We start from the raw sequence: 57,671 nt of genomic DNA, 5'->3' as shown, positions 1-57,671 counted from the left end.
GTTATGTATTAGCGGAGACTTATAACGAACAAGCCTTTGCGGATAATGGAACAGGAAAAATGGGCTTAATCGATGAAATATTTGTCCTTGAAAAGACAAGGGGACTTGGAGTTGGGAAAAAGCTAATGGATGAGGCAATCAAGTGGCTTGAAAGTAAAAAGGTGAAAAAAATGAAACTCCATGCATACACATGGAACGAAAAAGCTATTCAGGTGTATGAAAAAATGGGGTTTACTCCATATGCTATATCGTTGGAAAAGCACGTAAGGACAGACCACTAAGATCTGTCCTTACTTTTATGCTTTTCGCACTAATTTTATAAGGGATAATTGCTCATTAATAGGAATTTCTCCCCATATTTCAAAGCCGAACTTTTTATAAAGCAATATTGCAGGATTATTACCCTTTCCTGTTGTAACGACTACTTTTCTTGCAGTTTGATGAAGAAAAAGATGGTGAAGTAATGCTGTTGCAATTCCTTTTTTAAAATGATTAGGGTGTACGGCAAGTCTACAAACAGTTAGTATCTCATTTTCTAATTCATAGGAGACAAATCCGGCTAATTCTTTGTTTTCGTAATAACCATAAAAGGATTCTCCGGTTTGCTGAATATCTGTTGCCGAATCCTTTAACGGAGGTAAATCAGCATAGCCTATGATGTCAGCTTCTATTTGATACGAAGCTTTTTGAACAGGTATTATACGCTCAATTGCTTGTAAATTATTTAAATCTATCGCTTGGATCATATCATTATTCCTCTACATTTATTTAGCCCATATTCCATGTAACATCCACGGTTTCTGGATATCAAAGATTTCTTCCTGCTGGGCAAAAACCGGATAAGCTTGTTTTGAAACATCAATCCATAGCTGATGTTCTGTAAATGAGGATTCTAAAGCTTGGTTGACTGTATCCCAAAGACCAGGTTGCTCAAAATGATCATTCCAGAAATAGGCCATATGTGCGTAAAGATTCCCTTTTTGATCTTCTTTCATCATGAAAAACCGTGACTTATCATCATTTGCATAAAAAGTAGATTCATCTAAATAATCATTACTAAATAAGCTTTCATGGAAAGGAAATGGATAATAACATTCATATGGGAACATTCGCAATGCATTTTCCTGTAATGAAAGTAATAGCTTGCGTTTTTCTTCTCGCTCGTTTATTGCTTGCCATAATGGGCCTGGCTTACCTTGTATTTTCATGCTCTCTTGTAGCTTCACCGGATAGGAAGGTGGATCAGCTGGTAAGCCTATTTTAGTTAATACTCTTCGTGCAGGTCCATTATGAACTTCTGTGTTCGCACCAATCCAAAAGATATTCGGGTCTGCTTTTAAATCTTCTATCATTTTTAGCAGTAGGGTTGTTGCATTACCACGAGCTAAATATCTACGGTCACTCCTTAGTCTACCAAGCATTGCGAAATGGTTTGCAAAAATGGAATAACCTGCAATCGTAAGCATTTTTTCATCATCGAAAAGGCCGTAAAGTGCGTGCTCCTTACTTTCTAATAGGTTGTCAAAAATACGAACAACATAGTCGTCTTCAATTCCTGTGTCCATGGCTGTTAGTTTGGAATAGTCAGCTTTTGTTAGTTTTCTCATTTGTAGGAGTCCGTTTGTCATGATGATGCCTCCTGTTCGTTTTGTTTTTACTTTAAAAAAGATAAGTTAGTTAGAGGTTTAAGCGAAATTAATGCTTTCGTCATAAGGTCTAATGACAGGCTAAGTTTTCTAATCCATTCCTAATATTCTCATATGAAAAAGTTTCATGTCTATAAAAATGATTGGAAAAATTATCACAAAATTAGACAATGGTATGCACTCAGTTTTCATCTTCGTTAATTTCTGTTAAAATATTCTGTACGCGGCAAGAGGAGGGAATTTTATGCCAAAAGGTCAAGGAAAGGTCATTGCGCAAAATAAAAAAGCAAATCATGACTTTTTTATAGAAGAAACATTCGAAGCGGGCCTTGTTTTACAAGGGACCGAAATTAAATCAATTCGTGCTAGTCGAGTAAATTTAAAAGATGCCTTTGCCCGCATTTATAAAGGTGAGGTGTATGTGCATAACATGCATATATCCCCATACGAACAGGGGAATCGCTACAATCATGATCCACTTAGAACGCGTAAGCTATTGCTTCATAAAAAAGAAATTAACAAGCTTATCGGCTTAACTCAACAGCAAGGCTATTCCTTAGTCCCATTAAAAATGTATATTAAAAATGGCGTGGCAAAATTGTTAATAGGTCTTGGAAAAGGGAAAAAGAAATATGATAAGCGTGAAGATTTAAAGCAAAAGCAAGCTAAACGCGATATCGAAAGAGCAATGAAGGATAGAGGTTAACTATATTTCCCAGTTTTAAAAATGTGGGGAAGTATGTTATACTAGGAATGTCGCTCAAGACGACACCTCTGATTTACTTGTTAAGATTTCACTAATTAGTGCTTTTCTTATAATCCGGGGACGTTACGGATTCGACAGGGATAGGTCGAGCTTGGGTTGCGTGTCGAGGTTACGACTCGTTAAACGTTACTCAGTTAAATATAACTGGCAAAGAAAACAATTACTCTTTAGCAGCTGCGTAAGCACTGCTGAAGGATCCTTCCTACCATCGCCCATGTGGTAGATTGAAGGGTCTCAAACTTAGTGGGCTACGCTGTTCAGTCGCCGTCTTAGGCTGACAGAAGAGACCAATAAGACTAGTCACTTGGAAGCCTGTCGATAGGCCGAAGAGTTGACGAAATACTAATATATCGACTACACACGTAGACGCCTAAGTGCCGATATCTCTGGACGTGGGTTCGATTAGTAATTAGTCGCCTTATGTGGTAACACATAAGTGAAAATCCGGCTTAATCGGTGAAACCTAAGTCGTCTGCATGACGATAAGGCAATGCCGAGCAGTATGTGGAGTAATCCAACAGCTGTGTATCGACTTATAGGCTGCCAGCGATGGTAGTACTAGGATGCGGAATCCTACCAAAACGGTAAATTTATATTTCGCATAATACGCCGGGGGACCTGATAACCAGGTTCAAGATATAGTCAGTGCCATGACGAAAGCATGGAAACACATGTCCCACCGTCTCCACCATACATAATATGGTGGATTTTTTATTGCCTTTTTTCTGGCCTCTAGCTATTAGCTAAATTTTTTGTTTTTGATAATTAAAGTTTAAAGAAAGTATCCTCAAAAGCTCTCTTCTTTAATAATTTTATATCTGTGTATTTTCCATTTCTAGGTGTAACTAAATTATAATTTTGAAGTATCCATTGAGCTCGTTTTTTCTTTTTCAACCATTAAATAGGTGTGAATATTGTTAAGCGTATTAAATACATCTTGTTTCTTCTTTATGTTTAAAGTATATGAATTTTGATGTAGTTTGGGTTTATAGTTTTTTTGTTATATATAGTTCCATTACAAAAAATTACTTAAACTATTTTTGTTTATCTCTTATCAATAACAGAACTATTGCCTTAAGAAACTAGTGTAATATAAAATATTTTATATATGATTTGGAAATTTAGAGGAGAAAACACATGGCTAAATGGAAAAGAAAAATGGTCACAACATCCCGTGGTACGTTTGAGGTATTTATAAAAGGAGAAGGATTACCTATTTGTGTAACACATCTTTACTCGGAATTTAATGAAACTGGTGACTACTTTGCTGATATTTTTACAGACCACTATCAAGTTTATTTAGTTAACTTAAAAAATGCTGGTAACACAGATAAAGCAAATGAGGCACATGAACTTTCCATGATAGATACTGCTTTGGATTTAGAGGAAATTAGAAAAAGTTTTGGCCATGACTCCTGGACGTTTGCGGGACATTCTACTGGTGGGATGCTTGGTTTAGTGTATGGAATTCACTTTTCTAAGTTTTTACATTCTCTTATTATTGTCGGTTCAGCTGGTAGAGAATACGGTTCCTCTTCTTCTGAATGTATTTATAATCCCGGGCATTCACAATACCAGCGCATGCAACAATTAATTGAGCAATTAAAAAGTTCATCTTTAACGGAGCAAGAAAAGAAGGAACTGTCTATAGAGAGAACAAAACTATCGTTATATGAACCGATAAACTATAATAATCTTTTCTCAAAAAACATTTCAAAAAAAATGTCCGCTAGTAGAATGAACTTTTTTGCTCGGGAAGTGTTAATCTATGATGTGACTAGACGGTTGGAAGCAATTACAACGAAAACTGTCATTATGTGTGGAAGGCATGATGTTCAATGTCCCGTTTCGTTTTCTATTGAAATAAATGAAAAGATTCCTAACTCTTCCTTACATATTTTTGAGCGAAGTAATCATTATCCGTTTCTTGAAGAAGAAGCGGCTTTTAGAGAAATAATTGATTCTTTTTTAACTCAAAGTTAAATGAATGCAGGTGCAAAAGAATGAAAAAGGCAAACCCTAAACTTCCCCTTACAGACGAAGAAAGAAGCAGCCTAAGAAAGAGTAAAATAAAATTGAATACAATAATAGATATGGAAGAGACAGAGTTGTCAAATGTGTTAAACAGTTCGCTGCAACGTGCGAGTGAGCTAAGAGGTTTAGCTATTTTTCAAACAGTCCCTTCTATTGGGCTTAAACTAGCAGAGAAGTTAGTTTACAAACTTAACCTATACTCCTTAACGGATATAAAAGATAAAGACGGTGCTCAATTACTAGATGAATTGGAAGTGAAGCTTGGGGTATGGACTGATCCATGCGTCGAGGATCAAATTCGCTGTGTTATTCATTACGCAAATAATCCGAGTGATGATGTACAGTGGTTTCATTTTACAGAAAAAAGAAAATGGTATCGAACCAAACATGGTTATCCAAATTCTAGACCTAAAATGGCTTGGTATGAATAGGGGGATTATTTAATTCGGACAGCTTACTTATTGTTGAAAGATCATCAAAATGCGGAAGAAGCTGTACAGGATACGTTTGTTACCGCATTTGAAAAAATAAATCAGCTGGAGGACCCTCATAAATTAAAAAGCTGGTTAGGCATTTTTAAGTGCAGTGAAAGAAGTTGGTTAAGAGAAAATTTTCAGAGAGTCTAATTAAAACTCAAATCACATGAGAGACTACCCTGTGATTTGAGTTGTTTTATTTTTTAGCTTAACTTCCACAAAGGAGTTCTAATATAAACGATAAAAAAGATAACATTCAGGATGGCGGCTAGCGAAAAAACGAACGCCGGGTTAAACCAATCGGCCATATACCCAGCAGCAAATATTGCAAAAGGCATGGCTAATTTAAAAATGGATCCAGTTAGTCCTGTAATTCTTCCAATTAAATGGTTTGGTGTGGATTCGAGTCGGAAGGTCCAAATAAGGATGGCAGCCATGATTCCGAATAAGGCTTCTAAAAAGATCCCAATGCCAAAAATCCATATATTTTCTGCTTGCGACAGAATTAAGTAGGCGAAAGCTACCAAAATAATATTTAATCCTAGTAATATCCCTAGTGGAATTTTCTTGCGTAAATAACTGATTAAACTACTTCCAATTAATCCTCCAAGTCCAGCGCACGAGAGAACTAACCCGAGCTCCCCATTATCCAATCGTAAATTTTCTTTTGCAAAAAAGATGATCATCGTCATAACCATACCAGAAGTAGCATTAGTGAAAATAACTAATATAGTCATTAACCATAACGGTCTATTAGTACGCAATTCAATCCAACCATCTTTCAACTCTTGCCAAAAATTTGAATCCTTTTTTTCTATTTTTTCTTCGTTCGAGTCTAATAAGCACATCGCCCCGAATGCCATAACAAATGAAATAGCTGTTAGTAAAAGGCCGTCTTGTAGGTTAGAAAATAGTAATATAAAGCCAGTAATAGCAGGCCCCATGATTCCAATAAAGGTGGAAATAAACGAGAATGAGGCATTAGCAGATGTCAATAATTCTTTAGGTAGTACATGTTTTGCGATACTAATCCGAGCATTAAAGTAAGCATAACTGCATGTCATCAGAATAAAGCCTGTTATATAAAATAGACCAGGATGTGTGTACCCGGAATTAATCATTACATAAAGACCGATGAGCACGATGGACTGAATCGCAATGGCCCATAGAGACCAACGCTTTTTATTAACACGGTCAACGATTACACCTATAAAAATTGCAAGAAATAGATTTGGCAAAAATTCAATGCCCTTCATGGTAGACATGATTACAGATGACTTCGTTAAATCATACAAAATGAGCGGCAAAGCAAGCTCATATATTTTACTGCCAATAGAAATAATGAAACCGGAAAGTAATAAAATGACAAAATTTTTATTTCCCCATATAGTTTGTTTAGCGGTAATGCCTACATTAAGATTGGATGCTTTTGTTGACATGGTTGTTCCTCCCGTAATTCTAGTAATCCTAATTTAATCTTTTAATAAGATGAAAAAAAGTGTAAAGTTTAATCAACATATTTCATCTTTTATGAGCAAGGGGAAAACGGTTAGCTATGTTATTAGAAGAACATTACTTTTTATTAAGAGAACAATTTTACTACATACCAAACAATGAGCCTGTTGAGCTAAAACTGGATCAGTTAAGTGAAGTACTACATTGTACGCGCCGTAATGTTAACTTTCTTTTACGTAAAATGGAAGAAAAGGATTGGCTTACTTGGATACCAGGAAGAGGAAGAGGTCATGTATCTAAGTTAATTTTTACAATCGAAAAAGATAAGCTTTTGCTGGCATGTGCTCAGGAAAAAGTGAAAGATGGGGATATAAAAAGTGCTCATGAGCTACTTCATACTTTTCATATAAAACAAGAGAACTATAGTGCTTTCTCGAGTTGGTTAGATGAACAATTTGGTTTTCACCGGGAGAATAAGAACGAAGAAAGAAGTGATGTTCTTCGCTTCCCGTTTTACCGCCCTTTACCTTTATTAGATCCCGCTTATGTAAATCGTAGAACAGAAGCCCATATGATTAAGCAAATTTTTGATACACTCGTTATTTACAATGAAAAAACAGAAAAAATAGAGCCACACCTATGTCATCATTGGAAGAGTGACAACGATAAGCAAACGTGGACATTTTATGTAAAAAAAGGCATTCGTTTTCATGATGGGAACAATTTAACTTCTGAGGATGTTAAATTTACTCTTGAACGGTTACGTAATAAACAAACACGTTCGTTACATTCGTGGATGGTGGAAGGGATAGAAACAGTACGCATTTTACATGAATATGCCTTAGAAATAAGTTTAAAGGAACCGAATGCGTTGTTTGACCTCTTTTTAACGACAGAACGTATGTCTATTGTTCCAAAAAATCTAGCAAACTATCCTTCATTTGGTCGGCTACCGATAGGTTCAGGACCATTTAAAGTGGAACGTAATGACGCCTCTATTTTTTCAATCGTAGCAAATGAGGATTACTTTAAGGAGAGAGCTTACCTTGATCAAATTGAGGTGTGGATTTGGCCTGATTATAATGGAGAGGCGCTAATACCATTAAAGGAATCTGACATAAAATACATGCCGATTAGCTCCATTGATTTCCAAGAAAAGTTATCCTTTAAGCGAAAAGAAAATGTTGAAAAGGGTTGTTACTATATTGTCTTTAACCTAGCAAAAGAAGGACCTCAACAGATTCGTAATATTAGAGAAGCGATACATTTATCGCTGGATCGTAAAAGAATGATCCAAGAATTAGGTGGCTTGAGATACAAGCCAGCTAGTGGATTTTTACTAGATAAACCTAATTCTACTTATGCTCATGCGATAGATTTAGATAAGGCGAAGAAATTGGTAAAAGAAAGTGATTATAATCAAGAAATTCTTCATTTGTATACGTATGAAATGAAAACCAATGAGGAAAATGCCAAATGGGTTCAAAATCAAGCTGAGAAGATTGGTATAAAGGTTAAGGTCCATATTTTACCTATTACCGAATTGAAGAAAAAAGAAAAGATGATGGAAGCGGATATTATTATTTCCGGGGAAGTTTTCAGCAATCATACCGATCTTGCTTTCTTGGATATGTATAAAATAGAGGATTCCTTTATAAGTAATTTATTAAATGATGAGTTAACTAAACATAAAGATACTTTGTTAGCAGAATCGATGGAAGCAGATAATATAGTTGATCGAATGAGTAAATTAAAACAACTTGAAACTTTATTAAAGGAGAGTTTTGCATTACTTTTTGTATACCACAGTAAACAAGCAATATATCACCACCAGTCTCTACATGGTGTTACCCTTAACAGTCTTGGTTGGATTAACTATAAGGATGTTTGGATTGAAAAGGGATAGGTCATTGATAAAGAAACAGATCCACCAATTATGTGGATCTGTTTTTTTAATTGTAGAAAAGTAGTATATTTTTGCATGGGAGGTAAAAGCAGCGAGTTTGCTTTAGAACTTAAGCTGAAATGCCTTCACGATAATTCCATCATTAGCAGGTTCAAAGTCATACTGTGGAAGGCGCTTAAATCCTTTGCTTTCGTATAAAGCCATAGCACCTTTCATGAATTCCCCGGTGTGAAGACCAATAGCTGCATAGCCCTTTGCTTTAGTGCGACTAATACATTCATCAATTAATGCCGATGCAACACCTTTACCTCTAGCATTAGGATCAACAGCTAACATTCTAATTTCGGGGTAATCTAGTGCTTCCACGTAGCCTTCATATGCATCGGATTTAGCTGGAAATAATACGACACTCCCTACTATTGATCCTTCTAGTTCAGCGACAATTAAATCTACACCAGGTTGACTATCGCCATCAGAGGATATTGCTTTTTTTAGTGCATTCCAATGATCTAAAGGGATAGATTTTGCGTGTTCCTCATAGGCCTGTATTCTTTGTTCCCTTATGAATGCTAATTCGGATTGTATGGCATTACGTATTTTCATTTTTCAAACTCCCAATACGTAAAAATTTATCTTCTTGCTTACTTAGTGATTCACGACCATGCTCTGAATCCCAACCTGTTAAATCAGGCCCTTTCGGCAATATTTTTACTTCTTCTTTATTTGGATCGATTGTTATAGACAAATGATAATGCCTTTTTATTGCATCAAAATCAGTTGTGTCACCAAAACCAGGTGTCTGATATAGGTCACGAACGTAACCCCAAAGGTTAGAAAATTCCCGTATAAGGGTACGATTTGTATTAAAGGATGTGTAATAGGCTGCATCAAATCGAACTAATGTCGTGTAAAGTCGAACATCTGCATCTGTGATAAAGCTACCCATTAAAAATCTTCTCGTTGCTAAATGCTTTTCTAGTTTATCTAATCGTTCAAATAACGTATCATAGGCCACCTCATAAGCCTCTTGAGAACGTGCAAAACCACATTTATATACGCCATTATTTACTTCATGGAAAATAACCTCATTCATCGCATCAATTTCTTCACGTAATTCCTCTGGGTATAAGTTAGGAGCATTTTCTTCATGAAAAGGGCTCCATACTGTTTCAAAGTAATTGGTAAGCTTGAAATAGTCGTTATTAACGGCTTCCTTTTTCTTCAAATCAATCATAACTGGTACAGTCGGTCTACCTTCATAGTTAGGGTCTGTTTTTTTGTAAATGTCACTTAAATACTGGATTTTTAATACTGGATCAACATTGTCCTCATCCAGTGAAAATTCCCAATCAACATGGCCTATTTGTGGACGCATAGGGCTGACAGTACCTAAACTAATAGTTTCCTCAAGTCCTAGTATCTTCCGGACAATTACAGACCGATGAGCCCATGGACATGCCGCGCACCAAATGAGCCGATAACGTCCTGATTCAATTGGCAAATGGTCGGGCCTGTTTCCAAAAGGTGTAGTAAAACGATTTATTTGTCTCTTAAAAGAGCCATCTGCTTTCACTTCAAGTGGTTTAGATTCTGACATATGAAACACCCTCTTTTATAATAGTTATGTCATTCATTTTATAAAACTTTCTCGCATTGTAGTATTGATATGCATTGTAAGTCAAGAAAAGGGACAGGGATCAAGCCCTGCCCCAATATTCTTTATGTTTTTGTAAATGTCCATCCTCTTTGAATAATCATCTTTTCATTTTCAAATTCGACTAAGCCGAAGCCAGGACAATAAAACTTCGATTCAAATAAATAACTGCACGCTACTTTGCCATCTTCATCCTCTAAGTAAGCTTTCTCTTTTTCTAGCTTAAACTGGATTTCAAACTCACCATGCTTATACGTACCAGTATATGTTTGGAATGATTCCATACTATGTTTCAGAAGACCGTCAACTATACTTTTGCATCCAGATCCATTAACCATAATATAATCATCCTGGTCTAATAAGCCAATGGATGCGACTACATCCTCTTCTTCATTTAGCAGAACGACATGGTCCTCCTGTAGTGCACGAAGAGAATATATTTTTCCATTTAGATTTGCAAACACGTTGTTGGATTCTTCTCCTAGTGTAATTAGACCACTTTTGGGACTTAAATACGTTCCAAAATAGTTTTCTATGTTCCCTTTTTCTATGGACTGAAAGCTTCGTTCTTCCTTTTGTCCAATCTGATTTAATACTTCTTCAACTATTTCCCATCCGGTATCCTGATTAGCTACTGTAAAAATACCTATTTTATGTTTCGGAAATAAAACCATAAAAGAACGATAAGTTCCAATACCACCGCTATGCCAGACGTATTCGACTCCGTTTTCCTCCTCTTTCAGCCAGCAAATACCGACTGTGCATGGTGGTATCGTGTAGCGCTTTGCTTCTACAGCAAACATTTGATTAAGCGATTCTGTTGAAAGATAAGTGCTATCGTTTATGATTCCATTATTTAAATACATTTGCCCAAACTTTGTCATATCTTCAGCATTTGATATAGCCATGGAGGACGGGTGACAAGCGACATTTTCTGGAAAGGAGTGCATAACATGATAGCTTCCATCTTCTTTTCTTTCATGTTGTAGCGCTGTAGGATAGGTAAATGCTTTTAAAGGATCATACATACTCCTACTCATCGATAACGGTTCGAAAACCTCTTCCTGAATTAAATCAGCAAAAAGCTTTCCCGTAACGCGTTCTGTAACATATCCAGCAAGGTTTATGGCGTGATTTCCATAAGAGTAATGAACTGTTGGTGGTGCAACAAAGTCTAGATTTGGAAGATCGTTATTAACATAATTCTTAAGAGCATTCTTTGAACGATCCCCAAAAAGATCTCCACCATCTGGTAATCCTGCAGTATGACTGAGCAGCATCCGCAAAGTAATTGTTTCCGTCGCTTGTTTATCTTTTAATTTTAATTCAGGTAGATAGGTAATAATTGGAACATCCAAATCTACTTTTCCCGCTTCCACCAGCCTCATCATAAGGGTAGCTGTTATGGTCTTGCTAACAGACCCAATTCGAAATAGGGTAGAAGGAGTCACAGATTCACCTTGTTCTTCAGCGTTGGTAGTCCCAAATCCTTTTTGAAGTAGTACGTCATCGTTAGTAAAGATGGAGACGCTAACTCCAGGAGCTTTATTTAGTAAATCATTTGCTTTTTCTTCTAACTTTTTAATATTTAACATATACAAACACCTCATTTTTGTTTAGGCTCTTTTCGTAAAGATTGTTGTTATTTTTGGTAGTTTCCTTAAACTGCGACGTAACTTAAAGTGTATGAAACCCATTCTGTTCAAGATGAGTGGGAGTCCGTCGCCGCGGAAAAATACTCGCTTTCCATGGGCATGGCCTCAGCCTCCTCGCGAGCAAAGAGCGCTCGTCTCGGGGGTCTTCAGACTCTTGCTCTCCCATAGGACAAGGAACGCTTCGGCAGCATTACATCGCACGAAGAAAATTGCCTTTCATTTTCGAGGAGTCTCGCATGTTTCCACTGCTGAGTTAGGTGGTTTGTACAAACGAGAAGACATTTCAAAACAAAATGATTCCTGTGTCATCACTACACTAAATCAGAAAATCTATATTAGCGTAGGCAGAATACGTAGACTCCTACGGGACCTGTGACCTAAGTGAGACCCCGGAGACGAAGTCGAGGAGGCTCACTGGGAACCCGTGGAAAGCGAAGTATTCTGCCGAAGCGGCGAGCTAGCACCCACTTCAAGAAAATAAAAGTTACGTCGTAGTTTCTATCTAGTGTGTAAAACAACATCTATTAGAAAAAGCCTTTGTTTAAGGTGGATACCGTCACTTATTTGGGTTTATGTCTTTACTTACAAGTTTCAAGCACAAAAAAGAAGCACCACAAAGTAGTAGTGCTCCTTACGTTTTATCCGTAAAGAGATTAATTTAGGTTCCACACTTTGTAAGAGAAATAGACATACTTGTCCTAAGGAGAAAAACATCACTGTTTTCCAAGGTAAGTATGATTCAATTTGATTTCATTACAAAGTCGTTGTTGGCATAAAGTTTACCTAATCCCTTTCTCCCAAATACATATACAAATAGAGTAACATAATAGAAATAGATAATCTATAATTGCATTATTTTCTTATAATGAAGAGAAAATATTTATGAAACTTTTTATTAGAAATTCTCGTATAATAATAAAACGGTGAAAGGAAAGTGCGACCATGAAAAAGATGATTGCCTTGCTTAGCATGATTTTTATACTTAGTGGATGTTCTATACTTGGGGAAGTGAATAATTCCGTAAACTATGTAGGTGAAGCAACAGACTATTTAACCTATTTAAATAATTTTGCAGAGGAAACACCACAGATGATTCAACAAGCAGCTACAGACGCCGTAGTAATGGATAATTTAGTTGATAAATTTAATGAACTAAAGGCGGAAATTATGGCATTTAATATTTTGGATGCACCTGCATTAGCCGAGGACATTCATCAAAATCTTGTGGAAAAGAATGAGTTGATTTTGACAGAGATTAATAATGTTTTGGAAAACGGTCAAGTAGCTGTAGACAAAATAGAAAATTCCCCGATATTTTCAACAATAAATGATGCAACAAATTTGATGAATCAAATTGAAAATCTAGGCCTTTAAGGTTCAACAGGAATAAGGGTATGCTAAGCTTAGCTTTCCTTTATTCCTGTTTTTTACAGTTGTATGGTATACTAACACCACAATGTAGAGTAGCTTTGATTAGTGAAATCCAATACTGTAAGGGGTGACGAATAAATGAATGAGCTAGAAAATAAAGTTCGTATGTCCGTAAAAGAAAAAAAGCAAGTTTTGGAAGGTGAAGTGAAGCGAATAGCACTTTTTTTTAGGAGTAAAATTGTAGAAATAGACGCAGGTGGCGAGTCCTTTTACTTGGTGTATTACAAGGATGTGTTCGTACACGGTGAAAAACTACGTAATTTTAAGGAACATTCTTTCATCCAAAATTCTTTTCAGACTGGAATTGTTTTTGAATCCCCGCATCCGATGTTGTCTAATTTAATTCCAAAAAATTCTGTAGCTATTCAACATAAAAATAAGTTATTTGAAAAGCTTCATTCACAGTATTCACTGCAGGAAATCACCTATATCGCTATTACACTTCATGATTTTTTTGAAAAAGAAGAATTAGATACTGTCATAAGTGATATATTCTTTCATTATCGACGCAGTGGAAATCTCCTTAAATCTTATCAAATCCTATTGTTGCTCCATGAATTTGCACCCCACTTAAAAATAGCCAATGAATCACTCCGATCATTAGAATACAAAAACTACCACAAGTACTATCATTCCTCTGATCTTTTAGCTATTCATAAAAAAGACCCTTTTTATGTAGAGTTACAATGCTTCTCTAATCGTTTTATTTCTGAAAATCGTGAAATACTTCAAAATATTTTAAGGGAGAAAGAGAATTCCATTGCCCTTTTAATATTGTGGATAGAGTCGTGTGAAAAAGCTGTGATGCAAGAAACCGTTGATCAGTATAACTCGGTGGCACTAAAAATATTTACGCTCGAACAATGGATAAATATCCTTAATAAGCTACGCATGAATCCTTTCCAAGCCATGCCTGAAGCGAAGAGTTTTATCAAAGTACTAACTCAAAAACAAGAATATGAAAAAGCAGCAATGATGATACTTCCCCATCAACATGAGTTACCTAATTCTTATAAACCTTTTGTATCAGATATTTGGTCGAATGTAAGTTCCTCTTTTTTAGTCTCGCATATAGAGAAGTGTATTCAAGTGATACCTCATGTATTTGAGCAAAACGAAAAAAGTCTAGAACAGTTGTTGCATCGTTTAGTTGTTCAAATGCTCCAAGAAAGTGAAGTGGAGGAAGTACAGGAAAAATTGCTTCCATTAAAAAAGAAAATGGTTAAGTCACTTGTTCTTAATAAAGTAGATAAAATGGTCAAAATGTCACAGGATTTAGATAGCATGATGGAATTAGGAAATTACTTTGAAGAATTCCAACAATATGATAAAGCAATTGAATGCTTTTCATGGGAAATGGAACTTTTTCCGGATGACCCTAAGCCTGTCTGGAAAATGATTAAGATGTATCAGCAAAAAGGAATGACTGACCAAGTTCAAGCTTTTCAGAAGATTTATTCCCAGCTATCGAAAACTAGTTAGACATAAAAAGGGTGATCCAATATGCTGGATCACCCTTTTCTTTTTGCTCGGAAATTTTAAAATTTTAGACTTTTGGATAAGTTAGTTGCACGGGGGAGCCATGTCTAGCTCCAGCACCTACCCCCACGGGAAATAAGTCCCCTCTATAGAAAAAACTGCCACGGTATGCTTGTCGGGGGTGAGCAAGGCGCTTGCGCTTTATTTTAAATCGTCTTCATCAATTCGTATATCTGTTAATTCTTCAGAAGCTTCTGTTTGGTATCTTAGTCCAGGCTCTTCTCTTCTTTCATCACCCTTATCTAAAACAGTTCTAGCCATATATTTGTGGAAAATAAATTCAAAAATTCCCACTCCAATAGCTGCAATAAGTGATGCTGTAAACAAATTATCTAATGGTGTTAAGTTAGAGCTCATCATCCAAATTACAGCCAAAGCTAAACCAAAGTCAGAAATGGTTGCAATTGTGTTATTCGTTAAAGGTAATATGATTAAATCTCCCAGGATATATGCTGCAATTCCAAGTACAAGTGAAATCGTAACAATATCTCCAAAGTCTAGTCCGTAGATACCACCAAGAACTAACCAAAGGAGAACAAAGCAGGATACTAATTTTATTGCTAAAGCTTTTATATGCTCCACAATATCCCTCCTTTATTGTTTATTTTGTGCGAAATTAAACATGCTATTCAAAGTCTTATCATTTCGGGATAAGCATAAAAATCAGAGCGAAAGAAACACTATGATGGATTATGAAAATTTTTAGAAAGGGTGAAATTTTTGATGGGGATTTTGAGTGGAAAACCAGAAGAAGAACCATTACATTCAGGAGAGATTTTTAATCTTTGGAACCATTTGTTTGCAACAAAAAGTTATTTAGTAACTTTACAAATTTTTATTAATCATACGGGGGACAAGGATTTAAAAGCTCTTTTAGAGGATTTGATGGAAAATTGCATCAAGCAAGAAGAGCAGCAGACTGAAGCAATTTTAACAGCTAATGGCATACGACTTCCGCCTGCACCCCCTGCACGACCAAATGTGGAGGTGAAAGATATTCCGGCTGGCGCACGCTTTAATGATCCGGAAATTGCTTTACTCGTGCAAAAGGAGATAGCTACGGAGAAAATGCAATTTAGCTATATTATGGGAATTTCCATAAGAGAAGACATTGCAGAAATGTATGGGGAATTTCATCAACAAAGAACGGAGTATGAAGAAAAGCTTTTAAAAATAACGAAAGATAAGGGATGGTTAGTCCCACCTCCATTAATGCTGAAGTAATTTGGAACATACAGAAAAGGAAGTGTAGCGTTTTGGCATCTCAGAAAAAAGGATTATTAATTTTAGCCATTGGGTCTATTCCACTTATTATGACACTCGGAAACTCGATGCTAATACCTATATTACCTGCAATGAAGTCTAAGTTAGACATTTCTCAAATGCAAGTAAGTTTGACGATAACTGTTTTTTCTATAGCTGCAGCAATTTTTATCCCGATTTTTGGCTATTTATCTGATCGTTTTTCTAGAAAAATCATCATTCTTCCTGCGTTAATCATGTATGGGATTGGGGGATTATTAGCTGGTTTTGCAGCAACTAGTTTTTCTAATCCTTACTTGTGGATTATTGTTGGTCGTATTTTACAAGGGATTGGTGCAGCAGGGACAGCTCCAATTGCAATGGCCTTAACGGGTGATTTATTTAAAGGCGGGGAAAGAAGTAGAGTCTTAGGAATTGTAGAAGCCTCCAATGGGCTTGGAAAAGTTATGTCTCCAATTTTAGGTTCTTTATTAGGTCTATTAGCTTGGTATGCCGTGTTTTTCGCTTTTCCTGCCATATGTTTTGTTTCCGTAATACTTGTTTGGATTTTTATCAAGGAAAAGAAGAATCGGCAAGTTCCGCCACCTTTTAAGAAGTATATGAGAGGTTTACTCAGTGTATTTAAATATGAGGGAAGATGGTTGCTCACCACTTATCTTGCTGGAGCTACTTGTTTATTTACACTATTTGGTATTTTATTTTACTTATCTGACATATTAGAAAAAGAACATAACATAGATGGGGTAAAGAAAGGTTTAATATTAGCAATTCCATTACTCGTTATGGGAATTACGTCTTATATTACAGGAAGTAAAATAGGGAAAAATCTTGTCGTGATGAAAAGACTAACGGTTTTGGGTTTTATGTTAATGACGCTATCCTATGGTTTGTTAGTCTTTTTCAAAAGCTTAGTTCCGTTTTTACTCGTATTAGTAATTAGTAGCGTGGGGACAGGCTTAGTCCTGCCTTGTATCAATAGCTTAATTACAGGATCTGTAGGAAAAGAAAGAAGAGGGTTTGTTACTTCTTTATATGGGTCTGTACGCTTTTTAGGTGTCGCTATAGGACCTCCAGTCTTTACACGATTGATGGATTGGTCAAGAACCGGGATGTTTATTTCCCTAGCTGTTTTTACTTTAATTGTTGGATTACTCGCTTTATTTTTGATACATGTAAAAGGGAAAGATGGCAAAGGAGAGAACAAGGTTGCCTTCCGATACAACTACATTTAACTATTTTCTTTTCCAATCCAGGGTGTACGTGTAGTAAACATTTAGGCTGCAAACGATATCCACAATCCTAGTGGATATCCATTGACTAATTAAGGCAAAGATAAAAATTTGCCAGCTTATTACAAAGGAAGTTATCATGAATATACTGCAGTTGATCCAAAATAAGGGTTTACCGGGAAGAATGTGTTGTTTATAGGAAATAATTAACGCAATAACCCCGATACCACCGTTAGATACCCCTTGGCGAAGTAAAATACCAATTCCAAGGCCTAAAAATATGGAGCCAGCTAGTAAATCGAACCACAATATTCTGACTGGAATGTGAATGGCCTCTTCAAAGAAAGAAATGGAAATAGAAGTGATGGTAATAGCAAAAAGTGTTCCAGCCGCGCTTTTATTTCCTAAGTATTTCATACCCACTAATAATAATGAAAAGTTCACAATCCATAAAGCCATGCCAACATCAATAGCCGTTAAAAAGTGGAAGAGCACGGCTAATCCACCTGCACCTCCAGATGGAATATCATTTGGAAATAAAAATACACCCATTCCAAATCCTTGTATAGCCCCTCCTGCAAATATAAAGCAAACCTTCTGTAGTAAATCATTCATAAAAAAACGTCCCTACTATTTATAGATAAGACAACCTGTCCTTTTAAGCTTATTCTTGTCCCATATTAGGTATGAATAATTAGTCTATTTCCTATCTGTGGATAGTGGTAAAATATAGGTGAAATAATTTTGCCTAAGGGGATAGATATGAAAGATAAAATAAGAACACTAACACCAGAGGATAAGGAAGCAGTATGGAAACTCTATCATTCTACGAAAAGCACAAATGGGAACGTCGTATTTTGGTTTCCGAATTATGAATTGTCTACGGATCCTTCTAGCTATGGTTTTTTCCGAAACGGTGAATTAATCGGAAAAGGACAAGTGCAACTTATAAACAAAGCAGATGAGGAAAACAACTACCATGCTATTTACATCAATATAAAGGTTTCACCAAATTGGGATGAAGATGTAGAAATAAAAAACGCCTTATATAAAAAGGTATATGAAAAGGCGTTACATATTAAAGAGGGGTTATCAGCAAAGTATAAAACACGCCTTTGTGTCGGGAACTTTTCTACAGAAAGATGGAACAATGTATTTTTTGAAAAAAGGAATTTCATCTATTTTTCGAGTCAATTTTTGATGAAAAGAGATATAAGGGACGAGCTATTCATCCCAACTACCGATTCAAATATAGACATCCGGTACTGGAAGATGGAGGGCCAAGTAGAAGAACAACTATATTTAAAAGCCGACAAAGAAATTTGGCCACATGCTTCTCTATTACCGGAGAGATTAAAGGAATATAAGAGTTACCCTCTTTGGACTGCTATTACTGCCTTTAAAAACAATGACATAGTTGGTAGTGTGATGGCTTGGAAAGAACAAGAGGGAGAGGGTGTACTGGAAGATTTATTTGTCCGTGAAGCAAATAGAGGAAAAGGAATTGCTAAGTCGCTCATCATGAAAGGATTGAACTACTTAAAAAATAACGGTCTAACAACCGCCTGCCTCGAAGTGCTAACGGAAAATGAGACGGCACTATCCTTATATAAAGCGTGTGGTTTTGAAGTTGATAATGAAGAAGTACGATATTATATAGAAATATAGTGGTGATGAAAGATGTTAATAGAGAAATCATACAATAAGCTCCATCCATACTGTGAAAATCAAGTATGGGAGGAATTTAATCGCAACATAAAAAAAGATAAGATTTCAAGCTGTATAATCGTAAAAGATGGTACTACTATTTTGGAGTACTTTAAAAATGCGAAGAAGGCGAAAAAACAACAAAAAATAAATTCTTGTACGAAAAGTTTTTTATCTGCACTCATTGGTATTGCCATTGATAAGGGTTACATCGAGAGTGTGGAAGTGCTCGTTTCGAATTATTTCCCAGACCTCATCCATGAGCAAGAGGATAAACGAAAAAGAAATTTAACATTGTACCACTTATTAACAATGTCAGATGGATTGAATTTTCCCGAGTGGGGGGAATGGAATGCCTTTGCTCCAATGATCTATAGTTCAGATATAGTAAAATTCGTTCTGGACCGTCCTCTTGAATACAGCCCTGGTGAAAAGATGAACTATAATTCTGGATGCTCGCACGTTCTGACAGCCATTTTACAAAAGGCTACTAGTATGACTGCTTTAGAATTTGCAAAAAAATACTTATTTGGACCAATGGGAATTTTCGATGTTCACTGGCATAGTGATCGCCAAAATATTAACCGTGGAGCCGATGGCCTTACAATAACGGTTGCCGATCTGGTTAAATTCGGCCAGTTATATTTACAGGAAGGAAAGTGGAATCAAAAACAGCTTATTTCAAAGGACTGGGTTAGAGCTTCCACAAAGGGAAATTTGGTTACCTATCCTCACATCGGCTCGTATGGTATGCATTGGTGGGCAACAAAAATTCAGGTCTTGGGTGATGAAGAGGAGATGTATTTTGCTCTAGGGCATGGTGGACAATACATCATTGTGATTCCGACATTAAAAATAGTTACTGTAATGACTAGTGAACTTTATGAACATTCTTTAAGACCAATGCAATTTTTCAAACAATTGTTTGAAAAAGTTACCTAATAAAGGACTCCACAATCCGTGGAGTCCTTTATTATAAGGTAATAAGGTATACATATGAGTTTCAGATTCCAATGTGACATAAGTAAAGTTCCTACGTGGCAAAAAGACTGTCCCTACCGTACTTGGCTTATTCCTGCGGGACAGAACAACGTACTTCTCCATTCTTATACCCACCACTTTTCTTGTGGAAGTAGAATCGTGTTTAAGTTGCACTCTTTTTGAAACCAATTTGTCATTCGTGTTTTCTTTACTAAATATTCCGAGGCAGCATGGGAAACACCTATCAGAGACATGGACGTTTCTTTTGCATAATCAACCATCTGGCTATATTTTTTCCTCCCATAGTCATTATCAATATGACAATGAATTTCACCAGTAATATAAGCTTGTACACCTTTTTTCTCAGCTTCTTGCATCCAATTTACTTTATCACCGCAGCCTGCTACAATTGCAACTTTCGTAATGTTTTTCACATGTTTGCCTTCAAAATCAACATAGGGGATAGCAAAGATATTTTTTAATTCCGCAATTAAATCCTCTGTACTCTGAGAATCTATTTCAATAATAAGACCTAGATGACCTTTTTCCCCTGATTGAATAAATCGGTCTATTACTCTATTGCTTAATGCTGTGGCAATGGCAATACTTGTTCCTAGTTGTTTATGATAATCCATTGGGACATGGCAAGTATAAACGGAAAGGTTCTTTTCTTTTATTTTTGCTATTTTGTCAGGTGGAATAGGGACAAACCCTTTTCCCCAGTTTCCTCGAGGATCCCCACATTCCATCACTAGTGGGTGATGCATAAATAATAAATCCCCTTCCACACTTTGAGATATAAATTTATTCAGGACATCTTCAGTAGGAAAAACAGCTAAGAAGACTTGTTGAACATTGTCTGCTCCTCTTATCATTAGCCCATTAAACAGTTCCGTAAATCTAGTATCAAAGTTTGATTTCCAATCGTAGTTAATGGAATCATACACCTCAGGAATAAAACGACTAAAAGCAGAATCTGGTCCGAATGTTTGAATAGCAAATGTTTGATCAAGTTGATGAACAATTTTCTGTATTGGAATCATGCTATTTCTCCTTGCTCACTATTTTATTTTCATTTTAGTTAATAGCAGTATATATGTAAAATATATATAAATTATATATAATATAAAAAAAACGCATAAGGAGAAAAGAAATGATAGAGTTGTTCCAAACATTCATTAAAGTTGTGGAGAGTGGCTCCTTGTCAGAAGCTGCACGCATATTACACACTAATCAGCCGAACATTACAGTGAGAATACAAAAACTTGAGCATCACCTAGGTGTTTCGTTATTTGACCGAGAAGGAAAGAAGCTCATTTTAAATGAAATTGGTAAGAAAACATTTAACCAGGCGAAAAGTTTATATTTAGCATACGATGACTTGATTCAAGACATTCGGCAACATAATAATCCTAATCATGGTCACATTCGAATTGGTGGAGGTTTTCCTGTATTGAACAGTATTTTACCCCCATTCTTACATGATTTTCATAAGGAATTTCCTAATGTCACATATGGTTTACAGATAGGAACATCTGAAGAGATTTATAAACTGGTAGAGCAGTACGAAATAGATTTTGGTTTCATTACAACAACAAAGGAAAGGGAAATGATAGAACATATTGATTTAGGATTAGGAACAAAAATTTTCTTGGTAGTGCCAGAAGGACACCCATATACAAAGAGCACCAACATATCAAAGGAGTTACTTACTGAATTACCTTTTATTACGTTTAAACAATCTTCTAACTACATGAACTTTTTAATTGACTACTTAGGTCAACATGGTGTTGAAATAAAGTCTACTGTTGAGGCTGATCATCTTGAAATTATGGTGAAAATGGTAGAAGAGGGAATGGGGGCGTCATTCCTACCATTAACAGAAAATAAGGAGTATGTAAGGAATAGGAAAGTGACGTGTATGGATATTGATCAGATAGATTTCCCAATTAAATACATACAGTTAATTTATCGGAAGAATCGTTTTATGTCTCCGTCTTTTGAACAATTTATATCGAGTGTAACGAGGTATTCCGCTAGATAGGAACGGACAATTAGTTGTTTATTCATATGAAAAACCTAAACACAGTCTGTGCTTAGGTTTACTTCAAAGCTTATAAGCTAATTTTTGCTGCTCGTTCTTGAAAATCTACGCCTTCATAATACGTATTTTTTACTAATACATTTGGACCTAAGCATTTAACTGCTGGACAATGGCAATTTAAGCTTTTCGCTGTTTTTGTTTCCATCCAACGGTCATATGCTTCAGGTAAGCTTGTTGTTTGTATATTTCCTAATGTCGGTTCATCACCAAAGTCTGTCACGATGATATCGCCATTAAAAATATTTACGTTTAAACGAGAACGTCCATCAGGGTCATTACGGACAGTGACATTCTTTTCGTTATATAATCGCTGAATGAATGCTAGTTCTCGTTCATTAGAGCTACAAGCATAAAAAGGTAAGGTGCCAAATAACATCCATGTATCCTGATTACGATGGTCCAACAGACGGGTGATTGCTTCGCGAATTTCCTGCAGCGAAAGGGTTTCTAAGTTGCTTGCAAAATCAACTGGGTACATAGGATGTATTTCATGCCTCGCACATCCCATTTCTAATACGTGATCATGTATGCTTTCTAGGTAGGGAAAGGTTCGTTTATTAAGCATGGTTTCTGCTGATACCATAACACCTTCTTTTGCTAGGAACTGCGAATTTTCTACCATCCGCTCAAATAGTTTTTTCCTATTTTCCTCGGTAGGTTTTCGGTTCATTCGAGCAAATCCTGTTTCCACGAAATCTGCCACAGTACCCCAGTTATGTGATATATGCAGAACATCTAGGAATGGGATGATTAATTCATAACGGCTATATGGGAGGGTCAAGTTTGAATTTATTTGTGTTCTTACTCCTCGTTCATGAGCGTACTGGAGAAGAGGAACAACGTATTCTTGTACCGACTTTTTAGACATCATCGGTTCTCCACCAGTAATACTTAACGTGCGTAAATTTGGAATGTCATCTAATCGTTTAATAATAAGATCCATTGGCAAAGCTTGGGGATCCTTTGTTTGCAAAGTATACCCAACAGCACAATGTGCACAGCGCATATTGCAAAGAGTAGTAGTAGTAAACTCTACATTAGATAAAGTCATTTTTCCAAAATCCTCTACGTCCATATAGGCTTCCCATGGATCAAAGGTGGGCGTAAGGTGCTGAAGCTTCATTTTTTTGGTCATTTATGAAACTTCCTTTCTCAAAAAATATAAAACCAGAATCTATTCTAACACTAATAAAGGAATATGAATATCGTGCAAAAACTAGATTTTGGAACAATTGAAGAAATTCCCCACTCATTTATTTAATCCTTTATAATAGTTAAAAAGGCATTTTACTTGGGGGCTGGGACAGATGAAGAAAAAGTTATGGATAATAGGTGGCAGTCTAATAGGGATTTTATTAGTAGGACTACTTTTTGCTGGTAATTATTTTTATGGAGAAAGTGTAAAAAGGGGACAAGAAGTAGAATTATATAGGGGATCAGAAGAAGCAAATACTGTTGTTTCTGACGAAGACCCGGCCATTACAGAGGCGAAGGAATGGTACAAAAATCAGACTTTTGAAACGCTAGAATTAACCTCTTATGACGGACTTACTTTAGTAGGGGACTTTATAGCGAACGAACAACCGAATGAAAAAGCGGTTATTCTTGCACATGGCTATCGAGGACATAAAGAACAGATGGACGAATACGTAAAATTTTATTATGAATTAGGTTTTGATGTTTTTATTCCTGATGCTCGTGGACATGGGGAAAGCGAAGGAGATTATATTGGTTATGGGTGGCATGATCGAAAGGATTACCAAGATTGGATACAACTTTTAATAGATGAGAAGGGTGCGAAGAGCATCTTTTTGCATGGTAACTCTATGGGGGCAGCATTAGTTTTAATGACGAGTGGAGAAGATTTGCCACAAGAAGTGAAGGGTATTATTGCAGATAGTGGATACACATCGGTTAAAGAAGAGCTAACTTATCAACTGAAGCATTTGTACGGATTGCCAGCATTCCCGCTTATGGAAATTACAAGTATGATTACGAACTTTAGAGCTGGCTATACGTTTGAAGAAGCATCAGCAATCGAACAAGTAAAAAAGAATACGAGACCTTTATTCATTATTCATGGTGATGCCGATGAACTGGTGCCAACAGAGATGGGGCATGAAATATTTGAGGCCGCAAGTGGGGAAAAAGAGCTGTGGATTGTACCAGATGCAGGTCATACGAAAGCATATACGGTTGCAAAAGAGGAATTTGAACAACGTGTTACAGCTTTTATAGAAAAAGCCTTAAACTAAGTAGCTAACATTCCAATCATTGATAGATTGGAATGTTTTTTTCTATTCCGAAAAATCTATTGTATTTATATATGTAAGCGCATACAATAATTGGTAACGAAGGAATTCTGATTAAAACCTACCATTGTTTCCATTCCATCATACTTCTAAAACTTGATAGTTTTCAACCCACCCTCCCACAATTGTTTACACTTAAATTGGCGTGATGTTATTATCAGAGCTTCCTTCTATGAATGCTTATCTGAATATTTAAAAAACGGAAGGGGAAATGTAAAAATGATGAATACACCACTGACGTTAATTCAAAAGCTTGAGCGTGCTGAGAAGTATTTTTCAAGGAAACAAGTTATTTCTAGAACAGGCGAAAAAATCCACCGACTAACGTATAAGGATGTTGGAAAAAGAACACGAGCATTATCTAGTGGTTTAGCAAGGCTGGGTGTGCAAAAAGGTGACCGTGTTGCAACACTTGCTTGGAATCATCATCGCCATTTAGAAGCGTATTTTGCTGTACCTTGTATGGGTGCTGTTTTACATATGGCGAATTTCCGATTATCTGCTGAACATCTTGTTTATATTCTAAATCATGCAGAAGATAAAGTGTTGTTAATAGATGATAGTATCGTACCAATTGTAGAGCAGATTCAAGACCAACTAGAAACGGTAGAGGCATATGTTGTCATGACCGACGCCAAAGAGCTACCGGAAACTACCTTATCCCCTGTATATTCTTATGAGGATATTGTAATGAAAGGTGATCCGAACTATCAATATGAAGATCAATTTGACGAGAATCAACCTGCTGCAATGTGTTACACATCAGCTACTACCGGAAAACCAAAAGGTGTTGTGTATACACATCGTGGACTCGTTCTTCATAGTATGGCCCTTGGCTTAAGTGATACGTTAGGTTTATCTGAATCAGATGTTCTCATGCCAGTTGTCCCGATGTTTCACGTAAATGCTTGGGGACTTCCTTTTGCTTGCACGTGGTTTGGAACGACCCAAGTACTACCTGGACCTATGTTTACCCCTAAACTTTTAGCGGAGTTAATTGAATCGGAAAAAGTAACGTTAACAGCTGGTGTCCCGACTATTTGGTTGGGCTTAATGAATGAGTTTGAGCAAAATGAATACGACACTAGTACACTGAGAGGAATTGTATGTGGAGGTTCAGCAGCTCCAAGAGGTTTAATTCGTGCTTTCGAATCGAAGTATAATATCCCATTCCTTCATGCTTACGGATTGACGGAGACGACTCCGGTTGTGACGGCAGCAAGACTAAAAAGTTATCAAATGGATCTGCCAGAGGAAGAGAGACTAGATATTCGCTCGAAGCAAGGTATAGTTGTTCCTGGACTAGAAGTAAAAGTCATCAATGATTCCGGAGAAGTGAAACCCGATGGTCAGGAAATGGGTGAATTACTCGTTAGAGGCCCTTGGATTGCCAATGAATATTATAAAGATGAGCGAAGTAAGGATGCGTTCCGTGATGGTTGGTTACACACGGGTGATATTGCGACGATAGATACAGAAGGGAACATTAAACTAGTTGATCGAACAAAGGATTTAGTTAAAAGTGGCGGCGAATGGATTTCTTCTGTTGATTTAGAAAACTTTTTAATGGCACATGAGGGTGTTTTTGAAGCGGCAGTAATAGCTGTTCCTCATCCAAAATGGGTAGAGCGACCTGTTGGGTGTGTTGTCCTTAAAGCGGATTATAAAAATAGTGTAACGAGAGAAGAATTACTCACCTACCTTGGCACGCAATTTCCGAAATGGTGGATTCCAGATGATATTGTTTTTCTGGATGAAATTCCGAAAACTTCTGTCGGGAAGTTTTTGAAACGAAGCTTAAGAGAGCAACTAAAAGATCATTTAGTTGAAAAAGCATAAATAATGGAGAAAAAAGGGCAAAATGAATCGTTTCATTGTTTTGTCCTTTTTCTAATCTTACTTGAATATGCATGAACTAAAAGAACTAAGAGGGGATTATGGATGAGAAGTGTAGTGGAGCTTGTTAATGACATTAAATTTACGGATACAAAATTAGTTAAATATCCAGCAGAATTACACTTGATTGGAAAAGGAAGAAGTGCTGCAGTATTTCAATTAGGTTCCCAACAAAAAGCCGTAAAGGTTTTCTATCCTTCTTTTAAGCATTTGGCTGAAAAAGAAGTGGCTATTTATCAATGCCTAAATAGCTCCGCTTATTATCCTGAAATTTTTGAAGTAGGTCCTAGTTATTTTGTGATGGAATTATTTACGGGCTTAACCTTATATGAATGCTTAAATAAAGGAATTGAAATAACGCCAAGGATGATTGAAGAGGTTGACCATGCGTTAGAGTTTGCCAAATCAAAAGGTTTAAATCCTTCTGACATACACTTGAGAAATATCATTTTAACGGAAAGTAATGAAATAAAAATAATAGATGTGGTTCGTTTTACTCAAGATAAGACTTGTTACCAATGGAGAGACTTAAAAAATGCCTATCTTCACTACTATCAATTAAAATACTTCCCTAAAAAATACCCAAAATTTCTTATGGAACTAATCATTCGCTTGTATCGTTTTCGAATTTTACCCATTCACTCTAAATAATGATCTAATACATATTTTTTTCCGAATCGTTAAAACTATGCATATAGAAGTATGACTTCTGATAAAGATATCGAAAAGAAAAGAGGTATCTCATGGGTAGAAGAAATAAAATACTCGTACCAGAAGCAAGAGAAGGTTTAGACCAATTAAAAGCGAAGGTCACTAATTCCCAAAGTCCTGAAAATGCCAAATACGAAGTTGCTGATGAGCAAGGAATTCCATTAAATGACGGATACAATGGAAATATTAGGGCAAAGGATGCAGGGAAAATTGGTGGAAATATTGGTGGTAACATGGTTCGAGAAATGATAAAAATGGCACAACAGGAAATGAATAAAAAGCAATGAAAAGATTATAAAATGCAGATAAAAGAGTTTGCTTAAAAGTAAAAACCAGATTGCATGTTTCTGGCTATTCTTTTAAGTTAAACTCTTTTTTTTGATATCAAATCAAATCTACTCTATGAGATATAGAAAAAACTTTTCTACTAAAAAAATATAAGAAGAGTAATAAATGGTAAATGTCTGAAATATATTGTTGTAACGTTTAGGTAATAAAAAGGAAACATTAGGGGGGAGAAACTTGTCAGATGTGTTATTAGAACTGAATAATCTTCACACACACTTTTTTACAGACGATGGGGAAATTCCGGCAGTTGATGGCGTGAGCTTTCATGTCCGAAAAGGCGAAGTGGTAGGAATAGTCGGTGAATCTGGCTGTGGTAAAAGTGTAACCTCATTATCTATTATGCAGTTAATTCCTAGTCCTCCTGGAAAAATTGTAGATGGTGAAATTAATTTTAAAGGTGAGAACATAGCGAAAGCCTCTAAGAAGCAAATGAGAAAAATTAGAGGAAATGAAATAGCGATGATTTTTCAAGAACCTATGACCTCGTTAAATCCCCTTTATTCGATAGGCAACCAGATAGGAGAAGCCATTTTACTTCATGAAAAGGTAAATAAAAAAGAAGCAAGACAAAAATCTATAAATCTATTGAAGCTTGTAGGAATTCCAAGAGCAGAAGCAGTAGTAGACGAATATCCACATCAGCTATCTGGAGGTATGAGACAAAGAGTGATGATTGCAATGGCGATGGCTTGTGATCCAGAACTACTTATTGCAGACGAACCTACTACCGCTTTGGACGTGACGATTCAGGCTCAAATTTTAGATTTAATGCGAAATCTAAATAAAGAAAAGGAAACCGCGATTCTATTAATAACGCATGACTTAGGTGTTGTTGCGGAAATTTGCGAACGCGTAGTTGTAATGTATGCAGGAAAGGTAGTGGAAGAAGGAACAGCTAAAGAAATTTTAAAGGACCCAAAACACCCCTACACGCAAGGCCTCATTCGATCCCTGCCTAAAATACATGAAAAGGAACAAAAGCTATATTCCATACCAGGAACTGTCCCAAAGCCTGGCAAAGGAAAAATTGGATGCCGATTTGCTCCGCGTTGTGAATATGCTTTTGACCGCTGTTTTCAAGAAGATCCAAAGCTTCTCTCCATTGGAAATGAGAGATATACACGATGTTTTCTTTATGAAGAAAACGTAGGGAGTGAGAACGACCATGCCAAATCCAATTCTTGAAGTAAATGGACTAAAAAAATATTTTGATCTTAAAGGTGGAGTGTTTGGGCGGAAGGTAGGAGAGGTGAAAGCTGTTGATGATGTTTCCTTTACGGTAATGGAAGGGGAGATATTAGGCATCGTTGGAGAATCAGGTTGTGGGAAATCGACAACAGGAAAATCGATATTACGCCTCATAGAACCAACTGCTGGAGAAGTGAAATTTGAAGATAAAGACATTACCAACCTAAATACAGAGGAAATGCGAAAGTTAAGAAGAGATATGCAAATCATCTTTCAAGATCCATATGCTTCCCTTAATCCAAGGCATACGGTGGAAAAAATAATAGGTGAACCTTTATTGGTGCACGGTGTAAAAAGTAAGGAAGAAAGAAAAAAACGAATTAAGGAGCTTCTGGAAGTGGTTGGATTAAGTCCCTATCATGCTTCTAGATATCCTCATCAATTCAGTGGTGGACAAAGACAAAGAATAGGAATTGCAAGAGCACTTGCCAACAATCCAAAACTAATCATTTGTGATGAACCTGTTTCAGCATTAGATGTTTCTGTACAATCACAAATCCTAAATTTAATGCAGGATTTACGAGATCGGTTTAACCTTACATACGTGTTTATTGCTCATGACTTAAGTGTTGTTAAGCATATAAGTGACCGCGTTGGCGTTATGTATTTAGGGCGTATGGTTGAAATGGCTAATAAGGATGAACTTTATGATAACCCAAAACATCCTTATACCCAAGCTCTTTTATCAGCGGTCCCAGTGCCTGATCCAGATGCAGAGAAAGATAGAATCATTCTAGAAGGTGATGTCCCAAGTCCTTCTAATCCACCGAGTGGCTGTGCTTTCCATACCCGTTGTCCTCGAGCCATGGATATTTGTAAAGAGGTTAGACCGAAGTTTGAAGAACAGGAAAATAATCATTTTGTCGCTTGTCATTTATATGAATAGAGAAACGAGCGATTAGGATGATTATCATATAATTTTAAAAAAATAGGGGGAAAAGGTATGAAGCTTAATTTAAAGTTTTCGTTTTTACTCACACTCATGTTAGCCTTCATTTTAGTTTTAGCTGCATGTAGTGGTGACGGTTCAGCAAATCCTGATGATGGAGAGGATCAAGACCAAACAGAGGATGATAACACAGATGATACAACAGATGAAGGGGAAGATGATGCTAGTGATGAGGAGCAAATTCTAGTATTTGCTCGTGGTGGTGACTCAGAAAGTTTAGATAACCCTAGTACAACAGACGGCGAATCTTCTCGGGTAACGAAGCAAATTTTTGAGAGTTTACTAAATTTTGATAAAGAGTCTTTTGAACTTACGCCAGGACTCGCTCATGATTGGGAATCAAACGATGAAGGTACTGTATATACGTTCTATTTAGAAGAGGGCGTCACATTCCATGATGGGACTCCTTTTAATGCGGAAGCAGTAAAAATTAATTTTGAACGTTGGGCAGACCCAGAGCATAAATATGCTTTCACAGAAGAGGGCTATACGTATCCGATTTATGGCACGTTGTTTGGTGGATATAAAGGCGACGAGGGTCATGTCATTGAGGAAGTTAATGTGATTGACGAGCATACGGTTGAATTTGTTCTAAATCGTCCATTAGGTTATTTCCTACAAAACATGGGAATGCAATACTTTGCGATTACATCTCCGGCAGCATTAGAGGAATACGGGCCAACCATTAATGAAAATCCGGTTGGAACTGGTCCATTCAAATTTGTTAGCTGGAGTAAAGACGATTCTATTGTTTTAGAAAAGTTTGAGGATTATCGTATTGAAGGGTTACCAAAACTTGATCAAGTTATTTTCCAGGTAATACCTGACAATGCTGCTCGTTTAATTGCGCTTCGCTCAGGCGATATCGATATCATGGATGGCTTGAATCCAGATGATGCAGCTGGTGTTGAATCTGATGAAAACTTAGATTTATATACTCGTGCAGCGAACAATTTTGGTTACCTAGGCATGAACGTATCAAAGGCACCATTAGATAATAAGTTAGTTCGACAAGCAATTAACCATGCTGTTAACAGAGAGGCAATTGCGGAGGCCTTATATGCGGGTTACGCTATTCCAGCAACAAACCCACTACCTCCTGGATATCTTGGATACAATGATGAATTGGAAGGTTATGAATATGATCCAGATCGTGCAAAAGAATTGTTAGCTGAGGCAGGTTATGAGGGTGGACTTGAAATTGACTTATGGACAATGCCTGTAGCAAGACCTTATATGCCAGATCCAGAAACAGTAGCGGAAATTATCCAAAATGACTTAGCTCAAGTTGGTATAACTGCAAACATTGTTCGAGAAGAATGGGCTCCATACTTAGAGAAGACAGCAAATGGTGAACAAGAACTATTTATGCTAGGTTGGTCAGGTACAAATGGTGATCCAGACTACTTCCTAGGAAGTCTGTTACATGGGGATTCCATTGGTGGAGGAAACCGCTCTTTCTATAGCAATGATCAAGTAAACGAATTGTTAGATCAAGCAAAGGTCTCCATTGATCAAGAGGAACGTGCGGAGCTTTATAAAGAAGCACAACGATTAATTTTGGAAGATTCGCCAATGGTTACATTAGTTCACTCTACACCAGTTCTAGCAGCTAGAAATACAGTTAAAAATTATGTTCCACATCCATCTACAAGTGAATCTCTAGCTGAAGTGGAATTAAGTAATTAAAAATCACCTTAGAGGGTAGTAGAGATTTACCTCTACTACCTTCTTTTTTACTTTAACTAGTTTACGTTGTCTAAAAATAGTAGAGTGGCTCCAAACAAAGGAAGTGAGGTGAAAACATGTTTGCCTATACGATTAGAAGAATTTTAATGCTTATCCCAGTCTTAATCGGGATGACGATTATTACCTTTTCTATCGTTCATTTAATTCCAGGAAATCCAGCTCAAGTTATTTTAGGAGAAAATGCCACAGAAGAGCAAGTGGAGGCGCTTGAAGAATCAATGGGATTAAATGAACCATATATCGTACAATATGGGCTTTATGTTAAAGATCTTTTACAAGGAGATTTAGGCACATCCTTAAAAACCAAATCAGAAATTTCAAGTGAAATATGGCCTTATATAGCCGCCACTTTTGAGCTCACCTTTTTTGCGATGCTCTTTGCAGTTTTCATTGGGGTGAATGCTGGGATTATTAGTGCTTGGAGGCAAAATTCTTGGTTTGATTTTTTGGCCATGCTGTTTGCATTAGTTGGGGTTTCTATGCCAATCTTTTGGTTAGCATTAATGGAGCAATGGTTGTTTGCTCAAGAATTAGGTTGGTTTCCTGCTTACGGAAGACAGGACAGTAAAGACCCAATTGCTGCCATTACACACTTTTATGTCCTAGATTCCTTCATTCATTTAGATTTTCCTCGGGTAATTACGTCGTTAAAGCATTTAGTTTTACCAAGCATTGCACTTGGAACAATACCGATGGCCATTATTGCAAGGATGACCCGCTCCAGTATGCTGGAGGTTATGAAATCTGATTACATTAGAACGGTAAGAGCGAAAGGTGCAGGGCAATTTTTAGTTGTTTATAAGCACGCATTACGAAATGCATTAATTCCAGTAATAACAGTTATTGGTCTTCAAACAGGAGTTTTATTAGGTGGAGCAATTTTAACGGAGACTATATTTAGTTGGCCAGGTATTGGTCGATATGTTTTTGATGCGATAAGTTTCCGAGATTATCCTGTTATTCAATCTGGAATATTAATCATTGCGTTTATTTTTGTCATTATTAACTTAATTGTTGATTTGTTGTACTCAGCAATAGATCCAAGGATAAAATACTAGGGGGGATGAGTGGTGAATGTAGAAAACAAAAAGCAATTTTCAAATAAGAAATTAACAAACCCTTCCCCGAACAGCCCTAAACCTAATTCGGAAGAAGTAAAGGCGATCTCACCTTGGAGAGATGCAATGAGGCAACTACGAAAAAATCATTTTGCACTTGCTGGGTTTGTCATAATTGTGTTTTTTATTTTGCTTGGCCTAGTTGCTCCTTTGCTAACTCCTTTTGCTTTTGATGAACAAGATATTATTAATCGATTACAACCACCTTCTGCAGAACATTGGTTAGGAACGGATCACTTAGGAAGAGATATTTTCACTAGAATTGCTTATGGAGCCAGGATATCACTACAAGTAGGATTTTTTGCGGTAACAGGCGCATTAGTCGTAGGGTCGATTTTAGGGATTGTTGCAGGTTATTTTGGTCGTTGGATTGATATGCTCATTTCCCGTATTTTTGATATATTATTAGCTTTTCCGAGTATATTACTAGCTATCGCAGTCGTTGCTATTTTAGGGGCTTCTTTGGAAAATGCATTAATAGCAATTGCGATTATTAATATACCAATATTTGGGCGTCTCGTACGTTCGAAAGTAATTAGCTTACGGGAAGAAGAGTATATAATGGCCGCCAAAGCACAAGGAATGAAAAATGGACGAATCATATTACATCACATTTTACCGAACAGTACAGCCCCGATTATTGTTCAAGCAACATTAGGTTTTGGTACGGCTATTTTGGAAGCAGCTGCATTAGGCTTTTTAGGATTAGGGGCTCAACCACCTGATCCGGAGTGGGGGAAAATGCTAGCAGATGCAAGAGATTTCATCCAATTAGCCCCTTGGACACTAATTGTACCAGGAGTTGCTATTATGTTAGTGGTTCTTGGCTTTAACTTAATTGGGGATGGGTTAAGGGATGCACTTGATCCAAAGATGAAAAATTAGATAGTACTCTATAGAAGCGTCGAGATAGTCGCATATTGTATGAGGCCTAAGTTATGTCGCAGTTTCATTAAAATAAGATTTAAAGGAACAAGTTCATTCCTGTATACAAAAATAGGGGGTGTCGAAAAAGTTAACTAGACTTTTCCGACAGCCCCTTCATTATTGGTTCTCCGTATTTAAGTTGTATTTTATAAAGTTCCTTCATTAATTCATACCCAACTACAGGTGCAGCATCCTCATATACAGGTTTTATTGCCTCACGCCATAGTCTTTTTTGCTCTTGATTTAGCGTATGAATTTCTATACTTTTTAGCTGTTTTAGATTTCTACTATGTTGGTCATTCATTTCAATAGAATGACGACTTACCCATTCTGTCGTTTCTTGTAATGATTTCTTAATGACTTCCTGAATTTCAGGTTGTAGTCCTTCCCAAAACTCTGTATTAATAAGCACCACATATCCAAGATAACCATGATTACTCATTGTTAAGTATTTTTGTTTTTGATAAAACTTTTTCGTATATATGTTTGATAATGTATTTTCTTGTCCGTTTATAAAATTAACTTCAAGATTCTTATATGTTTTATTAAATGGTAGGGTACTAGTACTTGCTTCAAACGCCTCAAACTGTGCATCAATAACTGGGCTTGGCATAATTCTAAAATGTAATCGACTAAAGTCAGAAGGATATTTGATAGGATGAGCATTATTTGTTATTTGTTTATATCCGTTGTACCAAAATGCTAATCCAGTCACATTGGAGCCTTTTAGTTCCTTCAATAGAGAATGACCAATTGGACCCTCGTAAGCATCCTGGACTGCCTGATAGGAGGGGAAGGCGAAAGGAAGATCAAGTACCTGCCATTTCGGATAATAGGCAGAAAGCTTTGAAGTAGCAGGTGCAATCATTTGTACATTTCCTTTATTAATTGCTTCCCACTCATCATTATCATTATATAGGACTCCATTAGAATGAATTTCTACTTTTACTTTTCCGTCTGTCCGCTCCTCCACCATTCTAGCAAAGCGATGTGCTGCCATTCCTTTTGGAGTGTTCTCTGCAACGACGTGACTAAATTTAATGACGATTTCATCTTTAATGCCCTCTTGTTCATCATCATATTCATAGGATCTAACCATTTCACTTATATCAAATCCAAAAAAAATTGCTGTAACGATACCTGTTAAGATAAATAGAGTTATAGTCGTAACAGTTTTCAAGGATTTCCCCTCCAGTAACAGGAACGTTTTCAATAGTGTAACATAGAAGATTAACTAATGGTACAATAGGCTTAACTGGAACGGGAAGGACGATTTGCATGTCGCTAAAGCGTATGCCTATTCGATGGAAGATTACCATTCTATCATCTGGAGTTGTGTTATTTTCTATATTAGTTATTATGATAATTTATATTGGAAACACGATTGAATCCAAAAAGGAAGAGCTGAGTGATCATGCGATGATTACTGGTCGAACGGTCGCAAATCTTCCGGGCATTATACAAAATATTAGTCTATCAGAAGGATGGAATACGATTAATCCTATAGTGGAAAGGATCAGGACGGTTAATAACGCAAATTATATCGTCGTGTTAAACATGAATCGAATCCGCTTTTCCCATCCAAATGACAAAATGCTTGGAACGATTTCTTCCGGTAGAGATGAAGGTCCTGCATTTGCTGAGCATAGCTATGTGACAACAGCTAAAGGTGAACTTGGAAAGGTTGTAAGAGCATTTGTTCCAATTATGGATGAAAAACACGAGCAAATTGGAGTAGTCATTGTTGGAAATGTGCTACCCTCACCCACCGACATCCTTTTAGATACAAAAGAAGAAATATTCCTTATATTATTTCTAACAATAGTATTTGGCATAATAGGTTCTTGGTTATTGGCTCATCATATAAAAGAACAGACGTATCAGCTTGAGCCGCATGAAATTGTTCAATTATTAGTGGAACGAACGGCTATTTTCCAAGCCATGAATGAAGGAATCATTGCAGTTGATCGGGATAATAAAATCATTATTTTTAATGAGAAAGCAAAGAAGATATTAGGAGTAGAAGGAAATATAATTGGAATAGATGCAAATACAATAGTGAAGGAAATAGAGCTCTCTTTTGTGATTGAAAAAGGAAGAGAGGTTTATAATGAAGAAATAAGAATAGGTGATAAGCTCATCATGAGTAGCCGAGTGCCTATTTTAGTGGACCAAGAGGTAATTGGGGCAGTAGTAGTTTTTCAAGATCGAACAGAAGTTACCCAAATGGCTGAAGAACTAACAGGCGTTAAAGCGTTTGTTGACGCTTTACGTGTCCAAAATCACGAGCATATGAATAAACTTCATACAATAGCAGGTTTAATACAATTAAATCAGAATAAAAAAGCGCTAAATTTTGTGTTTGAAACTACTGAGAGACAAGAGGAGTTATTGAAATTTTTAGGTAAAGGAATGAGAGATTATAGTATTGCAGGCTTATTAATAAGTAAGATTAGCCGTGGAAGAGAGCTTGGAATAGAGGTAAGTATAGACGAATATAGCCAGCTCAAGCAATACCCAATGCTGTTGGATCAGCATGACTTTGTTTTACTATTAGGAAACTTAATAGAAAATGCGTTTGATTCCTTTGATCAAGTCGAACGTGAGGAAAAATGGATCGATATTTTAATCGAACAAAATAATACCTACTGCAAGGTTATAGTAGAGGACAACGGTATTGGATTAAAAGAGGATGAGAAAAAAAGAATATTTGAAAAAGGATTTACAACAAAGGGAGAAAAAGGATCTGGTATTGGTCTTTATCTAGTAAATAAAGTAATCGAAAAAGGCATGGGAGAAGTAGAAGTTATCTCCTATTATGGAGAAGGGACAAGCTTTATCATAACCTTTCCAATGACTCATGAAATGAGGGAGTATGGGGATGCATAAGATTAAAGTGCTTTTAATCGAAGACGATCCTATGGTATTAGAAGTAAATCGTCAATTTATCGAGCGAGTAGAAGGTTTTCAAATTATAGACACAGCGAAAAACGGAATGGAAGGCTTACAAAAAGCGAAAGAGCAAAAACCGGATTTAATCATTCTCGATATCTTTATGCCAGAGCAAGATGGTATTGATACATTAAAAGCTGTGCGAGCGGAGCAATTAGATGTAGATATCATTGTCATAACGGCTGCCAATGATAAAGCTACAATTAAAACGATGCTCCAAAATGGGGCTCTTGACTACATCGTTAAACCATTTCAATTTGAAAGACTGCAACAGGCACTCCAGCATTATTATACCTATCGAAATAATTTTAAAGGTGAAGGTGAGTTAGAACAACAGCACATCGATGCCCTTATCCCATCCTTATCATCCAATATCAAGATAGACAATCAACAGGAAATAAATGCCCTTCCGAAAGGGTTAAATGAACAAACTTTGAAACAGATCGTCCTATTTTTAATTCAGCAGGAAGGCTCTGTATCTGCAGAAGAAACAGCAGGAGGAATAGGAATTGCACGTGTAACAGCAAGAAGATACTTAGATTTTTTGCAAAAAACAGGAAAAGTTGATATGGATATTCAATATGGCGGAGTAGGTAGACCAATAAATAGATATATCATTTCCGACAAATCTTCCTAACAAATATAATGTAACGACCCACTTCTCTTATGATTTGGGTCTCTTTTAATCTCATATGTTTTTTGTTTAGATAAGACTATGGTATTGAAAATTTGTTCATTTACGTGTATTGAATGATGCACCCTCTTCCAATATGATATCTACTATTTATGCTTTCGATCTTACTTGACCAAAAAGACCAAAATGTCCAATATGTTCAAAATGTTTTCAAAATTGTCTGAAAGCGTTAACATCATCAATAGTAAGAATATTTAAACTATAATAATAGGGGGATATATATGACGAAACGTTTATGGTTTGTTTTGATGCTAGCTTTCATGATGATTTTAGCTGCTTGTGGAGGTAATGAAGCAGGAGGAGAAGGTTCTGGGGGTTCAGGTGAAGGAGATTCTACATCACTAGTATTTGGAACGGGTGGTACTTCTGGTACTTACTATCCAATCGGTGGTGCACTTAAGCCGATTTTTGAAGAAAGTGAAAGTGTTGGAAATGTCACTGTTGAATCAACAGGTGCTTCGGTTGCGAACATTCAAAACATAGAAGATGGTCTGAATCAATTAGCAATTGTTATGAGTGATGTAGCTTATGATGCAGTAAATGCAACAGGACAATTTGAGGATGGGAAAGTTGACGTTCAAGCATTAGCAGGAATGTATCAAAACGTCGTACAGGTAGTTGCGCTTGAAAGTAGTGGCATAACTTCGGTAGAAGATTTAGCAGGTAAAAAGGTTGGAGTAGGTAAAGTAGGGTCTGGTGTTGAGCAAAGTGCGAAGAAAGTACTTGAATCTGTTGGACTTACTTATGACGATTTAGAAAAAGTAACACATACTGGTTATGCTGATAGTGTGCAAGAAATGAAAAATGGTAACTTAGATGCAGCCTTCTTTACATCAGGTGTCCCAAATAGCAACATAACAGACTTGATGCAACAAAATGATGTTGTTTTTGTAGAAATCAAAGGGGATGTTGCGGATAAGTTAATGGAGATGTATCCATTCTATAAGCCATTTACGATTCCAGCTGGTGATGAAGCTAAATACAATTTAGAACAAGAAGTACAAACAGTTGGTATTCAAAACATGATCATTGTTTCTGCTGATTTAAGTGAAGATCTAGTATATGACTTAACGAAACGTTATTACGATTATTTAGGAACTGATGCTGTAGCAGTATCAGCTCTAACACAGCTAGCAAGGGATGAAATAGCCAAAGGTTTAATAGCTCCGCTTCATCCAGGGGCTAAGAAGTTTTATGAAGAACAAGGAATACTAGAATAATAAAAGGATAAAGGGTACCAACCTCGGTACCCTTTCTTTTAAAAATGAAAACAAAATTATTAATAATTTTAACCATAATTGGTTTGGGATTCCTACTGTTCATACCTGTAAATGTGCTGACAATGACAGTGGATGGAAAAGAATATTCTCTTGATTTTCTCCAAAAAAATGAGACCTTTTCTATTCGATGGGTTCACTCCGTTGAAAAAGAGGAGTGGGAGGAATTTTTTTACGTTAATGATGATGAAATATTTATTCAGTCTACAAGATTTAAAACCTTTGGTGCAGGGGTTCCAAATAATGTAGGAGAAGACTCCTACATTAAAGATGGTTGGGTATACATGGTAGATATTAATCGAAGTATTGGGGAAGTGTTTGTGGTTCGTACTGGAAAGGAAACGAAACACCGCTTTATCCTTGGTGAAAAGGAAGTAGAACTTGATGAACAAGAAGCGGCCTTTCATATTCAACCTATGAGGCTGCCTTTTATAAAGGCAATGATTTTTACATTTAAAACTTATACAAACAACTAGAAAGAGGTGAACAAATGAAACCAAATAAACATGCAGAGGCTGATTATGACAGAGAAAGCAATGTGCGATTTGGAATTCCTAAGTATGTTTCTCTATTCATTTCCGTGTTAGCAATTGGGTTATCTTTATTTCATTTATATACATCCTACGCGGGCTCGTTAGTTGATATACAGCAAAGAAGTATTCATTTATATACATTAATGACGCTAGGGTTTTTACTCTATCCCTTTTTGAGAAAAAGCTCGAAACAGGGAATTCCAATCTATGATTATATAACAGCAGGGTTATCTTTGTTTGTAGGAATTTATATGCTCGTTACTGCTGAAAGAATTATAGAATCAGGTGGCCAAATAAATGATACAGATTTTTATGTAGGTATTCTGGTCATTCTATTGTTATTTGATATTACACGGCGGGTAACAGGCTGGGGATTAGCCACCTTAGGCTTAGGCTTTTTATTATATGGTTTTTATGTCAAGCTATCGATTTATCCAGATTTAACATCGCCTATTTTGATGAATGTATCCAAGCAAATTGTTTCTCAACTTGTATTTATAACAGAAGGAGTCCTAGGTACAGCAATCGGTGTTTCCGCAAGCTATATTATTCTGTTCATTCTGTTCGGAGCATTTTTAAGTCGCTCGGGGATGGGACAGCTTTTTAATGATTTAGCTTTAGCGGTTGCTGGTCATACGAAAGGTGGCCCAGCAAAGGTAGCTGTTATTGCAAGTGGATTCTTAGGCTCTATTAATGGTTCTGCAATTGCCAACGTTGTTACAACAGGTGCATTTACGATTCCACTCATGAAAAAAATTGGCTATAAAAAAGACTTTGCTGGTGCAGTAGAGTCAGCCGCAAGTGTTGGGGGACAAATTCTACCTCCAATTATGGGGGCTGCGGCCTTCATTATGGCTGAAAACCTAGCTGTTCCGTATACGAAGATTATTTTAGCTGGTATTATTCCTGCTTTACTTTTTTATATTGGTATTTTATTGCAAGTACATTTTCGTGCTTCCAAACGAGGATTAGAAGGATTACCTAAAAGCGAGTTGCCATCTTTAAGGCAAGTGCTTGTTGAACGTGGGCATTTAATGCTCCCAATGTTGTTTTTGTTATACTTGTTGTTTTCGGGAAAAACACCATTTTATGCAGCGTTTTGGTCCATTATGGCAACAGTGATGATTTCTGGTGCTAAGCGTATTCTACCAATTATGACTGCTTTATCCCTATTTTTGATTTTTCAACCACAAGTGACAGCTCTTATTTCAGGAGAAGCAATGCCTGCTGTAAGAAGTGACTGGTGGGAGCTTCTATTAATTGTTGCCATTCCACTTGGAATTAATTTGTGGAGGAAGAAATTAAAAATAGAAGCAGAAGAGATGGATATTAAGGATTGCTTAAACGCGTTAGAAGACGGTGCGAAAACAACAGTTCCAGTAGCAATTGCCTGTGGTGCTGTTGGAATTGTAGTGGGGATTGCCTCTCTGACAGGGGTAGCACTAGAAATAGCAAGTAGTATCGTTAGTATTGGTGGTTTAGTAGAAAGTGATCTCATTCAGCTAATCATCACACTTTTCTTAACGATGATTACATCTATTATTCTTGGAATGGGTCTACCTAGTATTCCAACTTATATTATTACGAGTACAATGGCTGCACCTATATTACTTCAACTTCCGTTGTTCACTGAACTTGCTGGATCAACAGAAGTAGCTATTTTTGTTGCTCATATGTTTGTTTTCTATTTTGGTATATTTGCCAATATTACACCTCCTGTAGCACTGGCTGCCTTTGCGGGAGCCGGAATTGCAGGTGGAAATCCGAATAAAACTGGTTTCCAAGCAATGAAATTAGCGATAGCAGGGTTTATAGTTCCATTTATGTTTGTGTTTTCACACGAAATGTTAATGATAGATGCAACAATATTAAATATTCTTGTTATAACAATTACCTCTATTGTAGGTGTCCTATTGTTATCCGTTATGACAGAAGGTTATTTATTTCAAAAAGTTCCTGGTTGGTTAAGAATTGTTTCTGGAGCTGCTGCTTTACTCTTAATCTATCCAGGCTTGATTACAGATTTAATTGGTGCTTCCGTGTTTATCCTCTTATTAGTTACAAATTGGCGAAAGAAAGAGGAAATATCAGAAGGACCATCGATTACAACGAACTAAATGAAGATGGGAGTGTATTTAAAGGAGCTACAGTGAGTAATATTACTTTAGTAAGCCTTTGAATAGGCTCCTATTTTCCTTTTAAGGGAAAGATATAGTAAGATTTGCTAACATAATATTTAATTGGGTAGTTTTACACCCGTTAATAAATAAGGTAAAAAATTTAAACTTTGCCAGAGAGGAATGAAGGAAATGGACTTAGAACTTAGAGGGAAATCAATTGTTATAACTGCAGGGAGTAAAGGGTTGGGGAAAGCAACTGCTTTAGAATTTGCACAGGAAGGTGCCCATGTTCTTCTATCAAGCAGAAATGAGGAAGAGTTAAAGAAAGTAAAAGCAGAAATTCAAGAGGTTACTGGAAATGAACATATTCAATATGTTGTTTGTGACATGATGAAGCCAGATCATATTAAGAAGCTTATGGAGCACGCAGTGAGTTGGAATGGAACAATTGATGTTTTAATAAATAATGCTGGTGGACCACCTACAGGAAATTTTGAAAAATTTGGAGATGAAGATTGGCAACGTGCTTTTGAATTAAATTTATTAAGTTTTATTCGAACGATTAGAGAGGCATTACCACATATGAAAAAACAAAATAGGGGTCGAATAGTTAATTTTGCTTCTTCGTCTATCAAGCAAACATTAGATAATCTTATTTTATCCAACACATTTCGAGCAGGTATTGTAGGTTTATCGAAAAGTCTTTCTCAAGAACTGGCTGAACACAATATTCTCATTAATACAGTGGGACCCGGACGAATTGCTACTGATCGAGTAGCAGAATTAGATGAAATACGAGCAGGCAAATTAGGGACAACAGTAGATGAGGTAAGGGCCCAAGCTGAAAGGTCTATTCCAATAGGTAGATACGGAGAGCCTGGGGAATTTGCTAAAACGGTTGTCTTTCTTGCTTCTGGGGCCAACACTTATTTGACTGGACAATCTATTGTAATTGATGGTGGACTAGTAAAAGCACTTTAATGAGAAAGCTGGACAAGAGAAACCCTTTTGTCCAGCTTTTTAGGTAGTAGGATCTTCTCATTTTCCTTCACTAGTTATGTGGTGCCTGCTACCACTCTGAAATGGTTCGTTTAAATAATGTGTTCTACTTCAATCCAGCCTCGAACACTATTAACAAACCAAATTTGATCGAATTTAGGAAGATCCTTTTTTAACAGTATTTTCTCTTGAATTATTTTTTTATCCAACAGGGACTGACGGAAGGTTCCTGCTAATAATCCACTTTTTACTGGAGGAGTGTACAGTTTTCCATCTATTGCTACAACGAGATTCCCAGTTATAAATTCTGTAAGTTCCTCGCGTTCATTCCATAATAAGGCGGAATAAGCATTAGAGGGCATACCTTCCATATGCTTATTATAAAATTCTCTGTAGGTTGTTTTATGATATAGAAAAGGATTTTGCATATCTACTGGAATTTTAGAAATAGTGCAAACAACAGTCTTTTCCGCTTGTTTTACGTCTTGTGATTCCAACATCAGTTCCCCAGATTCACTCACTAATAATCTTATTTTATATAATTTATGTGCATTCTGATTAGCGAATGTTTCCAATTGAACTTTTACTTTTTCAATCTTTAACGGAAACTGAAAATATTTCGCTGAATCTTCAAGTCGTTTCAGATGATAGGCAAGTAAAGGATATTTTCCATTCTCTAATCGAAGGGATTCTAGTAATTGAAATACAGGGCGGTTTGCAGTAAGTAATTTCGCTTTCGTCAATAGCTCTTCATATTCTCCTTCTACTGTTGAGTCCCACGTTATACCACCACCAACTCCGTAGACTGCTTGGTTTGTTTCTGTATCAATTAAAACGGTTCGAATGGGGACATTAAAAACAGCCTCTCGATTAGGTTTTATATAACCTATTGCCCCACAATATACATTTCTGGCTGACGATTCTAAATTAGCGATATACTTCATCGTACTAATTTTGGGGGCACCAGTAATCGAACCACATGGAAACAGTGCTTGAAACCAATCATAGACAGAGAGATTATCTTCCAGATCGGCTTCAATAGTCGAAGTCATTTGATGAACTGTCGGATATGTTTCGACTTCAAATAGCTTTGGAACCTGAACTGTACCAGTCTTCGCAATTCTTCCAATATCATTACGAAGGAGGTCAACAATCATTAAGTTTTCTGCGCGTTCTTTTTCCGATAGTTGCAATCGATTTGCTAATTCATTATCACTTTGTAATGTGAAGCCTCTTTGTGCTGTTCCTTTCATCGGTTTTGTCGTAATTCTTCCGTCCTTAACTCGGAAAAATAATTCAGGAGATGCCGATAAAATACGAAATCTTCCTGTGTTTAAATAGGCACTATAAGAAGAAGCCTGGTTTTGTTTGAGTTGTTCATAAAATAACCGATCGTTACCTGAAAAATGAGCGTGAAGACGGGACGTAAAGTTAACCTGGTATGTGAAGCCTTCTTCAATAGCTTCTTTTATTTTTTTCAAACTTTGTTCATAGTTCTTGATATTCGTTTCAGACTTCCAATTGGATATTTCGTATTTATCTTCTGTCGTTGTTTTAGAAGTGTGACTTGGATGGTCAAAGATCCCGAACCACACTAGTGGAATCGCGGTTTTATTATTCACTTGAAAGGCAGGGTCAAAAGCTGGGGCTGCTTCGTAAGATACATAACCAGCAACATGGAAGTTATTATTTAATGCTTTTTCTACCTGTTTGAAAATGTCAGGAATTTCTTCTACTTTGTCTGTTTGCAAAATGTGAATGGGATCAGCAAAAGATAACGATTGTTCCTGACCGTCCTCGTTAGCAAAGTCAAATATTAGATGAGGTTTCATAAATGTCTTCATTCCTCCTCTTTCCTTCTTGCCAGTTTATTGCTAGCTGATAGCAATTAACAAGCATTTCATATCCAAACTCCGTCAATATGGATTCCGGATGAAATTGAATCCCGTAAATAGGTAAGGTACGATGGGTAATCGCCATTACTGCTCCATCCTCTGATAATGCCGTCGTTTCTAGTTCTTTTGGGAGTTCAGTAGCAATTAAAGAGTGATAACGAGTTACTTTGGAAGGACTAGGAATACCTCTAAAAAGTCCAACTCCATTGTGTTCAATCGTTGTCACCTTTCCATGCATCGGCTGCTTTCCTTTTTTTATTTTCCCACCAAAAAATTCTACTATTGTTTGATGGCCTAAACACACTCCTAAAATGGGGATACTTCGTTGGAACGTGTGTAGTATATCTTTGCAAATTCCAGAATCAGCCGGAGTACCTGGTCCTGGAGAAAAAACAATCAGATCTGGATTTATCTGCTTCAATTCTTCCATCGTAATATCGGTATTTCGATAAACTTGAACTTTCGTATCTATTTTTTTAAAATACTGGACTAGATTAAAGGTAAAGGAATCATAATTATCTATGATGACGATCATTTTTTTACACCTCGTTTAAGCATTCTTTACCCATTATAACCTTAGTGATGCATTGGAAAAAAGCTACCTTTTTTATGGAAGGTTAAATGGGAGTAATATCCTAAAAAATAGTTGTTTACTAGAAGAGAACTATCCAGTATTATCTTCTTAGCAAAATGACAATTAGGGGATAGAGAAATGGTACATCAGCTGCTAAAAAGTAGATGCTTTAAAATAATCATTATTTTCATTCTTTTTATAGGTTCCTATATACCAACTATCTCCACTACTAGTGCTGCAACAAGAGTAGTGGAGATAGTAAATGAAAGAAGTGAGGATACACGAGTTTTTCGAAATACGGATTTGACACAAACGATAGATGTTTTTCCTTATTCCGTTTTTAATCTAAATGCTGAATCCTTAAAGTGGGAACAACATATAACATTTACTTCTAATAAGATTACGTATGTAGCTTCCAGTGATCCTACTAGTAATCTATCTGCTGAAAACCAAATTATAATGGGAACAGATGAAAATGGGGTTGAATATCGAACGTTTATGAAATTCGGTGATGTTCTTCCTCAACTAGATAATAAAATGATTTTACATGCAAAAATCAAATTATATGAGTTAAACAATACGTTTACACCTGACTATTATTCACCTTCTTATAAGAATGTTAATTATGAGATTTATAGTGTGGAGTCTGAATGGCAAGCAGAGAACATTAGTTGGGAAAATCAACCGAGTGTAAAAGGGGATTTATTTGTTCAACAATCAGATTGGATGTATGAAAATGGTCCTCAGCATTCTTGGGATGTAACAGAGTTAGTAACCGAGTGGTATAAAGATCCGAGCACATATCATGGTGTGATGATGAAAGGAAATAAGACAGGAACACAAAAAAGTTTTTACAAAAGTGACGCTAATTTAAACGTTGTTCCAGTTTTACAAATCACCTATTCTGAGCCTCCGAGTGGACTAACAGGAATCGGAAATGGATTAGATGTGAATACCTCAAAAGGGATAATTAATATACAGTGGCATAGTGTTACTGGGGCAACGGGTTATAAAGTACTCTTTTATAATGGTTCTACGTATGAAGAAATAGATATTGGTAAGCAAACATCTTGGTCAACACTTCAAAAAAACTTATGGCCAACAGAAGAACAATTTGAAAACGCACCAACTTCTTTCAGACTAGATGGATCAGGTACTGAGCTTGCGGATGATCCAAGTGCTTTCTATGAACAAAATGGGGGAACCGATAAAAATCCATCTTTATACTATTTCCGAATAGTAGCATATAACGAATATAGTCAAACAGTATCAGACGAAATAGCGGTCCGTATACCTGACCGAACAGGACCAACCATTCCGCAAAATGTGAGCGTTTCTCAAGAGCTTTTTAATGATTTTACGATTACGTGGGATGATTCTTATGATAAGCATTCAGCTGTTTCATATGATGTTGAAGTTACGACAAATTCAGGAACTGTCGTATTCCGAACAAATACTGATAAAAATGAGGTTAAAATTCCAACAGATCGTTTAAGTATTCGTTCTGCTTATAAAATTTCTGTCTTAGCTCGGGATAATAGCAAAAATTATTCCTTATTTAGTAACGAAATTATTGCAACAGCAAGATTACAAAAGGATTCCATTTTTTCCTCTTATTCAATGCCAGGGTGGGTCCTTAACGTAGAATCCAACCCTTATATAAAGGTAGTTGTCAAAAATGAGGGAGCCGAGGATTGGACTTACGACAAGGGATACGAGTTAAGATCTAAGGAACTATCCTTTTCCGTTCCACTAGAAGTAGGAGAAGTTGTTCGTTCTGGTGAAGAAAAAACCTTTTCTTTTTATTTGACTGGGGAAAAAACCATTGGAGAACTTCCGATTGTTTGGAGAATGTACGAACCAAATGGTGGTGAGTTTGGGGATTCCATTCAAGCGACGTTAACATTTGCTGATTTAAATAAACCTGAGATTGGCATTAGTTATCCTAATGAGCACCAACGCATACACGGTATAATACCAGTGAAAGGATTCGTTACCGATTATCAACTTAAAGAATTTACATTAATGCTAGGGGAAGGGTCAGCACCAACAACTTGGGAGACGATTACAAGCTCTAACTCTAATACAAATGACCTTCTATTTAACTGGAACACGAATGGATTAGCTAAAGGGCTCTATACCCTACGTTTGAAAGCTGTTGATCAATCTGGTCATGAATCTATCGTTGATCGTAAAGTGTATCTTAATATTCCGCCAGATGCTCCTAGAGTAGACATTGTTGGGGACAATGCTACTGTCATGAAAGGGAGAAGCAATGCTCTAACACAAATTGAAATTTTAGCTAATGATAGAATAATTGCTAACGGTTCAACGGATGTGAATGGGTTATTTTCTATTAACCTTCCAAAGCAACAGGCTGGTACTGTATTGAAGATTTTAGCAAAGGATCAATCTGGTAATACGAGTCTTCCTACCCTTATAACAGTCGTAGATAAAACTGCACCAAGTATACCTAATATAAATACTATTACAGACGGTGCGACAATTGTTTCGGGGACTGCTGAGAAAGGCGCAACTGTAAGAATAGTGAAAGGTACTACAGTTCTGGCAACAGGTATAGCTACTTCAACCGGGGCCTATAAATTAACGATACCGAAGCAAGTGGCTGGTACTGTTTTATCAGCTTATGCTACGGATAAGGCTGGAAATAAAAGTGGGTATACAAAAATTACCGTGATTGATAAGACACCGCCAGCTACACCAAAAGTCAATGTAATAGCTAATCATACAAAAGCAGTGACAGGGACAACAGAGAAGTATGCTGTGGTAAGAGTGAAGCGGGGTACAACAATCATTGGCACAGCTACAGCTAACTATAAAGGTGTATTTTCGATTACTATTCCTGTTCAAAAGCCAGGAACTGTTTTAAGTATTTATGCGACAGATAAAGCAAGGAATACAAGCTCTATCGTCAAGAAAACAGTTGTTGACAAAATACCACCTGCTATTCCAACAGTAAACAAGGTCTATTCCTGGCATTACTATGTAAAAGGCAAGGCAGAAGCTTATTCTTATGTGACAATCAAAAGAGGCAGCACTATTATTGGAACTGCCAGAGCCAATGCAAAAGGTCAGTACTCGATAAAAGTGAAGCCCCAAAAGAAACGCGTATATTTATCGATAACGGCAAAAGATCGTGCAGGAAATGTGAGTAAGCCGAGACAAGTGAGAGTGTACTAAATATAAAAACCTGATTCCAGATGGAATCAGGTTTTTTATTCGTATTAGCGTTGTCGGCTAGTCTTGTTCTTTTTGTTTTGTCGCTTGGGTCATTTGATGCCAGACAGAACCTTTAGCTTCTTCGCCACCTTCTATTCTTTGTAAAGCCATTTTCACTTGCATTCTCACTTCGAACTCTGGATCATCAAGTGCTTCCTCTAATGCTGGTAAAGCTGATTCATCCCCGAGTTCGTATAAAAACATTGCTGCTCTCCAACGAACAAGTCTACTTGGATCCTTTAAGGAGGCAATCATTTCTGGCATGGCTTCTTTAAAACCTAAATCAGAAATGCAGTCCCCAGCTGTTCTCCTCACTGTAACGACGTTATCCTTCAATGCTTTATACAGATAAGGAAGGACTTCCGGTTCTTCAATCATACCGAAATAGGCAGTTGCTAATCTTCTGATCGAAGTCTTTTCATCGTCAAGTGCCTTTGCTAATACAGGTAAGTCCTCAAAGGATGGATCCATTCTCTCTAAGGCCGCATATCTTACTTTCCAATCAGGATTATTTAATGTCTCAAGGGTTGCAATTTTGTTCGGTTGCTGGTTAGTTGTACTAGGCTTGTCTTGTAAAGCTTGTTCCACTAGTTGCTGGATTCGGTCCTCATCATAGCTTGCTATTAGTTCTTCTACAATTTCGTTTTCAATTTCTTCAGTCGATCCGTACCGCGGATTCTGTTCGATCCATTTTCGTTCCATGACGATATTGGTCGAAGCAACGGAAGCTTTCATTGCTGCATTCATAAACATTTCTGGAAGAGCAACTCGTTTTTCTTCATTACCGTCATTTAATTTTACTTGCATCGGAATTCCTCGAAACATTTGAATGAATACTTTCACTTCACCAAAATGGTCATTTATGACATGATCTTCCACTTTATTCTTTTCCACTTTCGTATCCTCATAAGAACCAAACACTTTTCTCACTTCAGGTAGAATGGCTTCCCAAGGAGTACGTGGGTTGCGATCAAGAGCAATAAAATCAGCAACATGATATATACTTTTGACCCCTTCTATTTGAAAAAGTGCACGTATGTATGATGGTGCACCTTGTAAGGAATCATCGTTCTTATAGTTTCGATTTTGTCCATCTGGTAATGATTCACTTAGGTTAATTTTCATCGAATGTGGACTTGGAGTTGGTTCAATCGATATGATTTTCACAATTATCCTCCTATTATTTCTAATTCTATTGCTATTCATTTTAACAAATGTGGCATCATACTTCCATTTAAGTGTGATAGGAGAAGAATATATGGTAAAAAAATATAAATTATGGTACATTATTTTTGTTTAGTGTACTATATGAACCAATACACTTCATACAGTAGTTAAGGGGTGATGAAACGATGTATGTATTGCTTAATCCGAAAAGCAATGTCCCTATTTATGAACAAATTGTAAGGGAAGTCAGGGAACGAATTATTCAAGGCATTGTGAAGCCAGGGGATAAAGTCCCATCCATTAGAGAGCTATCAGCAGAACTTATGGTCAATCCCAATACAGTGAGTAAGGCATATAAGGAACTAGAACGATCTGGTATTTTTGTTACGTTAAGGGGCAAGGGAACGTTTATTAATGAAGATGTAAAAGATTTGAAAAATAATGCAGAAAAACAGAAGGTGCAGGAAAGAGCCAAAAGGCTAGTAGTTGATAGTATATATGCAGGTATTGATGGAAAAGAGTTAATCTCCATTATTGAAGAATATTACATAGAGTTGAGGAGGGACAAAGAATGATAGTAGTAGAAAACCTTGTTAAAACAATTCGTCGTCAAAAGGTTTTAAAAGGGATAGATATTACGGTCCAACAAGGGAGTATTACAGGAATAGTCGGTCGAAATGGAGCAGGTAAAACAACTTTATTACGTACTATTGCTGGAATTATTAATCCTACGAAAGGAAATGTAACGTTTGATGGTAAAAGTGTTTATGCATTTCCAGAGGTTAAACAGAATATCGTCTTTGTACCGGATACAACAGATGCTTTAAAACAATATAGCATAAAAGAAATTGTCAGCCTTTATGGGTTAATATACAGCAACTTTGACAGCGAATATTTTTACAGTTTATTAAGACGGTTTTCGATGAAGGAAACAGGGAAGATAAGATATTTTTCAAAAGGACAAAAAGCATTATTCTCTCTCATATTAGCTTTTTCAACAAATGCGAAATTTCTACTACTAGATGAGCCAACAGATGGATTAGATGTCATTATAAAAAAGGAAATTTTACGATTTATTGCTGGGGAAGTAGCAGAACGTGATGTATCAGTTGTAATTTCTTCTCATCGCTTAGACGAGTTAGAGGCTTTAGCAGATCATATCATTGTTTTAAAAGATGGCATAGTTGATTCCCATTTAGATATGGAATCACTTAAACAAAAATATCGAAAACTACAAGTTGCTTATGAAAACCATCTTCCGGACGGATTGAAAAAGCATCTCGATATATTGCATAATTCAGGTCGAGTATATATTATATTGGTTCCTTCTGATGATGAGGAAACGATCGATCTTCTTCAAAAAAGTAATCCGTTGTTATATGAAGAGTTACCTTTATCACTAGAAGATATTTTTGTGGCAAAGCTTGGAGGTGACAGTTATGCTTCCTAAAGCGTTATGGAAAAAAGAATGGAAACATGTTTCCTTAATCGCATGGGGGATATTGATTATTTTTTTACTAGAGTATCCTTTTAAAGCAAGTATGAAAATAGAAGAATGGAAGGAAGAACGGGAGCATTATGTGCTAGATTGGGAATGGAATAACTTCCTAATACATCAAATGGAATATTCCTTTACAGCCAGTGTGTTTACTGTTTTCGCTGTAGTATTAATTATTGTTTTAGCAGGAATATTAATTGGCCTAGAAAGAAGTTCAAAACGTCACGATTTTTCCCTAGCTCTTCCGTTTTCAAAAAGATCCATGTTCTTGACTAAATGGGTCTTAGGGTTTGCCACTATATTGTTTTCATACACCGTAAGTTTTTGGTTAGGTTATTTAGTTCTTTTGCGTTCGGAATATGGGTATGTACTTACAGAATTGGATGTTACCACAATCTTTTTCGCACCTTTAGCAGCCTATTTTGTCATTTTTTCACTGGCTATGTTAATTGGTACAATAGCAGGTGATATGAGGTCACAAGTAACCTTAAGCTTTATCTTTTTATTCTTTGCACAAGGATTTAGTATTATCCTTTTACACTTTTTAGCTACACATGGATTAATCTATTTTGATTATGTACTACCACCATTTCTACAGGACATCTTTTGGCCAACCTATTTAACAAGTATGAATATAGCAATAGCCGACCTTATTTATCCTATAATTGGAGGAGTTATCTTCTTTATTGTAGGAATGTTATTGTTTGAAAAAGCACCTGCTGAGCATAGTGGAGAGTTTTTAGTTTTCCGCTCACTGCACCCAATTTTTGCTTTCGGTATATTAATCAGCTCGGCGTTAGCAGGTGGTTTGTTGATGACGACCATGATTAGTTTTGGCTTTACAGGGGGAATAAATGTTCTCTCCTATTGGATCGGTGCCATAGTTGCAGGTGGATTTTCTTGGATTATTATTAAAAGGCTATTACAAATAAGTAAATGAGAATGGCGTGTTGAGTGCATAAGGTGAAAGATATTAAAGATAGCTTAGAATAATTGTAAATGGGATGTCATGAAAATGGCATCCTATTTTCATTATTGCTTAGGAAATTATAAAATTTCGGACTTGTGGATAAGTTAGTTACACTGGGAAGCCACGTCTAGCTCCAGCACCTAACCCCTCGGGACATAAGTCAATCCCTTCTGTGGCAAAAACGCCACGGCAGGTCTTGTCTTATGCCTGTCGGGGGTGAGCAAGGCGCTTGCGCTTTTGTTCTTGTTATTTTTGATGGATATGGGACGTACAAAACATGTTTTTTACTTAATTTTATAAAAGATCTCTAACTACTATGGACAAGGTATATTGGCAATATGTTTGATAATTAAATACTTGATTCTACTTATAAAAAATGGTTGAATGGGAAAAGCATACTTAAAAAGGAGGAGTGAATATATTTTGTTAAATAAACTAAAATTGTTCTTCCTTGTATCCATTTTGACAATTGTAATGGCTGCATGTGGGGATGAGGCGGAAGAAAACGAACAAGCAACAGATTCTGAAAATGAACAAACCCAAACTGAAAATGATCAATCACCAGAAACGGGGGACAATGCTGAGACACAAAAAGCAGTTGAAGATGATGTTGTTGTAGCGGTTGTAAATGGTAAAGAAATCAAGGGAATTGACTATAATGCATTTTATCAACAAGTATTATCATTTTATCAGCAGCAAGGACAAGATGTTTCTAGTGATGAAATGGCAGTTCAACTTAAACAAACGATTCTTAATGAACTTATCGGACAAGAGTTAATTGCTCAAGATGCTGAAAAAAAGGGTTATGAAGCATCCGAAGAGGAAATAAATGAACAAATAGATATGGTAAAATCACAGTTTGATGATCAAGAGCAATATCAAGAGCTTTTAGAACAGAGTAATATAACAGAAGATGAATTAAGAGCTCAATTAGCAGATCAAATTAAAACGAATAACTATATTGAGGAAGAGGTTAATGTAGGTGAGGTAAGTGAAGAGGAAATTCAAACCTATTATGATCAATATAAAGAGATGGCACAAGATGAAGCACCTGAACTAGAAGAGGTAAGGGACCAGATTGTAGCTGAACTTCAACGTGAAAAACAAGGAGAACAAATTGCGAAATTAGTAGAAGAGTTGAAGGAAAATAGTGAAATCGATATTCGTATATAGTGTAAAAGATAGCTTTAAAGGCTAACTTTTGGAGTACACATTTATAAGTAGAGGATTGAAGTGCAATAGACTTAGTAACCGAAATACAAGTAAAATTATAAAATAATTTGGCATAGCAAACGCTCAGATTTCTTTAATCTCTGAGCGTTTCTTTTGTAGTATTTTATTCGATTTAAATCCCGTCATGGTACTTACCATGAAAATATGTTGTCTCGTTTAAACTGACAAATCATATGATAAAAACTTAGGCAGTTGCTGTTCATGCTTATCGAGCATAATCTGTTCTGGCTTGATGTTCTGCTCGCGAAGTACTTCAATGTTTTGCACGAGGAAGTCGTCGCTACCAACGATATAGAAGAGACCCTCCTTGTCTGCGGCTAGCTTTTTCACATTTTCATAGTAGTCTTTACGGTTATCAACAAACTGTGCTGTGAACTTCTTGTCCGGTGCGGACTCAAACATGTTAGTGAATAGAAAATCCTTTGATGAATCTATGTTCAAGGAATAAATTTGTTTGACGTTGTCCGGGCGCTCGAAATAGTCAAGTACAAGCGGTCTGTAAGTTGCTAGGCCGACACCTGATGACAACAGGTAAACATTTTTATCTTCTCTTTTAAGTGGTACATTCGAATGGGTTTTAAATATTGCAACTTCTTTGCCGACTTCAAGATTCCTTAAAATCGTTTTAAACTCAGAGCACTGCTCTCTGATACGTGTTGTAATACCGATTGCATTTTCGTGCGGTAAAGTGGAAATTGACATATGGCGAATCAAGCTTCGGTTTGGTTTATCTCCGGCATTGAAACCCTCCAGTGCGAAGTGGGTGTGGGAACCTTCTTCCCACGTAAAGCCTTCCGGACAATCCAACAGATACGTTTTAACCTCCGGCGTTTCCTCAATAATCTTATTTATTTTAGTCCAGTAAATTTGCATGTTGCATTCTCCTTACTCGTTTATATGTATCTTTACAATCTAATATACAACAATTGATAATGATTCTCAATTAAAAAGATTGATTTTTTTAGATGATTTATGTGATTTATATTAACGACCATTTTGACCTGGACAGAAAAGTCTTCTCTTTTCAATAAAATCCTGTCATAAAAAATTCATGAGTACTAGATGTAATGAATAGTATTTTCTGAATTATTGTAATACAATAGAAGTACGCGGTAGGGTGATTTTACCAATCTTTTAGGTGTGAAAATGTGTTAGCACCTACATATCCTGAGGAGGATGAAGATGAAAAAGATTATTAATGACCCTAATTTAGTAGTACAGGACATGTTAGCAGGTATGGTGGCAGCATTTCCAAACGATTTAAAAGTAGTACCTAACACTACTGTAGTAGCACGTAAGGATGCTCCTGTATCCAACAAGGTAGGATTAGTTAGTGGTGGTGGTAGTGGTCACGAGCCAGCACACGCTGGGTATGTTGGACAAGGAATGCTTGATGCTGCTGTTGCAGGTGAAGTATTTACATCTCCGACTCCAGACCAAGTCTATGAAGCTATTAAAGCTGTAGACGGTGGTGCAGGTGTATTTTTAGTTATTAAAAACTACACTGGTGACGTAATGAACTTCGAAATGGCTGCAGAAATGGCAGCTGCTGAAGGAATTAATGTAGAGCAAGTAGTAGTAAATGATGATGTTGCGGTAGAGGACAGCTCTTTCACAACAGGACGTCGTGGTATTGCTGGTACAGTTTTCGTACATAAGATTGCTGGTGCGAAAGCGGAAGCTGGTGGATCCCTTGAAGAAGTAAAAGCTGTAGCAGAAAAAGTAGTGGCAAATGTTCGTTCGATGGGTATGGCATTAAGCCCATGTACAGTACCAGCTGCTGGTGAACCTAGCTTTGTGCTTGCTGATAATGAAATGGAAGTAGGTATGGGAATCCACGGTGAACCAGGTATTGCCCGTAAAGAAATTGCTACTGCAGATGAAATCGCACAAGAATTGACACAAAAAGTATTAGATGATATTGAGTTTAACAGTGGTGATGAAGTTGCGGTCATGGTAAACGGTTTAGGCTCAACTCCAGAAATGGAGCTATTCATTGTAAATAAAAAGGTTCACGCAATGTTAGCAGATCGTGGTATAAAAGTGTACAAAACATTTGTTGGTGAATATATGACATCCTTAGAAATGGCAGGATGCTCTGTTTCTCTACTTAAATTAGATGAGGAATTAAAAGAGTTACTTGATGCAGAATCAAAAGCTCCAGCATTTCGCAGCTAGTAGGACAGGGGGGAATTAATGTGGAATTACAAGTTCAGCACGCTTTAAACTGGATAGAAAAAACGAATGAAAAAATACAAACAAATAAAGACTATCTAAGTGCTTTAGATCGAGCAATAGGAGACGGTGATCACGGTCTTAATATGGCTCGAGGCTTTCAAGAAGCAGTAGGCAAGACAACTTCTTCATCCTATACGAGTGTATCGGACATTTTTAAGGATGTAGCGATGACATTAATGTCTAAGGTTGGTGGTGCTTCAGGTCCCCTTTATGGAACTGCTTTTTTAAAAATGTCCATGGCAGTTAAGGGTGAGGATTCCGTCAGCCATGAACGGTTTACAAAAGGTGTAGAAGAAGCAATCAACGGAATTATTCAAAGAGGAAAAGCAAAAGAAGGAGACAAAACACTTCTTGATGTTTGGACTCCTGTTTTACGCATGTTACAAGAGCAAAGTGATTTTGAAGCAGACTCTCTAGAAAACACAGCGAAGAGTGCGATGGAATCAACGAAAGATGTAATGGCAATAAAAGGGCGTGCTGCTTACTTGAAAGAACGTTCTATTGGACATCTTGACCCTGGATCTGTTTCTTCTTACTATTTATTTGCATCACTTGCTGAAGTGCTTAAGGAAGGGGAATAATTAGATGTCACATGTAGGAATCGTTTTAATCTCCCATAGTTCTAAGGTTGTTGAAGGGATTAAAGATATTATTCGCCAAGTTGTTCATGATGTTCCAGTGGAAGTAGCTGGTGGAACGGATGACAATGATATCGGCACTAGTGTTGAAAAAGTTCAAGGTGCTATTGAACGTGCTTACAGTGAAAAGGGAGTTCTTCTCTTTTTTGACTTAGGAAGTGCGAGGATGAATGCTGAGGTAGCTATTGAACTATCGGAATACGATAATATTAAAATAGCTGATGTTCCTTTATTAGAAGGATCCTATGTTGGTGCAGTAGAATCAGGTATGGGGAAATCATTAGAGGAAGTATTAGAATCAGCAAAAAGCGTGTTAAATCCGAATCATTAAGTGAACCCCTCTAACAATAATTGTTAGAGGGGTTTTTCAATACTATGAACTCACCATCTTTCCACCATTCACATGAATTACTTGGCCTGAAACATAAGAGGAATCCGAAGAGGCTAAATATACATATGCTGGAGCCAATTCAAACGGCTGGCCTGCTCGTTTCATCGGTACGTCTTGACCAAATTTATTTGCCACATAAGCTGCAGAAAAACTAGATGGGATCAAGGGAGTCCATATTGGACCTGGTGCTACGGCATTTACTCTAATGCCTTTTGAAATAAAGTTTTGAGAGAGTGCACGAGTGAAACCAACTATTGCCCCCTTTGTAGCTGTGTAATCTATTAACTTCTCATTACCTTCATATGCAACAATGGAAGCTGTATTAATAATGGAACTACCTTCTTTTAGGTATGGCAATGCTGCTTTTGTTGTGTAAAAGAAAGGATAGATGTTCGTCTTGAACGTAAAGTCCCATTGCTCTGATGTGATGTCCAATAAACTATCTTGAGGGTACTGAACGGCATGATTGTTCACCAAAATATCTAGTCTCCCAAAATATTTTATAGTGAGATCAACTACATTTTTACAGTGGGATTCTGATTTTAAGTCCCCAGGAATAAGTAGACAGTTACGGCCAAGCTGTTCCATTCTCATTTTTGTCCGATATGCATCGACATTTTCATATTCGTCATAATAGGCGATAACCACATTTGCTCCTTCTTTTGCAAAAGCAATGGCTGTTGCAGCCCCAATACCACTATCACCTCCCGTAATAATAGCAACTTTGCCTTCTAGCTTTGCTGAACCCGTATAATCAGGGTCTTCTACTATGGGTTTTGGTACCATAAGCGTTTCTACGCCTGGCTGACGGGGTTGATGTTGGGGCGGAAAACCTCCTTCTTGTGAATAGATATCTTTTTGTCTGTCGTTCCAGTACATTTTGTATGACTTCCTTTCATTTAAAGTTAAAAAAGATGAATTCATATGTACTATATTCAAATAAAACAAAGTTGTTTGCCTATACCAAAAACAGAATGGTAAGTGATTAGGTAGATATTTGTTATAATTAGTATGATCTTAATAATAGGCGTTTGCTAAAAGGATGGGGAATATGATAAGAAGAAGCTGTGTAGAATGTGGATTACCTTTTCCTATACAAGAGAAGGGTTTTTTGTATATTTATAGTCAACCATTACTAGTGGAATCTTTTCGAAGCTTCTCGTTTCCGTTTATACAAAAAGACAACACTATCCTTTTTCCATATGAAGAGAAGGAGACACTAAAAAAAATAATAGACAGCCTTTTACGATTAAAAATAAAGAATTTGTTTGCATATACAGGTCAGAAAAAGGATAAAATTGTACAACCAATGATTTCAATAGAAACCCTATATGAAAGAATAAAAACGGAGCCAATTGTGGATTTTATTGCAAAAGGGAACTTAGTAAGCCACTTTCAACCAATTGTTCAGTTACAGGATTTTTCTATTTATGGCTATGAGTCCTTACTTCGATCTAGTGATACTAACATCCAGATTAATCCTGGAGAACTATTTCAAGTTGCTCAACAAACAGGCTTGCACTCTCTTCTTGATCAAAGAGCAAGAGAAACGGCAGTGAAATCTAGGGTTAATAAAATTGGCAGTGGGGTTAAAAGTTTTATTAATTTCTTGCCATCGACTATATATAACCCAAAATTTTGTTTGCAGCATACTTTCTCCATTGTAGAAAAATATAATGTAGAGCCTGAGGACTTAGTTTTCGAGGTAGTAGAAACAGAAAAAATAACGGATGTTAATTTTCTGGTCGATATCTTTAATACATATAAAGAATCAGGAATGAAGGTTGCCCTTGATGATGTTGGTGCTGGATATGCGACTTTGGAAATGCTGAAAAAGCTATCCCCTGATTATGTGAAAGTAGATCGACAATTTATCTCTTATTGTGATCAAAATGTAGAAAAGCAATCTTTTTTACAGGAAGTTATGAATATAGCAAAGGGAATGGGAATTAAAATATTAGGCGAAGGGATAGAAAGAAAGGAAGAATTAGATTACTGTCGTTCTATAGATATGGATTTAGCACAAGGCTACTACATCGGAAAGCCCCAAGCAGAACCAGTTAACAAGATTTTTGTCATATAAAACGATAGGATGATACTACTAAGAAGCTACCGAGTAAACGGTAGTTTTTTTCTTAAACACTGTTA

53 protein-coding genes and 1 other RNA gene (1 of these 54 only partly in view) are annotated in these 57,671 nt (G+C 36.6%); 38 read left to right on the top strand and 16 right to left on the bottom strand.

Annotated elements, in window-relative coordinates:
• A protein-coding gene (locus HNQ94_RS09840; protein WP_174496090.1) for a GNAT family N-acetyltransferase crosses the window boundary here: on the top strand, window positions 1–281 show its 3' portion. Its footprint begins 223 nt before the window's first position; only the last 281 of its 504 coding nucleotides appear in the window; the start codon falls outside the window, past its left edge; the stop codon is at window positions 279–281.
• Window positions 282–296: 15 nt separating this feature from the next.
• Here the strand turns inward: HNQ94_RS09840 and HNQ94_RS09835 are convergent, their stop codons facing one another.
• Both HNQ94_RS09835 and HNQ94_RS09830 read right to left on the bottom strand, forming a co-directional pair.
• Window positions 297–746: a GNAT family N-acetyltransferase gene (locus tag HNQ94_RS09835; RefSeq protein ID WP_174496091.1), complete on the bottom strand. Its 450-nt coding sequence runs from the start codon at window positions 744–746 to the stop codon at window positions 297–299.
• 18 nt (window positions 747–764) lie between these two features.
• Complete coding sequence (locus HNQ94_RS09830; RefSeq protein WP_174496092.1) at window positions 765–1,628, bottom strand: GNAT family N-acetyltransferase; 864 nt, start codon at window positions 1,626–1,628, stop codon at window positions 765–767.
• A gap of 262 nt (window positions 1,629–1,890) precedes the next feature.
• Between HNQ94_RS09830 and smpB the strand changes: the two genes are divergently transcribed.
• The 5 genes from smpB (at window position 1,891) to HNQ94_RS09805 (ending at window position 5,072) form a co-directional block, all read left to right on the top strand.
• Window positions 1,891–2,352 carry an SsrA-binding protein SmpB gene (gene smpB, locus HNQ94_RS09825; RefSeq protein WP_174496093.1) on the top strand — a complete coding sequence of 154 codons (462 nt, stop codon included), beginning with the start codon at window positions 1,891–1,893 and terminating at the stop codon, window positions 2,350–2,352.
• 124 nt (window positions 2,353–2,476) lie between these two features.
• Window positions 2,477–2,817, top strand: a transfer-messenger RNA (tmRNA) gene (gene ssrA / locus HNQ94_RS09820).
• 732 nt (window positions 2,818–3,549) lie between these two features.
• Window positions 3,550–4,395, top strand: a complete 846-nt coding sequence (locus HNQ94_RS09815; RefSeq protein ID WP_174496094.1) for an alpha/beta fold hydrolase — start codon at window positions 3,550–3,552, stop codon at window positions 4,393–4,395.
• A gap of 20 nt (window positions 4,396–4,415) precedes the next feature.
• Entirely contained in the window at window positions 4,416–4,877 is a 462-nt protein-coding gene (locus tag HNQ94_RS09810; RefSeq protein WP_174496095.1) for a helix-hairpin-helix domain-containing protein, read from the top strand.
• A 12-nt stretch (window positions 4,878–4,889) separates the two neighbouring features.
• Window positions 4,890–5,072, top strand: a complete 183-nt coding sequence (locus HNQ94_RS09805) for an RNA polymerase sigma factor (RefSeq protein WP_174496208.1) — start codon at window positions 4,890–4,892, stop codon at window positions 5,070–5,072.
• Between the two features lie 53 nt (window positions 5,073–5,125).
• On the opposite strand, the gene HNQ94_RS09800 is transcribed toward HNQ94_RS09805, so the two are convergent.
• The gene (locus HNQ94_RS09800) at window positions 5,126–6,361 is read right to left on the bottom strand and encodes an MFS transporter (protein ID WP_174496096.1); all 1,236 of its coding nucleotides are present in this window, start codon (window positions 6,359–6,361) and stop codon (window positions 5,126–5,128) included.
• Between the two features lie 116 nt (window positions 6,362–6,477).
• Between HNQ94_RS09800 and HNQ94_RS09795 the strand changes: the two genes are divergently transcribed.
• The gene (locus tag HNQ94_RS09795; protein WP_174496097.1) at window positions 6,478–8,283 is read left to right on the top strand and encodes an SgrR family transcriptional regulator; all 1,806 of its coding nucleotides are present in this window, start codon (window positions 6,478–6,480) and stop codon (window positions 8,281–8,283) included.
• A gap of 102 nt (window positions 8,284–8,385) precedes the next feature.
• On the opposite strand, the gene HNQ94_RS09790 is transcribed toward HNQ94_RS09795, so the two are convergent.
• The 3 genes from HNQ94_RS09790 to HNQ94_RS09780 all read right to left on the bottom strand — a co-directional run bounded on the left by HNQ94_RS09790 (window position 8,386) and on the right by HNQ94_RS09780 (window position 11,532).
• A complete protein-coding gene (locus HNQ94_RS09790; RefSeq protein WP_174496098.1) occupies window positions 8,386–8,886 on the bottom strand; it encodes a GNAT family N-acetyltransferase in 501 nt (166 codons plus the stop codon).
• Window positions 8,873–9,880, bottom strand: a complete 1,008-nt coding sequence (locus HNQ94_RS09785; RefSeq protein ID WP_174496099.1) for a glutathione S-transferase family protein — start codon at window positions 9,878–9,880, stop codon at window positions 8,873–8,875. The genes HNQ94_RS09790 and HNQ94_RS09785 overlap by 14 nt, the downstream gene beginning before the upstream one ends.
• Before the next feature lie 122 nt (window positions 9,881–10,002).
• Window positions 10,003–11,532, bottom strand: coding sequence for a serine hydrolase domain-containing protein (locus tag HNQ94_RS09780; RefSeq protein ID WP_174496100.1), 1,530 nt, complete (start codon window positions 11,530–11,532; stop codon window positions 10,003–10,005).
• Between the two features lie 1,002 nt (window positions 11,533–12,534).
• Here HNQ94_RS09780 and HNQ94_RS09775 point away from each other — a divergent pair.
• Entirely contained in the window at window positions 12,535–12,966 is a 432-nt protein-coding gene (locus HNQ94_RS09775; protein WP_174496101.1) for a DUF6376 family protein, read from the top strand.
• A 135-nt stretch (window positions 12,967–13,101) separates the two neighbouring features.
• A complete protein-coding gene (locus HNQ94_RS09770; RefSeq protein WP_174496102.1) occupies window positions 13,102–14,505 on the top strand; it encodes a hypothetical protein in 1,404 nt (467 codons plus the stop codon).
• A gap of 198 nt (window positions 14,506–14,703) precedes the next feature.
• On the opposite strand, the gene HNQ94_RS09765 is transcribed toward HNQ94_RS09770, so the two are convergent.
• Window positions 14,704–15,144, bottom strand: coding sequence for a YndM family protein (locus HNQ94_RS09765; RefSeq protein ID WP_174496103.1), 441 nt, complete (start codon window positions 15,142–15,144; stop codon window positions 14,704–14,706).
• Window positions 15,145–15,285: 141 nt separating this feature from the next.
• Here HNQ94_RS09765 and HNQ94_RS09760 point away from each other — a divergent pair, with 141 nt between their 5' ends.
• The gene (locus tag HNQ94_RS09760) at window positions 15,286–15,786 is read left to right on the top strand and encodes a DUF3231 family protein (protein ID WP_174496104.1); all 501 of its coding nucleotides are present in this window, start codon (window positions 15,286–15,288) and stop codon (window positions 15,784–15,786) included.
• Window positions 15,787–15,875: 89 nt separating this feature from the next.
• Window positions 15,876–17,057, top strand: coding sequence for an MFS transporter (locus HNQ94_RS09755; RefSeq protein WP_246199986.1), 1,182 nt, complete (start codon window positions 15,876–15,878; stop codon window positions 17,055–17,057).
• On the opposite strand, the gene HNQ94_RS09750 is transcribed toward HNQ94_RS09755, so the two are convergent.
• Window positions 17,058–17,669 (bottom strand): YitT family protein, encoded by a 612-nt coding sequence (locus HNQ94_RS09750; protein WP_174496106.1) that lies wholly within the window; start codon window positions 17,667–17,669, stop codon window positions 17,058–17,060.
• Between the two features lie 147 nt (window positions 17,670–17,816).
• On the opposite strand from HNQ94_RS09750, the gene HNQ94_RS09745 reads away from it, so the two are divergent.
• Complete coding sequence (locus HNQ94_RS09745) at window positions 17,817–18,722, top strand: GNAT family N-acetyltransferase (RefSeq protein ID WP_174496107.1); 906 nt, start codon at window positions 17,817–17,819, stop codon at window positions 18,720–18,722.
• Window positions 18,723–18,734: 12 nt separating this feature from the next.
• Window positions 18,735–19,703: a serine hydrolase domain-containing protein gene (locus HNQ94_RS09740; protein ID WP_174496108.1), complete on the top strand. Its 969-nt coding sequence runs from the start codon at window positions 18,735–18,737 to the stop codon at window positions 19,701–19,703.
• Between the two features lie 164 nt (window positions 19,704–19,867).
• Here the strand turns inward: HNQ94_RS09740 and HNQ94_RS09735 are convergent, their stop codons facing one another.
• Window positions 19,868–20,785: a Nif3-like dinuclear metal center hexameric protein gene (locus HNQ94_RS09735; protein ID WP_174496109.1), complete on the bottom strand. Its 918-nt coding sequence runs from the start codon at window positions 20,783–20,785 to the stop codon at window positions 19,868–19,870.
• Between the two features lie 110 nt (window positions 20,786–20,895).
• Between HNQ94_RS09735 and HNQ94_RS09730 the strand changes: the two genes are divergently transcribed.
• Window positions 20,896–21,786, top strand: coding sequence for a LysR family transcriptional regulator (locus tag HNQ94_RS09730; protein WP_174496110.1), 891 nt, complete (start codon window positions 20,896–20,898; stop codon window positions 21,784–21,786).
• Between the two features lie 70 nt (window positions 21,787–21,856).
• On the opposite strand, the gene yfkAB is transcribed toward HNQ94_RS09730, so the two are convergent.
• Entirely contained in the window at window positions 21,857–22,981 is a 1,125-nt protein-coding gene (gene yfkAB, locus HNQ94_RS09725) for a radical SAM/CxCxxxxC motif protein YfkAB (protein ID WP_174496111.1), read from the bottom strand.
• 172 nt (window positions 22,982–23,153) lie between these two features.
• Here yfkAB and HNQ94_RS09720 point away from each other — a divergent pair, with 172 nt between their 5' ends.
• The 9 genes from HNQ94_RS09720 (at window position 23,154) to nikC (ending at window position 33,062) form a co-directional block, all read left to right on the top strand.
• On the top strand, window positions 23,154–24,101 hold the full coding sequence (locus HNQ94_RS09720) for an alpha/beta hydrolase (protein WP_174496112.1): 948 nt from the start codon (window positions 23,154–23,156) through the stop codon (window positions 24,099–24,101).
• 276 nt (window positions 24,102–24,377) lie between these two features.
• Entirely contained in the window at window positions 24,378–25,997 is a 1,620-nt protein-coding gene (locus HNQ94_RS09715) for a long-chain fatty acid--CoA ligase (RefSeq protein ID WP_174496113.1), read from the top strand.
• A gap of 102 nt (window positions 25,998–26,099) precedes the next feature.
• Window positions 26,100–26,705, top strand: a complete 606-nt coding sequence (locus tag HNQ94_RS09710; protein WP_174496114.1) for a serine/threonine-protein kinase — start codon at window positions 26,100–26,102, stop codon at window positions 26,703–26,705.
• A gap of 92 nt (window positions 26,706–26,797) precedes the next feature.
• Complete coding sequence (locus HNQ94_RS09705) at window positions 26,798–27,052, top strand: alpha/beta-type small acid-soluble spore protein (protein ID WP_174496115.1); 255 nt, start codon at window positions 26,798–26,800, stop codon at window positions 27,050–27,052.
• 235 nt (window positions 27,053–27,287) lie between these two features.
• Window positions 27,288–28,298 carry an ABC transporter ATP-binding protein gene (locus HNQ94_RS09700; protein ID WP_174496116.1) on the top strand — a complete coding sequence of 337 codons (1,011 nt, stop codon included), beginning with the start codon at window positions 27,288–27,290 and terminating at the stop codon, window positions 28,296–28,298.
• Window positions 28,279–29,247 carry an ABC transporter ATP-binding protein gene (locus tag HNQ94_RS09695; RefSeq protein WP_174496117.1) on the top strand — a complete coding sequence of 323 codons (969 nt, stop codon included), beginning with the start codon at window positions 28,279–28,281 and terminating at the stop codon, window positions 29,245–29,247. Before HNQ94_RS09700 ends, HNQ94_RS09695 begins: the two co-directional genes overlap by 20 nt.
• Before the next feature lie 57 nt (window positions 29,248–29,304).
• On the top strand, window positions 29,305–30,999 hold the full coding sequence (locus HNQ94_RS09690; protein ID WP_174496118.1) for an ABC transporter substrate-binding protein: 1,695 nt from the start codon (window positions 29,305–29,307) through the stop codon (window positions 30,997–30,999).
• A gap of 116 nt (window positions 31,000–31,115) precedes the next feature.
• On the top strand, window positions 31,116–32,117 hold the full coding sequence (locus tag HNQ94_RS09685) for an ABC transporter permease (RefSeq protein WP_174496119.1): 1,002 nt from the start codon (window positions 31,116–31,118) through the stop codon (window positions 32,115–32,117).
• A gap of 12 nt (window positions 32,118–32,129) precedes the next feature.
• Window positions 32,130–33,062 carry a nickel transporter permease gene (gene nikC / locus HNQ94_RS09680; protein WP_174496120.1) on the top strand — a complete coding sequence of 311 codons (933 nt, stop codon included), beginning with the start codon at window positions 32,130–32,132 and terminating at the stop codon, window positions 33,060–33,062.
• Between the two features lie 130 nt (window positions 33,063–33,192).
• Here the strand turns inward: nikC and HNQ94_RS09675 are convergent, their stop codons facing one another.
• Window positions 33,193–34,284 (bottom strand): DctP family TRAP transporter solute-binding subunit, encoded by a 1,092-nt coding sequence (locus HNQ94_RS09675; RefSeq protein ID WP_246199981.1) that lies wholly within the window; start codon window positions 34,282–34,284, stop codon window positions 33,193–33,195.
• A 98-nt stretch (window positions 34,285–34,382) separates the two neighbouring features.
• Between HNQ94_RS09675 and HNQ94_RS09670 the strand changes: the two genes are divergently transcribed.
• The 6 genes from HNQ94_RS09670 to HNQ94_RS09645 all read left to right on the top strand — a co-directional run bounded on the left by HNQ94_RS09670 (window position 34,383) and on the right by HNQ94_RS09645 (window position 41,661).
• Complete coding sequence (locus HNQ94_RS09670) at window positions 34,383–35,993, top strand: ATP-binding protein (protein WP_174496121.1); 1,611 nt, start codon at window positions 34,383–34,385, stop codon at window positions 35,991–35,993.
• Entirely contained in the window at window positions 35,980–36,693 is a 714-nt protein-coding gene (locus tag HNQ94_RS09665; RefSeq protein WP_174496122.1) for a response regulator, read from the top strand. Before HNQ94_RS09670 ends, HNQ94_RS09665 begins: the two co-directional genes overlap by 14 nt.
• A 278-nt stretch (window positions 36,694–36,971) precedes the next feature.
• Window positions 36,972–37,970, top strand: coding sequence for a TAXI family TRAP transporter solute-binding subunit (locus tag HNQ94_RS09660; RefSeq protein ID WP_174496123.1), 999 nt, complete (start codon window positions 36,972–36,974; stop codon window positions 37,968–37,970).
• A 122-nt stretch (window positions 37,971–38,092) separates the two neighbouring features.
• The gene (locus HNQ94_RS09655) at window positions 38,093–38,503 is read left to right on the top strand and encodes a DUF1850 domain-containing protein (RefSeq protein WP_174496124.1); all 411 of its coding nucleotides are present in this window, start codon (window positions 38,093–38,095) and stop codon (window positions 38,501–38,503) included.
• Between the two features lie 14 nt (window positions 38,504–38,517).
• Window positions 38,518–40,677, top strand: coding sequence for a TRAP transporter permease (locus tag HNQ94_RS09650; RefSeq protein WP_174496125.1), 2,160 nt, complete (start codon window positions 38,518–38,520; stop codon window positions 40,675–40,677).
• A 192-nt stretch (window positions 40,678–40,869) separates the two neighbouring features.
• On the top strand, window positions 40,870–41,661 hold the full coding sequence (locus HNQ94_RS09645; RefSeq protein WP_174496126.1) for an SDR family oxidoreductase: 792 nt from the start codon (window positions 40,870–40,872) through the stop codon (window positions 41,659–41,661).
• 110 nt (window positions 41,662–41,771) lie between these two features.
• Here the strand turns inward: HNQ94_RS09645 and pabB are convergent, their stop codons facing one another.
• The gene (pabB, locus tag HNQ94_RS09640) at window positions 41,772–43,511 is read right to left on the bottom strand and encodes an aminodeoxychorismate synthase component I (protein WP_246199982.1); all 1,740 of its coding nucleotides are present in this window, start codon (window positions 43,509–43,511) and stop codon (window positions 41,772–41,774) included.
• The gene (locus tag HNQ94_RS09635) at window positions 43,489–44,109 is read right to left on the bottom strand and encodes an anthranilate synthase component II (RefSeq protein WP_174496128.1); all 621 of its coding nucleotides are present in this window, start codon (window positions 44,107–44,109) and stop codon (window positions 43,489–43,491) included. The genes pabB and HNQ94_RS09635 overlap by 23 nt, the downstream gene beginning before the upstream one ends.
• A gap of 177 nt (window positions 44,110–44,286) precedes the next feature.
• On the opposite strand from HNQ94_RS09635, the gene HNQ94_RS09630 reads away from it, so the two are divergent.
• Window positions 44,287–47,349, top strand: coding sequence for an Ig-like domain-containing protein (locus HNQ94_RS09630; RefSeq protein WP_174496129.1), 3,063 nt, complete (start codon window positions 44,287–44,289; stop codon window positions 47,347–47,349).
• Window positions 47,350–47,406: 57 nt separating this feature from the next.
• Here HNQ94_RS09630 and HNQ94_RS09625 read toward each other — a convergent pair whose 3' ends face one another.
• Entirely contained in the window at window positions 47,407–48,555 is a 1,149-nt protein-coding gene (locus tag HNQ94_RS09625; protein ID WP_174496130.1) for a conserved virulence factor C family protein, read from the bottom strand.
• Between the two features lie 185 nt (window positions 48,556–48,740).
• Here HNQ94_RS09625 and HNQ94_RS09620 point away from each other — a divergent pair, with 185 nt between their 5' ends.
• The 4 genes from HNQ94_RS09620 to HNQ94_RS09605 all read left to right on the top strand — a co-directional run bounded on the left by HNQ94_RS09620 (window position 48,741) and on the right by HNQ94_RS09605 (window position 52,196).
• Window positions 48,741–49,130, top strand: coding sequence for a GntR family transcriptional regulator (locus HNQ94_RS09620; protein ID WP_174496131.1), 390 nt, complete (start codon window positions 48,741–48,743; stop codon window positions 49,128–49,130).
• Window positions 49,127–50,005 (top strand): ABC transporter ATP-binding protein, encoded by an 879-nt coding sequence (locus tag HNQ94_RS09615; RefSeq protein ID WP_174496132.1) that lies wholly within the window; start codon window positions 49,127–49,129, stop codon window positions 50,003–50,005. The genes HNQ94_RS09620 and HNQ94_RS09615 overlap by 4 nt, the downstream gene beginning before the upstream one ends.
• Window positions 49,995–50,993, top strand: a complete 999-nt coding sequence (locus tag HNQ94_RS09610) for an ABC transporter permease subunit (protein ID WP_174496133.1) — start codon at window positions 49,995–49,997, stop codon at window positions 50,991–50,993. The genes HNQ94_RS09615 and HNQ94_RS09610 overlap by 11 nt, the downstream gene beginning before the upstream one ends.
• A 453-nt stretch (window positions 50,994–51,446) precedes the next feature.
• Window positions 51,447–52,196: a SurA N-terminal domain-containing protein gene (locus HNQ94_RS09605; RefSeq protein ID WP_174496134.1), complete on the top strand. Its 750-nt coding sequence runs from the start codon at window positions 51,447–51,449 to the stop codon at window positions 52,194–52,196.
• Between the two features lie 216 nt (window positions 52,197–52,412).
• Here the strand turns inward: HNQ94_RS09605 and HNQ94_RS09600 are convergent, their stop codons facing one another.
• Window positions 52,413–53,129: a dihydropteridine reductase gene (locus HNQ94_RS09600; protein ID WP_174496135.1), complete on the bottom strand. Its 717-nt coding sequence runs from the start codon at window positions 53,127–53,129 to the stop codon at window positions 52,413–52,415.
• Window positions 53,130–53,438: 309 nt separating this feature from the next.
• On the opposite strand from HNQ94_RS09600, the gene dhaK reads away from it, so the two are divergent.
• From dhaK to dhaM, 3 genes are read left to right on the top strand one after another with little or no spacing between them, the layout of a single operon-like run.
• Window positions 53,439–54,434 (top strand): dihydroxyacetone kinase subunit DhaK, encoded by a 996-nt coding sequence (gene dhaK, locus HNQ94_RS09595; protein WP_174496136.1) that lies wholly within the window; start codon window positions 53,439–53,441, stop codon window positions 54,432–54,434.
• A 20-nt stretch (window positions 54,435–54,454) separates the two neighbouring features.
• A complete protein-coding gene (gene dhaL / locus HNQ94_RS09590; protein WP_174496137.1) occupies window positions 54,455–55,075 on the top strand; it encodes a dihydroxyacetone kinase subunit DhaL in 621 nt (206 codons plus the stop codon).
• Window positions 55,076–55,079: 4 nt separating this feature from the next.
• The gene (gene dhaM, locus HNQ94_RS09585) at window positions 55,080–55,463 is read left to right on the top strand and encodes a dihydroxyacetone kinase phosphoryl donor subunit DhaM (protein WP_174496138.1); all 384 of its coding nucleotides are present in this window, start codon (window positions 55,080–55,082) and stop codon (window positions 55,461–55,463) included.
• Window positions 55,464–55,505: 42 nt separating this feature from the next.
• On the opposite strand, the gene HNQ94_RS09580 is transcribed toward dhaM, so the two are convergent.
• Window positions 55,506–56,402 (bottom strand): SDR family oxidoreductase, encoded by an 897-nt coding sequence (locus HNQ94_RS09580; RefSeq protein ID WP_174496139.1) that lies wholly within the window; start codon window positions 56,400–56,402, stop codon window positions 55,506–55,508.
• 172 nt (window positions 56,403–56,574) lie between these two features.
• On the opposite strand from HNQ94_RS09580, the gene HNQ94_RS09575 reads away from it, so the two are divergent.
• Complete coding sequence (locus HNQ94_RS09575; RefSeq protein ID WP_174496140.1) at window positions 56,575–57,606, top strand: EAL domain-containing protein; 1,032 nt, start codon at window positions 56,575–56,577, stop codon at window positions 57,604–57,606.
• Window positions 57,607–57,671: the final 65 nt, after the last annotated feature.

It is taken from the genome of Salirhabdus euzebyi (genome assembly GCF_014207435.1).
GTDB classification, from domain to species: Bacteria; Bacillota; Bacilli; order Bacillales; family Alkalibacillaceae; genus Salirhabdus; species Salirhabdus euzebyi.
This window is presented reverse-complemented; position numbering and strand designations above follow the sequence as displayed.

What these genes read in the sequence shown, in the direction of transcription:
- HNQ94_RS09835 (WP_174496091.1), bottom strand. Translation starts at nt 746, where the DNA reads ATGATCCAAGCGATAGATTTAAATAATTTACAAGCAATTGAGCGTATA.
- HNQ94_RS09830 (WP_174496092.1), bottom strand. Translation starts at nt 1,628, where the DNA reads ATGACAAACGGACTCCTACAAATGAGAAAACTAACAAAAGCTGACTAT.
- smpB (WP_174496093.1), top strand. Translation starts at nt 1,891, where the DNA reads ATGCCAAAAGGTCAAGGAAAGGTCATTGCGCAAAATAAAAAAGCAAAT.
- HNQ94_RS09815 (WP_174496094.1), top strand. Translation starts at nt 3,550, where the DNA reads ATGGCTAAATGGAAAAGAAAAATGGTCACAACATCCCGTGGTACGTTT.
- HNQ94_RS09810 (WP_174496095.1), top strand. Translation starts at nt 4,416, where the DNA reads ATGAAAAAGGCAAACCCTAAACTTCCCCTTACAGACGAAGAAAGAAGC.
- HNQ94_RS09800 (WP_174496096.1), bottom strand. Translation starts at nt 6,361, where the DNA reads ATGTCAACAAAAGCATCCAATCTTAATGTAGGCATTACCGCTAAACAA.
- HNQ94_RS09795 (WP_174496097.1), top strand. Translation starts at nt 6,478, where the DNA reads ATGTTATTAGAAGAACATTACTTTTTATTAAGAGAACAATTTTACTAC.
- HNQ94_RS09790 (WP_174496098.1), bottom strand. Translation starts at nt 8,886, where the DNA reads ATGAAAATACGTAATGCCATACAATCCGAATTAGCATTCATAAGGGAA.
- HNQ94_RS09785 (WP_174496099.1), bottom strand. Translation starts at nt 9,880, where the DNA reads ATGTCAGAATCTAAACCACTTGAAGTGAAAGCAGATGGCTCTTTTAAG.
- HNQ94_RS09780 (WP_174496100.1), bottom strand. Translation starts at nt 11,532, where the DNA reads ATGTTAAATATTAAAAAGTTAGAAGAAAAAGCAAATGATTTACTAAAT.
- HNQ94_RS09775 (WP_174496101.1), top strand. Translation starts at nt 12,535, where the DNA reads ATGAAAAAGATGATTGCCTTGCTTAGCATGATTTTTATACTTAGTGGA.
- HNQ94_RS09770 (WP_174496102.1), top strand. Translation starts at nt 13,102, where the DNA reads ATGAATGAGCTAGAAAATAAAGTTCGTATGTCCGTAAAAGAAAAAAAG.
- HNQ94_RS09760 (WP_174496104.1), top strand. Translation starts at nt 15,286, where the DNA reads ATGGGGATTTTGAGTGGAAAACCAGAAGAAGAACCATTACATTCAGGA.
- HNQ94_RS09755 (WP_246199986.1), top strand. Translation starts at nt 15,876, where the DNA reads ATGACACTCGGAAACTCGATGCTAATACCTATATTACCTGCAATGAAG.
- HNQ94_RS09750 (WP_174496106.1), bottom strand. Translation starts at nt 17,669, where the DNA reads ATGAATGATTTACTACAGAAGGTTTGCTTTATATTTGCAGGAGGGGCT.
- HNQ94_RS09745 (WP_174496107.1), top strand. Translation starts at nt 17,817, where the DNA reads ATGAAAGATAAAATAAGAACACTAACACCAGAGGATAAGGAAGCAGTA.
- HNQ94_RS09740 (WP_174496108.1), top strand. Translation starts at nt 18,735, where the DNA reads ATGTTAATAGAGAAATCATACAATAAGCTCCATCCATACTGTGAAAAT.
- HNQ94_RS09735 (WP_174496109.1), bottom strand. Translation starts at nt 20,785, where the DNA reads ATGATTCCAATACAGAAAATTGTTCATCAACTTGATCAAACATTTGCT.
- HNQ94_RS09730 (WP_174496110.1), top strand. Translation starts at nt 20,896, where the DNA reads ATGATAGAGTTGTTCCAAACATTCATTAAAGTTGTGGAGAGTGGCTCC.
- yfkAB (WP_174496111.1), bottom strand. Translation starts at nt 22,981, where the DNA reads ATGACCAAAAAAATGAAGCTTCAGCACCTTACGCCCACCTTTGATCCA.
- HNQ94_RS09720 (WP_174496112.1), top strand. Translation starts at nt 23,154, where the DNA reads ATGAAGAAAAAGTTATGGATAATAGGTGGCAGTCTAATAGGGATTTTA.
- HNQ94_RS09715 (WP_174496113.1), top strand. Translation starts at nt 24,378, where the DNA reads ATGATGAATACACCACTGACGTTAATTCAAAAGCTTGAGCGTGCTGAG.
- HNQ94_RS09710 (WP_174496114.1), top strand. Translation starts at nt 26,100, where the DNA reads ATGAGAAGTGTAGTGGAGCTTGTTAATGACATTAAATTTACGGATACA.
- HNQ94_RS09705 (WP_174496115.1), top strand. Translation starts at nt 26,798, where the DNA reads ATGGGTAGAAGAAATAAAATACTCGTACCAGAAGCAAGAGAAGGTTTA.
- HNQ94_RS09695 (WP_174496117.1), top strand. Translation starts at nt 28,279, where the DNA reads ATGCCAAATCCAATTCTTGAAGTAAATGGACTAAAAAAATATTTTGAT.
- HNQ94_RS09690 (WP_174496118.1), top strand. Translation starts at nt 29,305, where the DNA reads ATGAAGCTTAATTTAAAGTTTTCGTTTTTACTCACACTCATGTTAGCC.
- HNQ94_RS09685 (WP_174496119.1), top strand. Translation starts at nt 31,116, where the DNA reads ATGTTTGCCTATACGATTAGAAGAATTTTAATGCTTATCCCAGTCTTA.
- HNQ94_RS09670 (WP_174496121.1), top strand. Translation starts at nt 34,383, where the DNA reads ATGTCGCTAAAGCGTATGCCTATTCGATGGAAGATTACCATTCTATCA.
- HNQ94_RS09665 (WP_174496122.1), top strand. Translation starts at nt 35,980, where the DNA reads ATGGGGATGCATAAGATTAAAGTGCTTTTAATCGAAGACGATCCTATG.
- HNQ94_RS09660 (WP_174496123.1), top strand. Translation starts at nt 36,972, where the DNA reads ATGACGAAACGTTTATGGTTTGTTTTGATGCTAGCTTTCATGATGATT.
- HNQ94_RS09655 (WP_174496124.1), top strand. Translation starts at nt 38,093, where the DNA reads ATGACAGTGGATGGAAAAGAATATTCTCTTGATTTTCTCCAAAAAAAT.
- HNQ94_RS09650 (WP_174496125.1), top strand. Translation starts at nt 38,518, where the DNA reads ATGAAACCAAATAAACATGCAGAGGCTGATTATGACAGAGAAAGCAAT.
- HNQ94_RS09645 (WP_174496126.1), top strand. Translation starts at nt 40,870, where the DNA reads ATGGACTTAGAACTTAGAGGGAAATCAATTGTTATAACTGCAGGGAGT.
- pabB (WP_246199982.1), bottom strand. Translation starts at nt 43,511, where the DNA reads ATGAAACCTCATCTAATATTTGACTTTGCTAACGAGGACGGTCAGGAA.
- HNQ94_RS09635 (WP_174496128.1), bottom strand. Translation starts at nt 44,109, where the DNA reads ATGATCGTCATCATAGATAATTATGATTCCTTTACCTTTAATCTAGTC.
- HNQ94_RS09630 (WP_174496129.1), top strand. Translation starts at nt 44,287, where the DNA reads ATGGTACATCAGCTGCTAAAAAGTAGATGCTTTAAAATAATCATTATT.
- HNQ94_RS09620 (WP_174496131.1), top strand. Translation starts at nt 48,741, where the DNA reads ATGTATGTATTGCTTAATCCGAAAAGCAATGTCCCTATTTATGAACAA.
- HNQ94_RS09615 (WP_174496132.1), top strand. Translation starts at nt 49,127, where the DNA reads ATGATAGTAGTAGAAAACCTTGTTAAAACAATTCGTCGTCAAAAGGTT.
- HNQ94_RS09610 (WP_174496133.1), top strand. Translation starts at nt 49,995, where the DNA reads ATGCTTCCTAAAGCGTTATGGAAAAAAGAATGGAAACATGTTTCCTTA.
- HNQ94_RS09600 (WP_174496135.1), bottom strand. Translation starts at nt 53,129, where the DNA reads ATGCAAATTTACTGGACTAAAATAAATAAGATTATTGAGGAAACGCCG.
- dhaK (WP_174496136.1), top strand. Translation starts at nt 53,439, where the DNA reads ATGAAAAAGATTATTAATGACCCTAATTTAGTAGTACAGGACATGTTA.
- dhaM (WP_174496138.1), top strand. Translation starts at nt 55,080, where the DNA reads ATGTCACATGTAGGAATCGTTTTAATCTCCCATAGTTCTAAGGTTGTT.
- HNQ94_RS09580 (WP_174496139.1), bottom strand. Translation starts at nt 56,402, where the DNA reads ATGTACTGGAACGACAGACAAAAAGATATCTATTCACAAGAAGGAGGT.
- HNQ94_RS09575 (WP_174496140.1), top strand. Translation starts at nt 56,575, where the DNA reads ATGATAAGAAGAAGCTGTGTAGAATGTGGATTACCTTTTCCTATACAA.